Below are 51,191 nucleotides of genomic sequence, written 5' to 3'. Positions count from 1 at the left end.
CGGGCGGTCGTGCTTGATCCCTCCGCGGGCGGGCCCCGGCGAACCCCTGACGTGCTTGCGGTCCGTACGGTCCCTTTTCACGACAGGCTTGGCTGCCGGGGGAGCAAGATCGTGCTCGATCTTGCACGCCTGCCCCGCTCAACGGCGACTCCGGGAAGCCGCCCGACGCCGGAGCTGGGAGATCTTGGAAGCTGACGGCCCCTCTGGGGGCCTAAATCTTCCAAGATCTATGCGATCCTCGCCTGTCGGCAGCGACGCGATCCGTCTCTGGTGGCGGCGATCCTGTTGCCTCCTGTCTGAGGGCGGGTTCCGTGCTTCTTCGGACATCGACATGCCCATTAGGCTGTCCCGGCCCTACATGCCTCGCAAGATCCTCTCCTGGCTTCGGCTGTTGGGCGTCGCACGCGAAGCTGCTCTGTCATCAGGCGACCTCGCGTGCGAACCGAAGCGAGGTCAGGGGTGCTTGGTGTGCTCGACGAACGCGCGCCAGGTCTGCGGGGTGAACGCGAGCACCGGACCGGACGGGTCCTTGCTGTCGCGGACGGCGACCACATCGGCCAGGTTGTCGGCCACCTCGACGCATTCGCCGCCAGCGGTGTTGCTTCGGGTGGATTTCTTCCAGTTCGCGCTACTGAGGTCCATGTTGGCTCTCTACTTCCTTCACCAGGGCACCCGAGAGGTTGCGCGGAAGGGCGAGTCCCCGAACGCCCTCCCACCTTGTCAGAAGGGTAGCTACTCCGTCCTCTCCATTGACCACCGAGCCACCAAGCTGATTGTCAATATGTCCCACCCAGCTACCGTCGGCCAATCTCGCTAGCGCGAGCGGGCCGGACAGCCCGACATGCAAGCCAGTATCGGCGGGAATGACATGGATGTGGACGTGGGAGAGGTCGGCCATTCGCAGCAGGTGGGCGAGCTGTTCGGCCATGATGGCGTCGGTGCGGCGTAGGGCTGCCTCGTCGATCACGGCGACCACCTGCGGCGGGTGTTCGCGTACCAGGATCTCCTGCCGTTCCAGGCGGGCCGCGACCTGCCGTTCGACCTCCGCCTCGGGCTTGGTGTCGTCGAAGCGCAGCACGGCGCGGGCGTAGTTCTCGGTCTGGAGCAGACCGGGGACGAGCGTGGGGTTGAAGTATCGGAGCTGCGTGGCGTTGCGCTCGGCCTCCAGCCAGGGGCGGAACCACGAGGGCTGGCCGTCCCGTTCGGCCATCCGCAGCAGGGACTCGAACAGGCCGCCCGTGTCGAGCACCTCGTCCATTCGCTTGACGTACGGCTTGTCGAGCGGCCGGGTGCCGGTCTCCACCGCCGAGATCGTCGAGGCCGAGTAGTTCGCGCGTCGGCCGAGTTCCTCCTGGCTGAGGCCGCCGGCTGTCCGGATGCGACGGAGCTGCGTGCGTATCAGATCGGCGGTTTGCTCGCTTTCCATGCCTTCTCCAGGTTTTCGTCGTGATCGCCAGGCGTCGTCCGGTCCTGCCGAGCGCCGTCGAGGGCTGCCGAGCGCAGCGCGGTGATTCCAGACGTGCTCCGGGACCAGGCGTGATCGCTTCTCAGAGTAGTTCCGCGATCAGCAGACTGTCACCCGGCGGGCCGGTGTGCAGGGGTGTCGTCCGCCCGGTCTTGAGTCAGGGGAGAGGCGTATGCGCAGGCAGCGTGGCGGGCGGTACCCGGGGTGTCCACAGTGAATCCGCTGGTCGTCGTGGGTGACGTGTTGACGCTTCAGCCGTGTGACTACTGCATCGGGCAGGCGGTGTTGCGGCTGAAGGTCACCTACGTTCCCCGGTACGCGAACTTCCTGGCGTCGCGGTGGGTGCGGCTGGAGGGGCTGGAACTGCGCCCCGACGGCACGCCGTGCCGGGAGCGCGTCGTCATGGTCCGGGTGCAGGCGATCCGCGACGCCCCGCCGGTCCGCCCGGAGCCGGAGGTGCGGGGGCGGTGACGGGCCAACACCCGCCGAGGTACGCGGGCGGTCCCTGCTTCACCTGCGGCAGGCCGTGGCCGTGCTTCGACCGGCAGGTGGCGAGCCTCGTCGAGTTCGCCGGGATGGGGGACCTGCTCGCCGCGTACCTGGGCGACTGGTATCGGCTCGGGGTCGAGGAGCGCGGGCGGCGCGGCCTGCCGTTCGACCCGGAGCTGGAGGCGCGGCACCTCGGGTGGCTCGACATGGTCCTGCCGGCGCGGGGCGAGCGGCGCGGCGGCGATGGCTGACCCCGCGCCCACGGGGTTGAGGTGCGGGGACCTGCTGCACGTCACGCGGGCCGCCAGCGTCCAGTTCGTCCGGCCGATCTTCTTTCGGGTGATCCGCGTCCACGAGGACTGGCACACCTACCACGGGTGGCTGTGGCTCGACGGCTACGAGGTCGACGCGCGGGGCGACGCCGTGGCCCACCGCTCGATCTACGTGCAGCCGGCTGGGCTGCGCCGGCTGACCGCCGTCCCGCGTCCGGCGGCGGAACGTCCGGGGCGGCAGGCCGTGGCGTATTGACCGTGGTGATCGGCGGGACGAGACTCGGGCGCACGCGTTTCCGGCAATCCTCGCCAGGAGGTGTGCAGTGGCCACGACGCCCGCGCCGACCGCCGATCAGCCGATGGACGACGACGCCCGCCGGCTCGCCGAACTCGGATACCAGCAGGAGCTGCGCCGCAAGTGGAGCGGCTTCTCCAACTTCGCGATCTCGTTCTCGATCATCTCGATCCTGGCCGGCTGCTTCACCACGTTCGGCCAGGCGTGGAACAACGGCGGGCCGGTCGCCATCTCCTGGGGCTGGCCGCTGATCTCGCTGTTCATCCTGGTCATCGGCTTCTGCCTGGCCGAGCTGGTGTCGGCGTACCCGACGGCGGGCGGCATCTACTGGTGGGCGGCGAAGATGGGCCGGCCGGTGCACGGCTGGTTCACCGGCTGGCTCAACCTGATCGGCCTGGTGGCGGTCACCGCGTCGGTCGACTACGGCTGCGCCACGTTCCTCAATCTCACCCTGTCGGCGTTGTTCGACGGCTGGGCGGGGACGCTGCGGCAGGCGTTCGTGCTGTTCGTGATCATTCTGGCGCTGCACGGGCTGATCAACATCTTCGGGCACCGGATCATCGACGTACTCCAGAACGTCTCGGTGTGGTGGCACGTGGCCGGCGCGGCGGCGGTGGTCGCCATCCTGGTGTTCGTCCCGGACGAGCACCAGAGCTTCCAGTTCGTCTTCACCGAGCGGTTCGACAACTCCGGCTTCGGCGACGGCGGCACCGGCGGGCTGACCTTCTGGTTCTACGTGCTGCCGCTGGGCTTCCTGCTCACCCAGTACACGATCACCGGCTTCGACGCCTGTGCGCACGTCTCCGAGGAGACCCGGGGCGCCTCGAAGGCCGCCGCGCAGGGGCTGTGGCGGTCGATCTTCTATTCGGCGGTGGGTGGCTGGATCCTGCTGCTCGCTTTCCTGTTCGCCGCCACCGACGTGGACGCCATCAACGCGGCCGGCGGGTTCTCCGGGGCGATCTTCGAATCCGCGCTCACCCCGTTCTTCTTCAAGACCGTCATCATCATCTCCACCATCGGGCAGTTCTTCTGCGGGATGAGCTGCGTGACCTCGATGAGCCGGATGGCGTACGCGTTCAGTCGGGACCGGGCGGTGCCGGGCTGGCGGCTCTGGTCGAAGGTCGACCGCAACGGCACCCCGGTCAACGCGATCGTCGGCGCGACCCTGGCCGGGCTGCTGCTCACCCTCCCGGCGCTCTACGAGAGCCCGTCCGGCATCCCGGTGGCCTTCTACGCGGTGGTCTCGGTCGCGGTGCTCGGGCTCTATCTCTCCTTCGTCATTCCTATCGTGCTGCGGCTGCGGATGGGTGACCGGTTCACCCCCGGCCCGTGGACGCTCGGCCGCCGGTACAAGGTGCTCGGCTGGGTCGCGGTGGTCGAGATCGCGATCATCTCGGTCTATTTCGTGCTGCCGATCGTGCCCGCAGGGGTGCCCGGCCACGCCGACTTCAGCTGGTCGGCGGTCAACTACGCGCCGCTCGCCGTGGGCGGGGTCCTGCTCGTCGTGGCCGTCTGGTGGTACGCCTCGGCGCGCAAGTGGTTCACCGGCCCCCGCCGTACGGTCGAAGGGTTTGCCGACGCGGCCGGGGTGGGCATTGACGATGATCCGGTCAGGCAGTAGACCTTGGTGATGGAGGCCCGCGCATGAGCAGAGCACCGCTGTCCCTCGAAGAGCTACGGGCGGCGGTCGCCGCCGGCAAGCTCGACACCGTGGTGCTGGCCCTGGTCGACATGCAGGGCCGGTTGCAGGGCAAGCGGTTCCACGCGCCGTTCTTCCTCGACCAGGTGGCGGAGAACGGCAGCGAGGGGTGCAACTACCTGCTCGCCGTCGACGTCGACATGAACACCGTCGACGGGTACGCGATGTCGAGCTGGGAGCGTGGGTACGGCGACTTCGCCATGGTGCCCGACCTGGAGACGCTGCGCCGGGTGCCCTGGCAGCCGGGGACGGCGATGCTCCTGGCCGACCTGGCGTGGCTGGACGGCTCCGGGCCGGTGGCCGCCTCGCCCCGGCAGATCCTGCGCCGCCAGCTCGACCGGCTCGCCGCGCACGGGCTGACCGCGTACGCGGGCACCGAGCTGGAGTTCGTCTGCTACCGCGACTCGTACGAGGACGCCTGGCGGCGCGGCTACCGCGAGCTGACCCCCGCCAACCAGTACAACGTCGACTATTCGCTGCTCGGCACCGCCCGGGTGGAGCCGCTGCTGCGGCGCATCCGCACCGAGATGGCCGGCGCGGGCCTGACCCCGGAGAGCGCGAAGGGCGAGTGCAACCTCGGCCAGCACGAGATCGCCTTCCGGTACGACGAGGCGGTGGCCTGCGCCGACCATCACGTGATCTACAAGAACGGGGCGAAGGAGATCGCCGCCCAGGAGGGCATGTCGATCACCTTCATGGCCAAGCCGAACGCGCGGGAGGGCAACTCCTGCCACATCCACTTCTCGCTGCGCGACGCCGACGGCTGCTCGGCGATGCTCGGCGACGGGCCCGCCCACCTGAGCGTCACCGGGCAGCGGGTGCTGGCCGGGCTGCTCGACACGATGCGGGAGTTCAGCCTGCTGTTCGCCCCGAACGTCAACTCGTACAAGCGCTACCAGCCAGGCTCGTTCGCCCCGACGGCGCTGCGCTGGGGCGTCGACAACCGCACCTGCGCGCTGCGGCTCGTCGGCCACGGCCAGGGCATGCGGGTGGAGAACAGGGTGCCCGGGGCGGACGTCAACCCGTACCTGGCGATCGCCGCCCTGGTGGCGGGGGCGGTGCACGGCATCGAGCGGGAGCTGGAGTTGGGGCCGGAGTGCACCGGAAACGCGTACGACGATCCGGCCGCCGAGCGGGTCCCCGGCACCCTGCGCGACGCCCTCGGCCTGTGGGAGCCGTCGACGATCGCCCGCGCGGTCTTCGGCGACGACGTCCACGCCCACTACGCCAACCAGGCGCGCGTGGAGCTGAGCGCCTTCGACGCTGCGGTGACGGACTGGGAACTGACGCGAGGCTTCGAACGCCTCTGACGCCCCCGCCCCGCCCGCCCCTCCTTCCCGCGATCTTGCAGTTGGGGCCCCTGGTATGGGAGCTTGGCGGCATTTGCGGGGGCCGTAAGTGCAAGATCGCGCGAGCTGGAGGGGCGGCAGGGTGGGCGATGTGACGCGGGTGGTGGATCCCGCCAGCGGGAGCGTGGTGGGGGAGGTTGCCGCGATGGGGGAGCGCGAGGTCGATGCCGCCATCGAGCGGGCCGCTCGCGCGTTCCTGCGGTGGCGGGGGGTGGCGCCGGGGGAGCGGGCGCGGATGCTGCGGCGGTTCGCCGCCCTGGTCGACGCGCACCTGGAGGAGCTGGCCCTGCTGGAGGTGCGCAACTCCGGGCACACCATCGGCAACGCCCGCTGGGAGGCCGGCAACGTCCGCGACGTGCTCGACTACTACGCGGGCGCGCCCGAGCGGCTGACCGGCCGGCAGATCCCCGTGCCCGGCGGGCTGGACGTCACCTTCCACGAGCCGCTGGGCGTGGTCGGGGTGATCGTGCCGTGGAACTTCCCGATGCCCATCGCCGCCTGGGGGTTCGCCCCGGCGCTCGCCGCCGGCAACACGGTGGTGCTCAAGCCGGCCGAGCTGACCCCGCTGACCGCGCTGCGCCTGGCCGAGCTGGGCCGCGAGGCCGGCCTGCCCGAGGGCGTGTTCACCGTGCTGCCGGGCCGGGGCGACGTGGTGGGCGAGCGGTTCGTCACCCATCCGGCCGTACGCAAGGTCTGCTTCACCGGGTCCACGGAGGTCGGCACCCGGATCATGGCCGGCTGCGCCGCCCAGGTGAAACGGGTCACCCTGGAGCTGGGTGGCAAGAGCGCGAACGTCGTCTTCGCCGACGCGGACCTGGAGCGGGCGGCGGCCACCGCGCCGTACGCGGTCTTCGACAACGCCGGCCAGGACTGCTGCGCCCGGTCCCGGATCCTGGTGCAGCGCCCGGCGTACGACCGGTTCCTGGAACTGCTGGAGCCGGCCGTGCGGGCGCTGCGGGTGGAGGACCCGGCGCGGGAGACCGCCGAGATGGGCCCGCTGATCTCCGCCGCCCAGCGGGACCGGGTCGCCGGGTACGTCGACGGGGCGCGCGTGGCCTTCACCGGCTCCCGCCCCGACGGCCCCGGCTTCTGGTACGCCCCGACGGTGCTGCTCGCCGACTCGCCGGCCGACCGGCACTGGCGGGAGGAGATCTTCGGCCCGGTCGTGTCGGTGTTCCCGTTCGACGACGAGGCCGACGCGGTCCGGCTGGCCAACGACACCGAGTACGGCCTGTCCGGCTCGATCTGGACCCGGGACGTGGGGCGGGCGCTGCGGATGGCCCGGGCGGTCGAGGCGGGCAACCTCAGCGTCAACTCGCACTCCTCCGTGCGGTACTGGACCCCGTTCGGCGGGATGAAGCGCTCCGGGTTGGGCCGTGAGCTGGGCCCGGACGCGCTGCACGCCTTCACCGACGTCAAGAACGTGTTCATCGGCACCGAGGAGTGATCGGCATGCAGGGACGGCTTCAGGACCGGGTCGCGGTGGTGACCGGGGCGGGCAGCGGGATCGGGCTGGCCACGGCGCGGCGGTTCGCCGCCGAGGGGGCGCGGGTGGTCTGCGTCGACGTCGACGCGGCGGCCGGCGGGCGGGCGGCCGAGGAGGTGGGCGGCGAGTTCGTCGCCTGCGACGTGGCCGACGAGGCCGCCGTGCGGGACCTCTTCGACGGGGTGGCGCAGCGGCACGGGCGGGTGGACGTCGCGTTCAACAACGCCGGCATCTCCCCGCCCGACGACGACTCGATCCTGGAGACGGGCCTGGACGCCTGGGAGCGGGTGCTGCGGGTCAACACGACCAGCGTCTACCTGTGCTGCAAGTACGCGATTCCGCACATGCGCCGGCAGGGCAAGGGCTCGATCATCAACACGGCGTCGTTCGTGGCGCTGATGGGGGCGGCCACGTCGCAGATCGCGTACACGGCGAGCAAGGGCGGGGTGCTGGCGATGACCCGGGAGTTGGGCGTGCAGTTCGCCCGGGAGGGCATCCGGGTCAACGCGCTCTGCCCCGGCCCGATCGCCACCCCGCTGCTGATGGAGCTGTTCGCCGCCGACCCGGAGCGGGCCGCCCGCCGCCTCGTGCACGTGCCGATGGGCCGGTTCGGCCAGCCGGAGGAGATCGCCGCCGCGGTGGCGTTCCTGGCCAGCGACGACTCGTCGTTCATGACGGCCGCGCAGTTCGTGGTCGACGGCGGGATCACCGGCGCGTACGTCACCCCGCTGTGAGGCGGGGCCGGGGCGGGGCCGGTCCCCGCCCGGCCCCGCCGGCGTCCCGCCTGATGGTAAGGGGCATCCCACTTCTCGGTAGGCGGTGCCAGGATGGCGACATGAAGGTTCACGAGGCCATCGACGGGCGGCTGCGCGAATTCATCGAGGAACAGCCCGTCTTCTTCGTCGCCACCGCGCCCTCCGGGCCCGACGGGCACGTCAACGTCTCGCCGAAGGGCATGCGCGGCACCTTCGTCATCCTCGGCCCGCACCGGGTGGCCTGGGTCGACTTCCACGGCAGCGGCGCGGAGACGATCGCCCACCTGCGGCAGAACGGCCGCATCACGCTGATGTTCTGCGCCTTCGCCGGGCCGCCGAACATCGTCCGGCTGCACGGCCGGGGCACGGCCGTGACGGTGGAGGACGCCGGCTTCGCCGAGCGGCTCGCCGACTTCCCCGACCCGCCGGACCTGCACTCGGCCCGCGCGGTGATCACCGTCGACGTCGAGCGGGTCAGCGACTCCTGCGGGTACTCCGTCCCGCTGATGGAGTACCAGGGCGACCGGGACCTGTTGATCCGGGCGCACTCCCGCCGCACCGCAGAAGACCTGGTCACCTACCGGGCGACGAAGAACGCCGCGAGCATCGACGGCCTGCCGGTCTTCTGACCCCCGGCGACGTCCCGCCGGGTGCGACGCGGGCAACCGGCGCATCACGGTGTGGAGGCGTTACGTTGCTGGTCCGTCCGGGTGCAAGGCGGGGCACGGGAGCGGCACCCCCTTGACCCACGCAGCACACGATCGCACAGCGGAAGGGGCCCGGCAACAACCGGCCAGCCGGCGATAGGCTTGCGCCATGACCGTCCGTGCGCCGGTGACCCCCGGCACGCTCGCCCCGGCGCGACCGGTGCCGCCTCACATCGTCCGACCGGAGTACGTGGGCAAGAAGCAGCCGCGCCAGTGGAGCGGCTCACACGTGCAGACCCCGGAGACCATCGAGCGGATGCGGGTCGCCGGCCGGCTCGCCGCCCAGGCCACGCAGCTCGCCGGCGAGCACTGCAAGCCGGGGGTGACCACCGACGAGATCGACCGGGTGGTGCACGAGTTCCTCTGCGACCACGGGGCCTACCCGTCGACGCTGGGCTACCGGGGCTTTCCGAAGTCCTGCTGCACCAGCATCAACGAGGTGATCTGCCACGGCATCCCGGACTCGACCGTGCTCGCCGACGGCGACATCGTCAACGTCGACGTGACCGCGTACATCGGCGGGGTGCACGGCGACACCGACGCCACGTTCTGCGTCGGCGAGGTCGACGAGGAGGCCCGGCTGCTGGTCGAGCGGACCCACGAGGCGATGCTGCGGGGGATCAAGGCGGTCGCCCCGGGCCGGCAGATCAACGTGATCGGCCGGGTCATCGAGTCGTACGCCAAGCGGTTCGGCTACGGGGTGGTCCGCGACTTCACCGGCCACGGCATCGGGGAGGCGTTCCACAGCGGCCTCTACGTGCCGCACTACGACAGCCCTCGACCCACCGACGTGATGGAACCGGGAATGACCTTCACCATCGAGCCGATGATCACCCTCGGCACCTACCAGTACGACATGTGGGACGACGGCTGGACGGTCGTCACGAAGGACCGGAAGTGGACCGCCCAGTTCGAGCACACGATCCTCGTCACCGAGGACGGCCACGAGATCCTGACCCTGCCGTGAACGACACCCCGGCGGCGCTGCGCGAGGCGCACCACGCGGACGTGTCCGGCGGCTGGCTGCGGCCGGCCGTGTTCGGCGCGATGGACGGCCTGGTCACCAACATCGCCCTGATCGCGGGCGTCGGCGGCGGCGGGGTGTCGCCGCACAGCATCGTGCTCACCGGCGCCGCCGGCCTGGTCGCCGGCGCGATCTCGATGGGCCTCGGCGAATACACGAGCGTCCGGTCGGCCAACGAGCAGGTCGCCGCCGAGGTCGCCAAGGAACGCCGCGAGCTGGAACGGCATCCGGAGGCGGAGGCCCGCGAGCTGGCCGACGCGTGGGTGGCCCGCGGCCTGCCCCGCGACCTCGCCACGCAGGTCGCCGAGGCGGTGCGGGCCAACCCGGAGGAGGCGCTGCGGATGCACGTCCGGGAGGAGTTGGGTGTCGACCCGGACGACCAGCCGAGCCCGTGGGCGGCGGCGATCTCGTCGTTCCTGTTCTTCTCGGCCGGCGCGCTGATCCCGCTGCTGACCTATCTGCTCGGCGCCACCAGCCTGTGGCTGGCGCTGGCCGTCGGTGGGGTCGGGCTCTTCGCGGCCGGGGCGATCGTGGCCCGGTTCACCAACCGCCCCTGGTGGAGCAGCGGCCTGCGGCAGCTCCTGCTCGGCGCGGCGGCTGCCGCCGCGACGTACCTGGTCGGCACCCTCATCGGCATCCAGGGCGGCCTGTAAGGAAGGGCACCAGCCGGAAGACGCGGATCTCCCGCCCGCCGGCCCGCTCGACGTACGTCTGGTACGCCGGCCACTCGGTGATCAGCAGCTCCCACAGCCGGTCGCGTTCCGCGCCGGTGGCCACCTCGGCCCGCACCGCGACCCGCCGCCCCCGCACGTCGACCTCGGCGGCCGGGTCGGCGAGCAGGTTCAGCGCCCAGGCGGGCTGGTGCTGCTGCCCCCAGTTGGAGCCGACCACCACGTAGGCGTCGCCGTCCGGCACATACAACAGGGGGTTGCTGCGCGGCAGGCCCGAGCGGCGCCCGGTGGTGGTGATGACCAGCGAGGGGACCAGGCCGAGCGCGACCACTCGCCCCCGGGTGAGCCGACCGACCGCCCGGTCCACGGGGACGAGCAGCCGGATCGTGGCGCCGAACCAGCGACGATGGCCGAGGCGGCGGGTCAGGGTACCGATAGCGGACACGCCGTCAGTGTGGCACTCCCAGCAGGCTGTCAGTCGAGCGGCAGGCTGTCAGTCGAGCGGCAGGCTTTCGGTCGAGCGGCCGGCTGTCAGTCGAGGCGGCGCTCGACCGCCAGCCGGGACCGGGTGAACAGGCCCGCGCCGACCATCGCTACCAGCGGCACGACCACCAGCACACCCAGGGTGAGCCAGGGGACCACGATCGGGTACGGCTCCGGCACCGGCCAGGCCGTGTCGTACCGGCGGTTCAGGGCGACCAGGATGATCACCGCCGTGCCCAGCCCGACCACGATGCCCAGCGCCGAGCCGAGCCCGGCGATCACCCCGGCCTGGCACAGCGAGAGGATCCGACGCATCCGGGGGCTGGCGCCCACGGCGCCGAGGGTGGACAGGTCCGCCCGCCCCTCGGCGGCGGCGAGGCCGGTGGCGACGGCCGCCGCCCCCACCGTGATCAGGCCGGAGCCGACGGCCAGCACCAGCAGCAGGGAACGCTGGTCGCTGCCCAAGGTGCCCCGTTCGACGATCACGTCGAGCGGGCCGAGCCGGCGCAGCTCGACGTCGAGGCGGTCCTGCTGGGCGGGGGTCGGGGCGGTGGCGGTGGCCACCGCGTACCCGAGTTGCCGGGTGCCGAGCCCGAGCCGGGCGGCGGCGGCGTGGGACACCATGAGCCGGTCCCCCCCGATGCCGCCGCGCAGCGCGTACCCGGGGACGGTGGCGGTCGCGGTCACCACGGGTTCCGGGTCGGTCTCCGCCCGGGTCGCCGTGAGGGTGAGCCGGCCGGCGAGGAGATAGCGCTCGTCGGTCACCACCGCGCCGCCGGCCGCCAGCACCCGCCGGGCGGCGGCCACCTCCTCGGGGCCGGCCCCGGTCAGCGCCGCCAGCGCGTCGCCGTCGTCGACCGAGACGGGCACGGAGTAACCCGTTGATCCGCCCTCCACCCACCCGCGGCACCGCGGGTCGCTGCGGGCGCGGGCCCGCATGTCCGCGTCGCGCAACTGTTCCACCTGGTACGGGCAGGCCCGGCCGGCCGGCAGCTCCGCCCGGACGTCGCACCAGTCGCCGTCGTCGGACGGCACGGGGCAGGCCGGGGCGTCGACGCGGGCCACCGTGCTGCCGGGCAGCGTCGCGGCGGCCACCTCGGCGATCCGGGGCACCGGCGGCAGTGCCGTCGCGTCGCCGGGGCCGATGATCATGGCGTGCCCGTGCGGCATGGCCGGCAGGTAGGTGGCGTGGGTGCGGGCGCTGTCGCTGGCCACGTAGCCGCCGAGGGCGACGCTGCCGGCGACCGCCGCCATCACCGCCGAGATCGCCGGTGCGGCCGAGGAGCGGTTGCGGCTCGCGTCCCGCAACGCGATCCGGGGGGCCAGGGGGAGCCACCGGCCGGCCCGGGCGAGCAACCCGACCAGCGTCGGGGTGACGAACACCAGCCCCAGCTCGCCCAGGACCACCCCGGCGAAGAGCACCGCCAGGGCGTCCCGGTTGGCCCCGAGCGCGGCCCCCGCCACGCCGACCGTGGCCAGCAGCACGCCGATCAGCGGCCAGCGCCTCCGGTGCTCCGGCGGGGTGCGTCGCCCGGCGAGCCCGGCCACCACGTCCTGCCGCGCGGCGGTCCAGGCCGGCGCCAGGGCCGCGAGCACCCCGGCCAGCACCGCGACCGCCGCGATCGCCCCCAGCGCGGCCGGGAAGACGCGGTACGCGCCGAAGCGCGCCCCGAAGACGTACTCCTCGATGAACGGGCGGCCCGCGAACGCGCCGGCGACGCCCAGCGCCAGCCCGGCGGCGGCCCCCGCGCAGCCCAGCACCACCCCGTCGGCCAGCACGATGCGGCGCAGGTGCGCGGCGTCGCCACCGGCCACCGCGACCAGGGCGAGGTCGCGGCGGCGGCGCCGCACGCCGACGGCGAACGCCGGCCCGACGAGCAGCACCACCTCGAGCAGGCCGAGCCCGCCCACCAGGAGCGTGGTGCTGGTGTCCTCGACGCTGAGCGCGATGTTCAGGCTGTCGGGCTCAGCCGTGGGGTGCGGCGCCGGGGCGCGGGCGACCACCACGATCCCGCGCGCGTTGAGTCGCTCCGTGAGCCCGGGGTCGGCGTCGGCCGGCAGGTCGACGAGCCAGCTCGACTCGTTGCGCGGCTCGGCCGGTTGGACCGTGGGTGGCAGCGCCACCGTGGGCCGCAGGTTGTCCGCGAACTCCACCACCCCGACCACGGTCCGCTCGGCCGACCCGTCGGCCGGGACGATCCGGTCGCCGAGCCCCGCGCGCAGCCGGCGCAGCGCCGCGCGGTTGAGCCCCACCTCGTTCGAACCGGTCGGGGGGCGGCCGGCGAGCACCCGGCCCTGCCCGCGCAGCACCGGGTCGGTCAGGTCCAGCAGTCGCCCGTCGACCGGCTCGCGCCTGCCCCCGACGCGGGCCTCGAACGACACCCACCAGCGGACCTCGGCGACGCGGCTGCCGGCCGGCAGCAGGGCGGTCAGCTCGCCAGCGGTGACCGGGCGGGTCCGCCCCGGTACGCCGTCGCGCTGGTACGCGGTGTCGCCCCAGGCGTCCTGCGCCACCGGGCCCTCGGCCGTCCAGCGCAGCTCCGCGTCGGCGGTCCCGAGCCGCCGGTCGATCCGCTCCGCCCGGCTCAGCTCCGCCATGTCGTAGCTGACGGCGGAGAGGGTCAGGCCCAGCACCGGCAAGGTGATCATCGCGAGCACCAGCGCGGTCCGCCCACGGGCGCGCAGCGCCTCCCGCCGGGCGATGCGCAGGGCTGCCTGCCAGGAGCGCAGCGCCGCCAGCAGCCGCCGGTCGCGGGCGGGTCGCCCCGGCCGCCGGGCCCGGCCGGCGTCCGGCCCGGTCGGGGCGGTTGCCGGGTGCGGGTCGGCCGACGGCGGGGCGGCGCGGCGCCCGGTGCTCACCGGCCGCTGCCGGCCAGTAGCTGCTCGACAGCGCCCAGCGGGGCCGTCGAGTCCACCATGACGCCGTCGCGCAGGAACACCACCCGGTCGGCCCAGCCGGCGTGCCGGGCCTCGTGGGTGACCAGGACGGCGGCGGCGCCCGCGTCGACCCGGCGGCGCAGCAGGCGCAGCACGGCCTCGCCGGTCTGCGAGTCCAACGCGCCGGTCGGCTCGTCGGCCAGCACGAGCCGCCGCTCGCCGACCAAGGCCCGGGCGATGGCCACCCGCTGCTGTTGCCCGCCGGAGAGCTGGTCGGGGAAGCGGTCGCCCAGCTCGGCGAGGCCCACCTCGGCGAGCGCGGCCTGGGCCGCCCGCCGGCCCTGGCGTACGCCGACGCCGTCCAGCTCGAGGGGGAGCGCGACGTTCTCGGCGGCGGTGAGGCTGCCCAGGAGGTTGAGGTTCTGGAAGATGTAGCCGATCCGTCGGCGGCGCAGCCGGGCCAGCGCGCGGCGGTCCAGCGCGCCGAGGGTCTGCCCCTCGACGCGGATCTCGCCCGCGGTCGGGCCGTCCAGGCCGCCGGCGAGGGCGAGCAGGGTGGACTTGCCGGAGCCGGAGGGCCCCATCACGGCGACCAGCTCGCCGGGGGCGACGGTGAGGCTCACCCCGCGCAGGGCGTGCACGGCCGCCTCGCCGCTGCCGTGGGTGCGGTGCACGTCGCGGACGTCGAGCACGGCCGTTCCCGCCGCCGTGCCGGAACCGGGCGTGCCCGAGCCGGTGGCGGCGGACCCGGTGGCGTCGGGCCCACGGGGCGGGTCGGGTGGGTCGGGGCGGGTCGTCGGCGCGCCGCCCGTCCCGCTCATCGCCGCGCCTCCTCGCCGTCCCGGTCCGCCTCCGCCGGCCGCCCCGGACCCGCCCGGCCCCCGGGCCCCGGCGCGGGCCGGTGCCGGACCAGGCTCGTCTCGCAGTGGTCCAGCCAGCGGATCTCCGCCTCGGCCTGGAACACCATCGCGTCCAGCACCAGCCGCCAGGGCAGGTCCTCGGGACGGTCGCTGGCGTACTTCAACCGCGTCAACTCCTGCAACGCCCGCATGGTCGCGGTGCGCTGGGTCTGCACCACCGCCCGTACGTCCACCCCCGGGGTGGTCAGGGCCAGGGCCAGCTTGATCGCCAGCTCGTCGCGGGGACGGTCGGTGCGGCTGATCGGGGTCGCGAACCACAGCGCCAGGTCCGCCCGTCCGGCGTCGGTGATCTCGTACGGCCGCTGTCCCGCCTCGCTCTCCGGCAGCGGCCGGACCAGCCCGTCCCGTTCCAGGCGGGACAGGGTGGTGTAGACCTGCCCGATGTTCAGCGGCCAGGTCGAGCCCGTCGACTCCTCGAACGCGGCCCGGAGCTGGTAGCCGTACATCTGGCCGCGTTCGAGGAGCGCGAGCAGGCCGTGACGGATGGACATGGCTCCGAAGTATGCATACCTGGTATGCCGTCCGCAATCGGCGGTCCCGCCGGGGCGGCCAGCGCAAACGCCCAGGTCCCGGTCAGCGCGGTCAGGTGGGGCGGCCGGGGAAGGTGACGGTGACGGGAGTCACCCCGGCGGTGCGCCGCCACCGGGTGGCCCGCACCGCGCAGTCGGTCAGCGCCGCGAGGGCCCGGTCGCGGTCCTCGCCCGTGGTGTGCGGCAGCGCCACGCGCCAGAAGGCGGCGGTGCGCTCCTCCACCTCCACCGCCAGCCGCAGCGCGCTCGCGGCGTCGGTGACGGGGAACGGCAGCGTGTATCCGGCCTTGTCGGCGGGGACGGTGCTGCCGGCGGCGCTGAGCTGGAGCAACAGCGCGTCCCGTCGGGACCGGTGCGCCGCCTCGGCGCGGCGGGCGGCCGTGCGGGCGGCGTCGGCGAGGCGTACCCCGATCACCCCGTACGCGAAGATCGCGGCGTACTCGGCGGTGAGCGCGCCGGCCAGGGCCTCGGCTGGCCCGGACGGTGCCTGTCGGTGCCTCACCGCAGCGCCTCCACGTGGGTCGCCCGGGCGGCGGCGATCGAGCCGACCAGGGCCGCCCGGTCGGCCGGGGCCTCGGCGCAGAGCTTCGCGGCCGCCTCGCGCCCGCGCTGCTCGGCCTCGCGCAGCGCGGCCAGCACCGCCGCCCGGTCACCGTCGGTGCCGGTGGCCCCGGGCGACGGTGACGGTTCCGGTGAGGTCGCGGGGCGGCCCGTCAGCTTCGCCAGCTCGCCGGCGTGCGCCTCGTGGGCGTCGGCGATCGGAGTGAGCAGCTCGGCCAGGCCCGGGTCGGCGGCCAGGGCGGCGCGGTGCCGGGCGGCCAGCTCGCGGGCCTGCGAGGCCAGGGGTTCGAGCGGGTCGGGCACCTGGCCGCGCCCATCGCCCCGGTCGAACAGAGCACAGCCGGTCAGCGGCGCGACGGCCCCGCCGAGCGCCAGGAGCGCGCCCGCGCGCAGGAGGTTTCGCCGGGAACGCCCGGGTGCTCGGTCGTGCGGTGTCGTTCTGCCCCTCGCCACCGGACAAGTCAACACCATCGGAGCGGATACATGGGCCAAGGGCGTCGGTGCGCCGCCCGGTCCGCCGTGCCGCAGGCGCGTTACGCTCTGCGCAGCCACCGGCGCGTCCGCCCCGGTGGCGTGCCGGCATGGCGTCCCGATCGGGCGTCGTGGTTCATGAAGGGGTGCGCCAGATGACGCAGCGTGGCCGTGCCACCAGGCCGACGGGGCCGACGGGGAGACCCCGGCGCGCCGACGGCCCTCGTGGTGGTGACCGCGTCGGTGGCCCCCGGGTGGACCTCGCCGCGCGGCGGTCCCGGTTGCGCGCGGTGATCGAACCGGTGGTCAACGGGGTCGGGTACGACCTGGAGGACGTCTCCGTCTCCCGGGCCGGCCGCCGGCACGTGGTGCGGGTGATCGTCGACGCCGACGGCGGGATCAGCCTGGACGCCGTCGCCGACGTCTCCCGGGCCGTCTCCGCCGCGCTCGACGCGGCCGAGGAAGCCGGCGGCGACATCCTCGCCGGCGAATACCAGCTGGAGGTCAGCTCCCCCGGGGTGGACCGCCCGCTCACCCTGCCCCGGCACTGGCGGCGCAACGTCGGCCGGCTGGTGAAGGTGACGGTCCGGGCCGCGCTGCCCGGGCAGCGCGCCGAGCAGCCCGCCGGCGACCGGCAGGTCACGGGCCGGGTGGTCGAGGCCGACGACGAGCGCGTGGTGCTGGAGACCGACTCCGGCCGCGCGGAGTTCGGCCACGCCGAGCTCGGCCCCGGCCGGGTGCAGGTGGAGTTCCACCGCCTCGACGAGGTCGCCGACGACGAGTTCGGCGACAGCTCAGACATTGACGATATCGACGACGAAGATGATGTGGAGGACGAGGAGAGGTGAACATCGACCTCGCGGCGCTGCGCGCACTCGAGCGCGAGCGGGAGATCCCGTTCGACACGATCCTCGCGGCGATCGAGACCGCGCTGCTGACCGCCTACCGGCACACCGACGGGGCCGAGCTGCACGCCCGGGTCGAGATCGACCGCAAGACCGGCGCGGCCCTGGTCTACGCCCAGGAGTTGGACGACGACGGCACGGTGGTGCGGGAGTGGGACGACACCCCGCACGACTTCGGCCGGATCGCGGCCATGACCGCCAAGCAGGTGATCCTCCAGCGCCTGCGGGAGGCCACCGACGAGGTGCACTTCGGCGAGTACGTCGGCCGCGACGGCGACCTGGTAACCGGCGTGGTGCAGGCGCACGAGGCGCGCAGCGAGAAGGGCATCGTCAGCGTCGACCTGGGCAAGCTGGAGGGCGTGCTGCCGCAGTCGGAGCAGGTCCCCGGCGAGCGGTACGCCCACGGCGAGCGGATCCGCTGCGTCGTGGTGCACGTCGCCAAGGGCATGCGCGGGCCGCAGATCACCCTGTCCCGGTCCCACCCGGCGCTGGTGAAGAAGCTGTTCGCCCTGGAGGTGCCGGAGATCGCCGACGGGACCGTGGAGATCGGGGCCATCGCCCGGGAGTCCGGCCACCGCACGAAGATCGCGGTGCGCTCCACCACGCCCGGCGTCAACGCCAAGGGTGCCTGCATCGGCCCGATGGGGCAGCGGGTCCGCGCCGTGATGAGCGAGCTGCACGGCGAGAAGATCGACATCATCGACTGGTCGGACGACCCGGCGACCTTCGTGGGCAACGCGCTCTCGCCGGCCAAGGCGCTGCGGGTCGAGGTGGTCGACCTGGCCACCCGGACCGCCCGGGTGACCGTTCCGGATTTCCAGCTGTCCCTCGCGATCGGCCGGGAGGGGCAGAACGCCCGGCTTGCTGCCCGATTGACCGGTTGGCGGATCGACATCCGGTCGGACGCGGAGCAGGCGACGACGGCCGCGCGGAGCGGGGCTGATCACGTCCGGGAACCGGGCGGCGCGATCTCGGGCAGCTAGGGGTAGACTTCCTCCAGTGGTACGACGCGCGCTGCCGGAGCGCACCTGTGTGGGCTGCCGGCGACGTGCGCCGGCCAGCGAATTGCTGCGGATCGTCGCGGTCGGCGACGAGGCTGGTCACAGCCTCCGGCCCGATCCGGCTCGCAGGCTGCCGGGTCGGGGAGCGAACATGCACCCGGATCCGGCCTGCTTCGCGCTGGCAGTGCGCCGCCGTGCCTTCGGGCGCGCGTTGCGCGTCACCGGGGTCGTCGACCACGGTGTGCTGGCCGAGCACGTCGATGCGCCAACCACTACGTCCGGTCATCCCGACCGGGCGAGGGTCGCTAGCAAGGTAGGACGACCGACATGAGCACACGATGAAGTCCCTGAAATGACCAGGCTTCAAGTGCAGGAGTGAGGTCGCTGCGGGTGCTGCCCGCACGACCTCGGAGTGAGGAGTGCAGTGGCAGGTAAGGCCCGCGTACACGAGCTTGCCAAGGAGCTCGGGGTCGAAAGCAAGACCGTTCTCGCCAAGCTGAAGGAAATGGGCGAGTTCGTGAAGTCCGCGTCCAGCACCGTCGAGGCGCCCGTCGCCCGGCGGCTGCGCAACGCCTTCGTCGCCTCCGCCGGTTCCCCGGCACCGTCCGCCCTTCCGGCGGCCACCCAGAGCCCGACGTCGACCCCGACTACGACGCCGACCCCGGGTGCCCCCCGGGTCGCGGCGAAGCCGATGCCGCCCCGGCGGCCCGGCCCGCCGACCCCCGGACCGAAGCCCAAGGGCCCGGTCCCCGGCCCGCCGCAGCCGGCGACCCCGGTCGCCAAGCCGGCGAGTGCCCACGACATCGAGGTGGCCGCCGCCGAGGCGCGCGCCGCCGCGCTGAAGGCCGAGCAGGAGGCCGCGGTCAAGGCCGCCCAGGCCGCCCGCCAGCAGCAGCGCGAGAACGTCCGCCGGGAGCCTCCGGCGGAGGGCGGTCCCCGCCCCGGCCCGCGTCCCGGTCCGGGCGCGATGCCGCCCCGCCCGGGTTCCCCGGCCGCCGGTCGTCCCGGTGGCCCGGGTCAGGGCCAGGGTCCCGGTGCCCGGCCGGGCGGTCGTCCGCCGGCGCGCGGTGCCGGTAACAACCCGTTCGGCATCCAGGGCGGTCAGCAGCAGCGGCCCCCGGCCGCCGGTGGCGGCGGTCCCCGGCCCAGCCCGGCGGGGATGCCGCCGCGGCCGAGCCCGGCGTCCATGCCGCCCCGGCCGAGCCCGGCGTCCATGCCGAGCCAGCGCCCCGGCCGTCCCGGTGGCCCCGGTGGCCCCGGCGCGGGCCGTCCCGGCGGTGGCGGCGGTGCCGGTCGTCCCGGCGGCGGTGGCGGTGGCTTCCGCGGCGGTCCCGGTGGCGGCGGTGGTGGCGGTGGCTTCCGCGGCGGTCCCGGTGGCGGCGGCGGTGGCGGTGGCTTCCGCGGCGGTCCCGGTGGTGGCGGCGGCGGTGGCGCTCCCGGCGGCGGTTTCCGTCCGGGCGCACCGGCCGGCGGCGGTGGCCGTCCGGGTGGTGGCGGTCGTGGCCGTGGCGGCGGCGCTGCGGGCGCCTTCGGGCGCCCGGGTGGCAAGCCGACCCGGGGCCGCAAGTCCAAGAAGCAGCGCAGACAGGAGTTCGACAACCTGTCGGCCCCGACCATGAGCTCGGGTGCCCCCCGGGGTCAGGGTCAGGTCGTCCGGCTCTCCCGTGGTGCCTCGCTGTCGGACTTCGCCGACAAGATCAACGCCAACCCGGGTTCGCTGGTCCAGGAGATGTTCAACCTGGGCGAGATGGTCACCGCGACCCAGTCCTGCTCCGACGAGACGCTGCTGCTGCTGGGCGAGCACCTCGGCTTCGACGTGCAGATCGTCAGCCCGGAGGACGAGGACCGCGAGCTGCTCGCGCAGTTCAACATCGACCTCGACGCCGAGGTCGCGGAGGACCGCCTGGTCAGCCGTGCGCCGGTGGTGACCGTCATGGGTCACGTCGACCACGGTAAGACCAAGCTGCTCGACGCGATCCGCAAGGCGAACGTGGTCGCCGGCGAGGCCGGTGGCATCACCCAGCACATCGGCGCCTACCAGGTCCACGTCCCGCACGAGGGCGAGGACCGGGCGGTCACCTTCATCGACACCCCGGGTCACGAGGCGTTCACCGCCATGCGGGCCCGTGGTGCCCAGGTCACGGACATCGTGGTCCTGGTGGTGGCGGCCGACGACGGCGTGATGCCGCAGACCATCGAGGCGCTCAACCACGCCAAGGCGGCGGACGTGCCGATCGTGGTGGCGGTCAACAAGGTCGACAAGCCGGAGGCCAACCCCGACAAGGTCCGCCAGCAGCTGACCGAATACGGGCTGGTCGCCGAGGAGTACGGCGGCGACACCATGTTCGTCAACGTGGCCGCGAAGCCGGGCATCGGCATCGACGAGCTGCTCGAGGCCGTCCTGCTCACCGCCGACGCGTCGCTGGAGCTGACCGCTCCGATCGACGGGCCGGCGCAGGGTGTGGCCATCGAGGCCCACCTGGACAAGGGTCGGGGCGCGGTGGCGACGGTGCTGGTGCAGAAGGGCACCCTGCGGGCGGGCGACTCGATCGTCGCCGGTGGGGCGCACGGCCGGGTCCGGGCGATGCTCGACGAGAACGGCAACCAGGTCGCCGAGGCGGGTCCCGCCCGTCCGGTGCTGGTGCTCGGTCTCACCGCGGTCCCCGGGGCGGGCGACACCTTCCTCGCGGCGGCGGACGACCGCACGGTGCGGCAGATCGCCGAGCAGCGGCAGGCACGGCGGCGGGCGGCGTCCTTTGCCAACTCCCGTGGCCGGGCCACCCTCGAGACGCTCATGGAGCAGCTCAAGGAGGGCGAGAAGACCTCGCTCAACCTGGTGCTCAAGGGCGACGTCTCCGGTTCCGTGGAGGCGCTCGAGGACGCGCTGTTCAACCTCGACATCCCCGAGGAGGTCCAGCTCAGGATCATCCACCGGGGCGTGGGCGCGATCACCGAGAGCGACGTCATGCTCGCGAGCGCCTCGTCCGAGGCGGTCACGATCATCGGCTTCAACGTGCGGGCCGCCAACAAGGTCCGCGAGATCGCCGACCGCGAGGGCGTGGAGATCCGGTACTACACCGTCATCTACCAGGCCATCGAGGAGATCGACGCCGCGCTCAAGGGGCTGCTCAAGCCGGAGTACGAGGAGGTCGAGCTGGGCAGCGCGGAGATCCGCGACGTGTTCCGCTCGTCCAAGGTCGGCAACATCTCCGGCTGTATCGTCCGGTCGGGCGTCATCCGCCGCAACGCCAAGGCGCGGCTGCTGCGGGACGGGTCGGTCGTGGCGGACAACCTCACGATCAGCTCTCTCAAGCGGTTCAAGGACGACGCGACGGAGGTCCGCGAGGGCTTCGAGTGTGGTCTGACGCTGGGCGGTTACAACAACGTCCAGGTCGGCGACGTCATCGAGACCTTCGAGATGCGGGAGAAGCCGCGCGCCTGACGCGTCCGACGCACTGATCGAGGGGTTTACGCCCGCAACGGCGTAAACCCCTTGATCATGCGGGGGGCACTGCGGGTATCGTCCGGGGCGATGTTCACCGGAACCGTGGTCTTCGACCTGCTGCTGCCGGGTGACTCCCGGTCGCTCAAAGCCAAGAGATCCTACGTACGGCCGATCGTGGCGGCGCTGCGCCGCTTCGAGGTCTCGGCTGCCGAGGTGGGGGCGCTCGACCTGCACGGTCGGGCGGAGATAGCCGTGGCCGTGGTGGCCGCGGAGGGCGCGCACGTGCGCGAGGTGCTCGACTCCTGCGAGCGCCTGGTGGCGGGCCGTCCGGAGGTCGAGCTGCTGTCGGCCCGCCGGCGCCTGTACGGCGACGACGACTGAGCGTGCGGGCGGTGCCGCCCGGGAGCGGCGGTCGGCCCGATCACGAAGGTAGTGTTCGCATTGTTGGCCGGTCGGATCCGGCGGCGCCCGCGCCGCCGGCCGGCCGGGAGTCCGACGCCGTGGAGGTGGGCGAGATGACGGATCCGGCCAAGGTACGCCGGCACGCGGAGCGTATTCGCGAACTGGTCGCGTCGGTGGTGCGGAGCCAGATCAAGGACCCGCGGCTCGGCATGATCACCATTACCGACGCCCGGATCACCGCCGATCTGCGCGACGCCACGGTGTTCTACACCGTCCTCGGTGACGCGGCGGCCCAGTCCAGCACGGCGGCGGCGCTGGAGAGCGCCAAGGGGATGCTGCGCAGCACGGTCGGCAAGGCCCTCGGGCTGCGCCACTCGCCGAGCCTGACCTTCGTTCTCGACGACGTGCAGGACCAGGTCAAGCAGATCGACGACCTGCTCGCGGTGGCCCGCCACGCCGACGCCGAGGTGCAGCGCCTCGCCGCCCAGGCCAAGTACGCGGGCGACGCCCAGCCGTACCGGCTCGACGAGGACTCCGACGACGAGGCCGACGAGGCCGACGAGGCTGCGGGCTCCGCCGCCGTCGACTCCGACGCACCGCGCGGCGCGGACCGGCCGTGACGGACCCGGCGGCCGGCGCGGTCGGCACCGGGCCCGGGGAGGCCGACTGGGCGGCGGCCGTGGCGGCGGTGCGTGACCTGCCGGCCGACGCGCAGGTCCAGCTGATCTGCCACGTCAACCCCGACGGCGACGCGCTGGGCAGCATGCTCGGCTTCGGGCTGGGGCTGCGTCAGCTCGGCGTGCGCCAGCTCCGGGCGACCTTCCCCGGCCCGCCGGAGGTGCCGGAGCCGTTCCGCGCCCTGCCGGGCCTCGACCTGCTGGTCCCCGAGCAGGACGCGTATCCCGCGCCGCACCTGGTCGTCTGCTTCGACGCGGCGAGCGTGTCGCGGCTCGGTGGCTTGGTCGACCGGCTGACCACGGCCGGCACGGCGCTGGTGCTCGACCACCACGCCTCGAACACCATGTTCGGTGGGATCAACCTCGTCGACCCCCGGGCCGCGGCCACCTCCGTGGTGGCCGAGGAGCTGCTGGCCCGCCTCGGGGTGCGGCTGGACGCGGGGATCGCCGAGGGCCTCTACGTCGCACTGAGCACCGACACCGGGTCGTTCCGGTTCGAGGCGACCACCCCGGCGGTGCACGAGCTGGCGGCCCGGTTGCTGGCCACCGGCATCCGCCCCGGTGACATCTCCCGCCGGGTCTTCGACACCCGGCCCTTCGGCGCGGTGCGGCTCTTCGGCGAGGTGATGTGCCGGGCCCGCCTGGAGCCTGCGGCGGCCGGGGGCAACGGCCTGGTCTGGACGTACGCCACGCTCGACGACCTGGCCCGGCACGACCAGCGACCGTACGTGCTGGAGGCGCTGATCGACTCGGTGCGGTGCACCGCCGAGGCGGACGTGAGCTGCGTGGTCAAGCAGGTCCGCCCCGACGGGTGGGCGGTCTCGATGCGCAGCAAGGGCGCGGTGGACGTCAGCCGGGTCGCGGTCGCCCTCGGCGGCGGCGGCCACAAGTTCGCCGCCGGCTTCACCGGCCGGGGCACCGCCGACGACGTGGTGGCGAGCATCCGCGTCGAGCTGGACAAGGCGCTGATCGGCGCGTAGATCAGGGACGACTCCGGGGGGTGTCGGCCTTCCCGCGCTGCGTGACGGCGGGGACAATCGGGGGATGGAGCATCCGAGCGAGCTCTCCGTAGCGGAGCCCCGGGCGTGGGACCGCCCCGTGGTCACCGTGCCGGTGCTGGTCTGCCTCTCCCTGGTCGGCGGGCAACTGCCCTCGTTCTCCGCCTCGGCGAACCTCTGCACCCTCGGCACCGGGGGAGCACTGATCTGGCTGGGCCTGGGCAACCGGGTGCCACGCCGGCCGGCCCCGCGCCGGCTCGGCGCGGGCGCGGTCTGGTGGGTGCTCCCGGCGGCCGTGTTCGGCGTCTTCGAGGGGGTCACCTTCGTGCTGGCCGTCGGCGACGAGTTCCCCACCTTCTCCCGGCTCGCCGACCCCCTGCTGGAGGACGAGCTGGTCCGCTCCGCGGCCTGGTTCGCCTGGCTGGCCGCGTTCTGGGGGCTGGTGCGGCGATGATGCGGGCCCTCGCCATCGGCGGCTTCCTCACCGCCCTGGCGCTCTTCGCCGTCGTCGAGTGGGCGGCCCGCCGTCCGGGCTCGCGCGTCCCGTCGTTGGCCGACGTCTGCGCCTATGTCATGCGATACGAGGTGGGCCCGGTCCCCGTCGGCCGGATCGGCCTGTTCGGCTTCTGGTGGTGGCTCGGCTGGCACTTTCTCGCCCGCTGACCGATGCGCGGCGGGCACCTCGCGGGACACCCCGGCGTGTCCAGATGGCGGGAACAGCGGGCAGCATGTGGACCTGAACGATAACTTGGGAATCGATCGGTGCCGTGGCTGCGGCGCAGGTCCCAGGCGGTGGCGCCGCACCCGACGCCGCCTCCCCCCAGGGTCGGACCGACCCGGGCGCACGCGCCAAGACCGGCCGCTCCGGTGATCCCGGGCCGCCGTCGGGCGTCCAGCACGACCGGCCGTCGGGCCGCCGTGTCCCCGTGACCCACATCCCTGGAGGGAATCCCCATGTCCGGCAAGCCCAAGCCCGAGAACACCGACGAGGCGCGCGAGCAGGCCCGCCGCGCGCTCCAGACGTCGATGGACACCCGCCAGTGACCCAGTGCGACCGGCGGTGATGCTGCCGACGCGCCGCGCCGCCGGCATCACCGCCCGACCGGTCCCGCCCGACCGGTCCCGCCCGACCGGTACGCCCCCTGAGGCCCCGCCCCGGCTATCCTGCTCGGGCATGCGGCGAATCCTGGTCGTCGGCAGTTCCGGCGCCGGCAAGAGCACCCTGGCCCGTGCGGTCGCCCGGCGGCTCGACCTGCCGCTGGTCCACCTCGACCGGCACTACTGGCGGCCCGGGTGGGTCGCCCCCGACCGCGCCGTCTGGCGCACCACCGTCGCCGCGCTCGCCGCCGAGCCCGCCTGGGTGATGGACGGCAACTACGGCAGCACCCTCGACCTGCGGCTGCCCCGCGCCGACCTGCTCGTCCTGGTGGACCTGCCCTGGCCGCTCTGTCTCGCCCGGGTCGTCCGCCGCCGCTGGGCCCGGCGCTCGTCCGGCCGTCCCGACCTGCCCCCCGGCTGCCCCGAGCGCCTCGACCTCGACTTCCTCGGCTACGTCGCCCGCTACCCGCGTCGGTCCCGTCCACGAGTGTTCGCGGCGGTGGCCGGCCATGCCCCGGAACTGCCGGTGGTCCGGCTGCGCAGCCGCGCCCAGGTGCGCCGCTGGCTGGCTCTCCTGCCGCCCCCTTGAGCGACCCGCCCCGGCCCGCGGCCCACGCCCACGCCCGCGTCCGGCCCCGTGCCGCGCCGCCCCACGTCAAAAATCGTGCTCGATGTCAGAAGGAGTGGTATCCGCCCGGGCTGGAGGCCACTCTTTCCGTGTTCGAGCGCGATCACCTCGGCGGCCACCCCAACGGAAGGCGGGGCGTGGGTCAACAGTAAGGGATCGCTGGTCTTGCGGCCCTTACTCAGGCCGTGTCAGGATCGGCGTCGATGACCCAGCCTGCCCCTGCCCCTGCCGTGGCCTCGCCGCGCCGGATCGCCGCGCTCGCCGTGCCGGCCCTCGTGGTGCTCGCCGCCGAGCCGCTCTACGTGCTGGTCGACACGGCGGTGATCGGCCACCTGGGGCGGGTGCCGCTCGCCGCGCTCGCCGTCGCCGGCACCGTGCTGACGTTGATCGCCTGGCTGGGCACCGTCCTGGCGTACGGGATCACCGGGCGGGCCGCCCGCCGCTTCGGCGCTGGCGACCGGGCCGCCGCCGTCGCCGAGGGGGTGCAGGCGTCCTGGCTCGCGCTCGCAGTCGGGGTGCTGGTCGCGGCCGGGATGCAGTTCGGCGCGGCCCCGCTGGCCGAGGCGCTCGCCGGCCCCGGGGAGGTCGCCGACGCGGCGGCGCAGTGGCTGCGGGTCGCCGCGCTCGGCGCGCCCGGCCTGCTGCTCGCCGCCGCCGGCAACGGCTGGCTGCGCGGCGTGCAGGACACCCGTCGGCCGCTGTGGTTCGTGCTCGGCCCCAACCTGCTCTCCGCGCTGCTCTGCGTCCTGCTGGTCTATCCGGTCGGCTGGGGGCTGACCGGCTCGGCGGTGGCGAACGCGCTGGCGCAGACCCTCTCCGGTGCCCTGTTCGTCGCCGCCCTGGTCGGTGAGCGGGTGGCGCTGCGGCCCCGCCCCCGGGTGATGCGCCAGCAGGTGCTGCTCAGCCGCGACCTGCTGGTGCGGGGCGTCGCCTTCCAGGCCAGCTTCCTGTCCGCCACCGCCGTGGCCGCCCGGTTCGGGGCGGCGGCCGTCGGCGGGCACCAGATCGCCGTACAACTGTGGTTCTTCACCGCCCTGGTGCTCGACGCCCTCGCGATCGCCGCGCAGGCGCTGGTCGGGGCGGCGCTCGGGGCCGGCGACGCCGCCGGGGCGCGCGCCCTGGCCCGCCGGATGGCGCTGCTCGGAGCGGTCTGCGGCGTGGCGTTCGCGGTGCTCATCGCCGTCGGGGCCGGCGTCGTGCCCGGCCTGTTCAGCTCCGACGCCCAGGTACGCGAGCAGGCCACGGTCGCCTGGCCGTGGCTGGTGGCGCTGCAACCGGTCGGCGGCGTGGTGTTCGCCCTCGACGGAGTGCTGATCGGCGCGGGGGACGTCCGCTACCTGCGCAACCTCACGATCGTCGCCGCGTTCGGCGGGTTCCTGCCGGCGATCTGGCTGGCGTACGCGTTCGACCTGGGCCTCGGCGGCATCTGGGCCGGGCTGACGCTGTTCGTGCTGCTCCGGCTCGCCGCCCTGCTGCTGCGGCTGCGCTCCGGCGGCTGGGCGGTCGTCGGCGCTGTGCGGTAGGGAAGGGCCCCTGTTGACGCATACGGTAGAGAGGGAGCCCTTCTCACGCCCCCAACCGCACGCGCTCACGCCGGCCGTGGACGCCGGACGGGTCAGCAGGTGCCGGGAACGCGGGCGGCGCGCTCCGGGTCGAAGACCTCCGTCAGGGGCACCGAGCCGGCCGGTCCGCCCCGGAGCCGGTACCGCCCAGGTTCCACGTCGAGTCGGCCCGTCTGGCCCAGCTCGTCGCACATGGCGTTCCAATGAAGGGCCTCGGCGGAGGCCAGCCAGAGGCCCCGCGCCCCGGGCACGACATCGTCGGGGTGGGGAAACTGCCAGACCAAAGTGTCCCGGACGACCACCAGGTTGGCCTCGGGCGGTGCCTCACCGGCCAGCCGTTCGAAGGCGTACACCCAGGAGAACCTCGTGGTGACCGCCAGCATGCGGACCCCGCTGTCGTCCTCGGTGGCCTCGTAGGCGACCTTCCCCGACACCCTGGTCTCGTCGACGTGGCGGAACTTGCGAGCGAACTGGGTGGCGAAGAGCCGCCGCCTGCTGTCGGCGAGGAGCGGCGTGAGGTCCGTGCGGGCATCCTTCGCCAGCACCTCGAGGAACCGATGGGGGTCACCACCCAGCATGGTGTCGGCCAGGCGGCTCTCGATCAACGCCCGCCGGGTCGCATCGAGCGCCGCCTGCACCTGCGCCTCGCTGAACGGGCCGGTGGCCCGCGCCGGGGGCAGGATGATGCCCCGCTCCCCGACGGCGAAGCCGGCGGCGGGGGTGCCGGCGAAGTAGTCGCGCGGCCCGCTGGCCGAAGGGGTCGGCGTCGGCGTCGGCGCGGTGGCGGTGCGCACGCCCTCGGTGACGGTGCCGACGACGACCGCCGTCGCGCCGAGCAGACCCACCGCGCCCAGCACGACGACGGCGACGAGGAGCTTCCCACGATGTTGTCCCCAGGCCAGCCGCCGCCGCTCCGACCGGTCCAGTTCCTGCTCCGTGCCCACCTGGCGCATCCAGTCCGGCACCCGCAGCTCTTCGTCGACGCGGGCGACGGGCGACCGGCCCGGCCTGGCCACGGGGCCGCCGTCAGATCCGGCAGCCGCGACGGGAACGGGGACCGGGTCGGGAGCATGGGTGGCAGCCGCGCCCCGCGACTCGGGCTCGTGGGCGGCAGCGGGATCGGCGATCGGGTCGGGACCGGGCTCGTGGGCGGCGGCCGGGCCGGGGGTGCTGCTCGGGTGGTCGGTGGGTGCCGCGACGGGCGGCTGCGGGTCGGTCATCGCGCGATTCCTGGTCTACGACGGGACGAGGGCGCATGATCTTCGCACCCGCCGCCCCGCCCGCGTAGCCCCGCGAGTAGGGCCGGACTCACGGGTTGCCGGACCGCATCCGCGCGAACAGGTAGGCCGTGCCCGCGACGAGGACCGTCGCCACCACGGCGACGGCCACGAACGACGTGATCGCCGCGACGACGGGGTGTCGTTCGCTGAACCGGCTCCGGTCCCGCCAGTGCCATATCGCCCGCCGGGCCTCCCGTAGCCTCGGCGCGGCCTCCACCAGGTCGGACAGGCGCCGGCCGAGGGTCGGCCGGGGCTGCGGTGGGTTGCGCATCCACTCTGGTAGGTCGACCCGGGCGCGGTGCTCGGGCGAGGGGGGCGTGCGCGAGGGCACGCCCGGCGGCGTGCTCGGTGGTGTGCTCACGGGGCTCCAGGGGACGAACGAGCAGGGGTACGCCGCATTGTGCCGTGCGGTGACGGACGGCATGAACCCGTCTGGCAGGCTTGGCGGTCGTGAGCGCAGACGGTCTGATCGTGGTCGACAAGCCCGGCGGCATGACGTCGCACGACGTGGTGGCGCGGATCCGTCGCCTGGCGCGGACCCGACGGGTCGGGCACGGCGGCACCCTCGACCCGATGGCCACGGGCGTGCTGGTGATCGGGGTGGGGCGGGCGACGCGGCTGCTGACATACGTCATCGGTGCCGGCAAGAGCTACGCCGCCACCGTACGGCTCGGGCAGGCCACCGTCACGGACGACGCCGAGGGGGACGTGATCGCCACCACGCCGGTCGACGCCGTCGCCGACGAGGCGGTCCGGGCGGCGTTCGCCGCGCTCACCGGCGAGATCGACCAGGTGCCGAGCGCGGTGAGCGCCATCAAGATCAACGGCGAGCGGGCGTACAAGCGGGTGCGCGAGGGCGAGACCGTCGACCTGCCCGCCCGTCGGGTCACCGTCAGCCGCCTCGACGTGCTGGCCGTCCGTCGGGGCACCCCCGGCGTGGTGGACGTGGACATCGACGTGACCTGCTCGTCCGGCACGTACATCCGGGCGCTGGCGCGGGACGCGGGCCTGGCGCTGGCCGTCGGCGGGCACCTCACCGCGCTGCGCCGTACGGCCGTCGGTGGTTTCGCCCTCGGCGAGGCCGCGACGCTCGGCGAGTTGGAGCGGCGGGCCCCCGAGGTGGTCAACCTGGCCCTCGACGCGGCGGCCGACCGGTTCTTCCCGCGCCGGGAGGCCACCGCGGACGAGGCGAAGGTGCTCTCCCACGGCGGCCCGCTCGACCCGGCCGGGATCACCGGGCCGTACGCCGTCTTCGGACCCGACGGCGCTCTGATCGCTATCGTCAGCGAGCGGGACGGCCGGGCCCGCGCGGAGATCGTGCTCGCCCCGGCGTGACGACGGGGAAAGGGGACCGCCGGCCTCGACCGGCGGGGTACGACCGGCCGAGGCCGGCAGGGCAACGACAGGGGAGGAGCGTCATGCAGCGGTGGCGGGGGTACGACGCCACGCCCGATGGCTGGGGCCGTTCGGTCGTCACCATCGGCGTCTTCGACGGCGTGCACAGGGGCCACCAGGCGACGATCGGGCACACTGTGGCCCGCGCCCGTGAGCTGGGGGTGCGGTCGGTGGTGGTGACGTTCGACCCACATCCGGCCGAGGTGGTCCGCCCCGGCTCGCACCCGGCGGTGCTCACCGAGCTGACCCGCAAGGCCGAGCTGATCGGGGCGCTGGGCGTGGACGTGCTCTGTGTGGTGCCGTTCACCCCGGAGTTCTCCCGGCTGCCCGCCGACGCGTTCGTGCACGACATCCTGGTCGAGCACCTGCACGCCACCCTCGTGGTGGTGGGGGAGAACTTCCGGTTCGGGCACCGGGCGGCCGGCGACGTGGCGCTGCTGGAGGAACTCGGCCGCACGTTCGGCTTCGCCGTCGAGGACGCGCCCTTGGTGTCGGAGGCCGACACCGTCTTCTCGTCCACGTACATCCGGGCCCGCGTCGACGCCGGCGACGTCGCCGCGGCGGCGTCCGCGCTTGGTCGTCCGCACCAGCTGGAGGGGGTCGTGGTCCTGGGCGACCAGCGGGGCCGGGAGCTGGGCTTCCCGACGGCCAACCTGCTCTGCCACCCGCACGCGGCGGTGCCCGCCGACGGCGTCTACGCCGGCTGGTTCCTGCGCAAGGACGGTCGAGAGCGGCTGCCCGCCGCGATCTCGGTGGGGACCAATCCGACGTTCTCCGGCCGGGACCGGCGGGTCGAGGCGCACGTGCTGGACTTCTCCGGCGACCTGTACGGCGAGCGGGTGGCCCTCGACTTCACCGAGCACGTGCGCGGCCAGGTGCGGTTCGACGGGGTCGAGCCGCTGATCGCCCAGATGAACCAGGACGTGGCGCGGATCCGCCGGCTCCTGGGGATCGCCTGATCGGCCGCCGGCCGGGTGGCGGCGCGCCAAGGCCGCCCGGCCCAGGCTGCTGGGCGGGCCCGGCACCGGGCTTGGCGGGCGGCTCCGCCGGAGGCTGGTAGGCTGGCGGGGACGTCGGCTGACCGACGTGGGGCCTCGCGTGCCTGCACGACGCCGCGGGAGCGAGGAGCCGGTCCGTTTCCGGTCCCCTGACCGATCCGACGGACATCACCGAACAACCCACGAAACAGGGAGAACATGGCGCTCGACCAGGAAGCCAAGGCCAAGATCCGCACGGAGTACGCGACCGCCGAGGGCGACACCGGTTCGCCGGAGGTGCAGGTCGCGGTCCTCACCAAGCGGATCGCCGAGCTCACCGAGCACCTGAAGGTGCACAAGCACGACCACCACAGCCGCCGTGGGCTGCTGCTGCTGGTCGGCCGCCGCCGTCGGCTGCTCAACTACGTCCAGAAGAAGGACATCAACCGCTACCGGTCGCTCATCGAGCGGCTCGGCCTGCGCCGATGACGTCACGGGGGAGCGGCCCACCCGGGTCGCTCCCCCGTTCGGCGTCTGCCACCTGAACGCCCGTTCGGCGTCCAGGATCTGACGGAGCAGGCCGTCAGGAGGGACTGGAGGAACAGCCTCCAGGGCCCGCAGGAGCAGGCCCTCAGGGTTTGAGGGCACGAAGGAACAGCAGGGGCCGCGCGACCACCCGACAGGGAGCCGGTCAGCGTACCGGTCTCCGGTAGTGGCCCCCGGGAGCCCCGGCAGTCGCCGGCACCCCGGGCGCTTCGATCGAAGACCGGCCGTCTGAGCAGCTCCCCGCGTCGCGGACCCCCCGATGCGAAGGAGCACCACCGCACCATGACCGAGCACAACCTCGGCACCGAGTCCCGCACCGCCGTGATCGACAACGGGTCCTTCGGCACCCGCGAGATCACCTTCTCCACCGGCCGGCTGGCCCGCCAGGCCGCCGGCTCCGTCGTCGCCCAGCTCGGCGAGACGGTCGTCCTGTCCGCCACCACCGCCGGCAAGCAGCCGAAGGAGCAGTTCGACTTCTTCCCGCTGACCGTCGACGTCGAGGAGCGGATGTACGCCGCGGGCCGGATCCCCGGCTCGTTCTTCCGCCGCGAGGGCCGCCCCAGCGAGGACGCGATCCTCACCTGCCGGCTGATCGACCGGCCGCTGCGCCCGTCGTTCGTCAAGGGCCTGCGCAACGAGGTCCAGGTCGTCGAGACGATCCTCGCGCTCGACCCGCAGCACCCGTACGACGTGGTGGCGATCAACGCCGCGTCGATGTCGACCAAGCTCTCCGGCCTGCCGTTCTCCGGCCCGATCGGGGCGACCCGGGTCGCGCACGTCGACGGCCAGTGGGTGGCCTTCCCGACCCTGGAGGAGCTGGCCCGAGCCACCTTCGACATGGTCGTGGCCGGCCGTACCCTCGCCGACGGCGACGTCGCGATCATGATGGTCGAGGCCGAGGCGACCCCGAACGCCGTGACCCTGATCGCGGGCGGCGCCACCGCCCCGACCGAGGAGATCGTCGCCAGCGGCCTGGAGGCCGCCAAGCCGGCCATCCGCGAGCTGTGCCGCGCGCAGAGCGAGCTGGCCGAGGTGGCCGCCAAGCCGGTCGCCGAGTTCCCGGTCTTCCTCGACTACCAGCCCGACGCCTACGACGCGGTGGCCGACGTGGCCCGCGCCGAGGTCGCCGAGGCCCTCAAGATCGCCGGAAAGGCCGACCGCGAGGAGGCCCTGGACCGGATCAAGGCCAAGGTCGCCGAGGAGCTGGGCGGCCGCTTCGAGGGCCGGGAGAAGGAGCTGTCCGCCGCATTCCGGTCGCTGACCAAGTCCGAGGTCCGCAACCGGGTGCTGCGCGAGCAGGTCCGGATCGACGGCCGGGGCCCGCGCGACATCCGTCCGCTGACCGCCGAGGTGGGCGTGCTGCCCCGGGTGCACGGCTCGGCGCTGTTCGAGCGGGGCGAGACCCAGATCCTGGGCGTGACCACCCTGAACATGCTGCGCATGGAGCAGATGGTGGACACCCTCTCGCCGGAGAACCGCAAGCGCTACATGCACAACTACAACTTCCCGCCGTACTCGACGGGTGAGACCGGCCGGGTCGGCTCGCCGAAGCGGCGTGAGATCGGCCACGGCGCGCTCGCCGAGCGGGCGCTGATTCCGGTGCTGCCCTCGCGCGAGGAGTTCCCGTACGCCATCCGGCAGGTCTCGGAGGCGCTCGGCTCCAACGGCTCCACCTCGATGGGCTCGGTCTGCGCCTCGACGCTGGGCCTGCTCTCGGCCGGTGTGCCGCTGAAGGCGCCGGTGGCCGGCATCGCCATGGGCCTCATCTCCGACGAGGTCGAGGGCAAGACGCGGTACGTGACGCTGACCGACATCCTCGGCGCCGAGGACGCGTTCGGCGACATGGACTTCAAGGTCGCCGGCACGCCGGAGTTCGTCACCGCGCTCCAGCTCGACACCAAGCTCGACGGCATCCCGTCGGACGTGCTGGCCGCCGCGCTCCAGCAGGCGTACGAGGCCCGGCAGACCATCCTCGAGGTGATGCAGCGGGCCATCGAGTCGCCGGCCGAGATGTCGGAGTACGCGCCGCGGGTCACCACCGTGAAGATCCCGGTCGACAAGATCGGCATGGTGATCGGCCCGAAGGGGCAGACGATCAACGCCATCCAGGACGAGACCGGCGCCGAGATCTCCATCGAGGACGACGGCACCATCTACGTCGGCGCGACCAACGGCCCGTCGGCCCAGGCCGCCGTCGACCGGATCAACGGGATCGCCAACCCGACCCTGCCGAAGGCGGGGGAGCGGTTCCTGGGCACGGTGGTCAAGACCGCCGCGTTCGGCGCGTTCATCTCGCTGCTGCCGGGCCGGGACGGCCTGCTGCACATCTCCAAGGTGGGCGACGGCAAGCGGGTCGACAAGGTCGAGGACTTCCTCAACGTCGGCGACAAGGTCGAGGTGGAGATCGCGGACATCGACGCCCGCGGCAAGATCTACCTGGACAAGGTCCGCCCGGAGGGCGCCGAGGCGCCGGCCGCCACCGGCGATGTCGCCGGCGACGAGCGTCCGGCCGGCCGGGGCGGCGACCGGGGCCCGCGCGACCGTGGGGACCGCGAGCGCGGCGACCGGGGCGGTCGTGGCCCGGGCGGCGGCGAGCGCGGCCAGGGCGGCGGCGAGGGCGGCGAGGGCGGCGAGCGTCCGCGCCGCCGGACCCGGCACAGCTGACGTTCCCACCACCGCCGGCCGCCCGCACCCGGGCGGCCGGCGGCACCGCACCACCCACCCCTCGTCGAACTGAGAGCAGGTTTCCGTGAGCCGGGCCCAGCGCGCGTCTTTCCCCGCGGGTCGACGGGGGGTGGCCCCGGCGGGGGCCGTCCGGCAGGCCGCCGGGGGGCAGCCCGGGCGGACCGGCGGGTCGGGTCGGGCAGTCACCCGCACGCTGAGTGACGACCCGCTGGGCGGGACGGTACGCCGTACCGTGCTGCCCAGCGGGCTGCGCGTGCTCACCGAGGCGATCCCCGCGATGCGCAGCGTGTCGTTCGGCATCTGGGTGTCCGTCGGATCCCGCGACGAGACCGGCCCGCAGGCCGGGGCCGCGCACTTCCTGGAGCACCTGCTCTTCAAGGGCACCCACAAGCGCACCGCCCTGGAGATCTCCGCCGAGATCGAGGCGGTGGGCGGCGAGACGAACGCCTTCACCACGAAGGAATACACCTGCTACTACGCCCGCGTGCTGGACGAGGACCTGCCGCTGGCCATCGACGTCATGTGCGACGCGGTCGCCGACTCGCTGCTGGAGCCGGCCGACGTGGAGACCGAGCGCGGCGTCATCCTCGAAGAGATCGCCATGCACGACGACGAGCCCGGCGACGAGGTGCACGACCTGTTCGCCCGCGCCGTCTACGGCGACCACCCCCTCGGCCGGCTGATCTCCGGCACGGAGGAGACGGTCACCCCGATGACCCGCCGGCAGATCCAGGGCTTCTACCGCCGCCACTACACGGCGCCGCAGATCGTGGTCGCCGCCGCCGGCAACCTCGACCACGCCGCCGTGGTCAGGCTGGTCCGCGAGGCGCTCGCCGGCACGCCGCTGGACACCGACCCGGCCGAGCCCGCCCCACACCGGGCGGCCACCCCGGCGGTACGCGTGCAGCCCGCGGCCACCCTGGTGGAGCCGAAGGAGACCGAGCAGGCGCACGTCATCCTCGGCTGCCCCGGCATCGATCGCGTCGACGGGCGACGTTTCGCCCTCGGGGTGCTCAACAACGTCCTCGGCGGCGGCATGTCCAGCCGCCTGTTCCAGGAGATCCGGGAGCGGCGCGGCCTGGCCTACTCGGTCTACTCCTACGCCAGCCAGTACGCCGACAGCGGCGTGTTCGCCGTGTACGCCGGCTGCGCCCCGGGCAAGGTCGACGAGGTGCTGGAGCTGACCCGCGCGGAGCTGCGCCGGGTGGCCGCCGACGGGCTGACCGAGGCTGAGGTGGCCCGGGGCAAGGGGATGAGCAAGGGCTCGTTCGTGCTGGGCCTGGAGGACACCGGTTCCCGGATGAGCCGGCTGGCCAAGGGCGAGCTGCTCTACGGCGACCTGATGCCGGTGGACGAGCTGCTGGCCCGCGTCGACGCGGTGACCGTGGCCGACGTCAACACCCTCGCCGCCGAGCTGCTGGCCCAGCCGATGTCCCTGGCCGTCGTCGGCCCGTTCGGCGAGCGCGACTTCTCCGCCTGACCGCCCGGCCTCCGACCGCCCGACCGCCCGACCGCCCGACCTCTGACCGTCGGCCAGTATGGCGGCGGCGTGGGTGGCTGCCCGTGGGACGGCCGGCGACCGGCCCGGCGCGGCCGTTCCGGCTGGGATAGGTTGTGGCCGTGACTGACGAGCAGGGGAAGGGCCGGCAGGGGCCGATCCGGGTCGGCGTGCTGGGTGCCCGGGGCCGGATGGGCGTCGAGGTGTGCGGGGCCGTCGACGCGGCCCCGGACCTGGAGCTGGTGGCGGCGATCGACCAGGGGGATGCCCGCTCCGCCGCCGCCGGGGCCGAGGTGGTCGTCGACTTCACCACCCCCGACGTCGTGATGGACAACCTGCGCTGGTGCGTCGAGCAGGGCATCCACGCCGTGGTCGGCACCACCGGCTTCACCGGGCAGCGGCTCGACCAGGTGCGCGGCTGGCTGGCCGACCGGCCGGAGGTCGGCGTGGTGATCGCCCCGAACTTCGGCATCGGCGCGGTGCTGATGATGCAGTTCGCGGCGCGGGCGGCCCGCCACTTCGAGTCCGTCGAGATCATCGAGCAGCACCACCCGCGCAAGCTGGACGCCCCCAGCGGCACCGCCACCCACACCGCCCGCCGGATCGCGCAGGCGCGCGCCGAGGCCGGCCTGGGCCCGGCCCCGGACGCCACGAAGGACGAGGTGTCGGGCGCGCGGGGGGCCGACATCGACGGGGTACGCGTGCACGCCGTCCGCGCCACCGGTCTGGTCGCCCACCAGGAGGTGCTGTTCGGCACCCTCGGCGAGACGCTGACCATCCGGCACGACTCGTACGATCGGGCGTCGTTCATGCCGGGCGTGCTGCTGGCGGTGCGCGCGGTGCTGACCCGTCCGGGCCTGACCATCGGCCTGGACCCGCTGCTCGACTGACGGGCCGCGCCTCGCCGGGGCGGCTCGCGGGGTCAGTCGGCGGCGTCGCCCTCCGCCGCGCTCTCGGCGGGCACCGCCACGTGCAGCCGGAGCTGGTCGACCAGCATGTCGTCCACGTCGAGGGCGCGGGCCGCCCCGTCGGGCTCCCAGCCCGCGCCGGTGAGGAACTTGCGGGTCGCCGCGTCGGCGTCGAACGCCCATGCCAGCGCGCGGCCGAAGCCGTCGGAACGCCACAGGTCCACGCTCGCGGCGAGCAGCCGGCTGCCGTGCCCGCGCCGGCCCCAGCGCGGCTCGACCAGCAGGTCCGTCACCGCCACCACGCCCGGCCCGAGCGCCTCGGCCGGCTCGTTCGGGGCGAGGGACTCGGCGTCGGCCGGCCCCGACGCGGCAAATCCCACCAGATACGATTGTTCGGCCTGTTCGACGGCGACGAGCACCCGGTGCGCGCCCGAGGGCGGCTCCTGCACCGCCGCGCTCCACCGCCGGGCGAGATACTCCTCGTCCAGGTTGTCGAGCACGTGCCGGGGCAGGATCCGGCGATAGGCGACCCGCCAGGTCGCGAGCTGGATTCGTGCGATCTCGCCGGCGTCTTCCGGACGCGCCGGGCGGACGTACCCGAGAGCCATGGGACGGAAGCCTACGCAGGGCGAGGGAGGCCACGGTGGCGCAGGGTGCCAAACGGACGATCGGGCAGGTCGCCGCAGTGGTCGGGCTCGCCGTCGCGGTGACCGCGTTCCTGTCGGTGGCGGCCGTGCGGCACGGCTTCTTCGACCTGAAGGTCTACTACGGCGCGCTCCACTTCTGGGTGCACGACGGCGGGGAGATCTACGACTTCCTCAAGCCCGGCACCCAGTACGGCTTCACCTACCCGCCGTTCGCCGCCCTGGTCATGCTCCCGATGGCCCTCCTGCCGTGGCCAGCCGCGATCGTGGTGAGCGTCACCGCCTCGGTGGTGGCCAGCGCCGTGGTGATCTGGTGGCTGGCAGCCCCGATCGCCCGCCGCTGCGGCTGGACGGGCTGGTTCGCCCTCGCCGTGGCGCTCTGCCTGGCCGCCGCGTTCGAGCCGATGCGCGAGACGGTCAACTTCGGCCAGGTCAACATGCTGCTGCTGTTCCTCGTCGCGGTGGACCTGCTACGGCTGCTGCCGGCGGGCAACCGCTGGGCGGGAGTGGGCATCGGCCTGGCCACCGCGATCAAGCTGACCCCGGGCATCTTCCTCGTCTACCTGCTGGTCACCGGCCGGTGGCGGGCCGCCCTGACCGCAGTCGGCACGGCCGCCGGGGCGACCCTCGTCGCCGCCGCGCTCTTCCCCGACGCGTCGCGGGAGTTCTGGACCTCCGCGCTGTGGAACACCGGCCGCGTCGGCGAGCTGGCGTTCGTGTCGAACCAGTCGTTGCAGGGCGTGGTCGCCCGGCTCAGCCCCGAACACCCCAGCACCCCGGCCTGGCTGGCGCTGGTGCTCGGCACCCTCGCCGGCTGGGCGTGGCGGTCCCGGGCCGCCGCCAGGGCCGGCGACGAGGCCGCCGGCCTGGCCCTGACCGGCGCGCTGATGTGCCTGGTCAGCCCCGTGACCTGGGTGCACCACCTGGTCTGGCTGCTGCCGGGGCTGATCCTGCTGGTCGACAACGGCACGGCGGCGCCCGCGCGCAGCCGCCGGCGCCGCGTCCTGCTGGCCGCCGCGATCATCGGGTACGCCCTGCTGTGCAGCCGGATCGTCTGGGCCTGGGAGAAGGACTTCACCGGCGTCGACGGCTTCCTCGGCAGCAACACCTACGTCTGGATCAGCCTGGCCCTGCTGCTGTTCCTGCCCGTGCGCCGCCCGGCGGGTCAGCCGTCGAGGAGCCCCGCGTACCGCAGCTCGACCAGCCCGAGCGGGGGCGCCCCGCCGGCCAGCGGCACCGGGTAGATGGTCTGCTCGCCGTCCGGCGCCAGCCCGGCCCGCTCGTAGAAGCGCCGGGCCCGCCGGTTGTCCCGCAACACCCACAGCCGGTACGCGGTCCAGCCCCGCCCGGCCAGCCGTTGCTTCGCCGCCGCCAGCAGCCGCCCGCTCGTCCCGTCTCCCCAGTGCGCCTTCTCGACGTACATGGCGATGACCTCGCCGAGGGTGTGGTCGATGTCGGCCCGGTCCTGCCGGTTGCGGTACGGGCCGAACGTGGTGAACCCGACCACCGTGCCGTCGCGCTGGGCGAGCAGGGTGGTGAACGGGTGCTCCGGGTCGGCCGTGCCCAGGTCCCGGCGGCGCTGCGCCCAGGCCGTCACGTTGAGCCGGGTCAGCACCTCGGCCGGCATGATCCCGGCGTAGCCGTCCTGCCAGCCGTGCACGTGCACCCGGGCCACCGCCTCGGCGTCGTCCGGCTCCTCGGGGCGGATGATCAGCATGCGTCCGTTGTATGCCCCGGTGGGTGCCGACGTCCAGCCAGCCGCACCGGTGTCGTACCCCTGGATTAGGGTGCCGACGATGGCCGCACCGGAATCGCTCTCCCTCGTCCAGGCCCGCCGGGTTGCCCTGGCCGCCCAGGGCTTCGCCGACCCGCCGCCCGCCGGCGTGCCCACCCGCCGGCACCTGCGCCGGGTGCTCGACCGGGTCGGGCTGATCCAGATGGACTCGGTCAACGTGCTGCAACGTGCGCACTACCTGCCGCTCTACAGCCGGCTCGGGCCCTACCCGACGAGCCTGCTCGACGGCGCCGCCTACCGCCGCCCCCGCGAGCTGTTCGAATACTGGGGCCACGAGGCGTCGCTGGTCCCCGTCGGGCTGCACCCGGCGCTGCGCTGGCGGATGGCCAAGGCGCGCGACGATGCGTGGGGTTGGATGCGCCGCATCGCGCAGGAGCAGCCCGAGCTGGTGGCGTGGGTGCGCGACGAGGTGGCCGCCCGGGGCCCGCTCACCGCGGCCGAGATCGAGCACGACGCGCCCCGGGAGACCGGCAACTGGGGCTGGAACTGGTCGACTGTGAAGCGGGCGCTGGAGTTCCTGTTCTGGGCCGGCGAGGTCACCGCCGCCGACCGCACCCCGTCGTTCGCCCGCCGCTACGACCTGCCCGAGCGGGTGCTGCCGGCCGCCGCGCTGGCCGCGCCCACCCCGACCGACGCCGAGGCGCACCGCGCCCTCGTCGCGATCGCCGCCCGGTCGCTGGGCGTCGCCGCCGAGCCGGAGCTGCGCGACTACTTCCGGCTGCCGGTGGCCGGGGCCCGGCGGGCGGTCGCCGAGCTGGTCGAGGCGGGCGAGCTGACCCCGGTCACGGTCGAGGGCTGGCGGCACCCCGCCTACCTGCACGCCGCCGCCAAGCTGCCCCGCTGGGTGCGGGGCAACACCCTGGTCAGCCCGTTCGACCCGCTGGTGTGGGAGCGGGGCCGCACCGAACGGCTGTTCGACTTCAGCTACCGCATCGAGATCTACGTCCCGGCCCCGCAGCGGGTGCACGGCTACTACGTGCTGCCGTTTCTCCAGGGCGAGCGGTTCACCGCCCGGGTCGACCTGAAGGCCGACCGGAAGGCCGGCGTGCTGCTGGTGCCGGCCGCCTGGGTCGAGCCCGGGGCCGACCCGGGGGAGACGGCGGTGGCCCTGGCCGTCGAGCTGCACCGGCTGGCCGGCTGGCTCGGGCTGAGCGCGGTCGCCCCGCCCGCCGCCGGCGACCTCGCCGTTGCGCTGGCCGCCGCGTTGAGGAGCGTGGCCGGTGTACCGTGAGCGGCGTGACGAGCGTCGACGGCCCGGCGGCCCCACACCCGCATCCGCACCCTGACGCGCAGGTGCCCGCGCCCGCGTTCGCGCCGGGGGAGTGGCCGCCGGGGGCGTACCCGGTGGCGGAACCCGACCGGTTGACCCGCTTCGTGCTGCGGGTGCACGCCCGGTCGCCGCGCTGGGCGGCGCCCCTGGCCGCGCTCGGCTGCGTCGGCGTCGGCATGGCATACGCGCTGCTCAGCGACCCGACCCGGGCCGAGCCCGACGCCGCCCCCACCTGTCTGCTGAAGCTCACCACGGGGCTGGACTGTCCAGGCTGCGGCGGCACCCGCGCGCTGTGGTTCGTGCTGCACGGCGACCTGCCGGCCGCCGCCAGGCACCACTTCCTCTTCGTCTTCGCGCTGCCCTTCCTGGCCTACCTCTTCGTCGCCTGGGCGGGCCGGCAGGCGTTCGGCTGGCGGCTGCCGGAGCCCCGGGTCAGCTCCAAGGCGATCGGCGGCTTCCTGGCCCTGTGGCTGGCCTTCTCGGTGGCCCGCAACCTGCCCTGGGCCCCCTTCACCTCCCTCTACGTCTGACGGCCCTGCACGTCCGATGACCGGCCGCCCGGCCTGCCCGTCGCACTGCCCCGGGTGCCCGGCGAGCTGCCCGACGTGGGGCGTGGCGGTCCCTACGGAGCTGCCCCGGCTGTGCGCCCAGGGCGCGGCCTGTCCCGTGCCCGTCCGTGCCCCGTTCGTGCGGGCAGCTCCCTAGGGGCCGCGCTCACCCAGCCCCTGCGCTCAGGGTCGCGGCCGGTCCTTGCGCTCAGGGCCGCGATCGCCCGGCCACCGGGCGCTGCGCGAGATGTCACACCTGCCGCCAGGCCGCGAGCCCGGCTTGGGCGCCGGCATGCCCGGCAACTACAGTCCCTGGCATGCCGGAGATGGTGCAGCCCCAGGTCAAGCTGATCGCGTGGACCCAGTTCCAGGCCCCGGACGACGTGCCGTGGTCGACCGACGCCGAGGGTGGCCAGGCGCTCGCCGAGTTCGCCGGCCGGGCCTGCTACCAGAGCTGGTCCAAGCCGAACCCGGCCACCGCCACCAACGCCGGCTACCTGGCGCACATCCTCGAGGTCGGGCACCTGTCGGTGCTGGAGCACGGCTCGGTGAGCTTCTACTTCACCGGGGTGTCCCGCTCGTTCACCCACGAGCTGATCCGGCACAGGCACTTCTCCTACTCGCAGCTCTCCCAGCGGTACGTGCCGGAGCGCGACGCGGCGATGGTCGAGCCGGCGGTGATCGCCGAGGACCCGGAGCTGCACAAGCGGTTCGTGGAGGCCTCCGAGGCGAGCGTGCGGGCGTACACGGAGCTGCTGGAGGGCCTGGAACAGCGCTTCTCCGACGAGCCCAACCCGACGCTGCGCCGCAAGCAGGCCCGGCAGGCGGCCCGCGCGGTGCTGCCCAACGCCACCGAGACCCGGATCGTGGTCACCGGCAACTACCGGGCCTGGCGGCACTTCGTCGCGATGCGGGCCACCGAGCACGCCGACGTGGAGATCCGCGAGCTGGCCGTGGAATGCCTGCGCCAGATCCAGCGGGTCGCCCCGAACGTGTTCGCCGACTTCGTCATCTCCAGGCTGCCCGATGGCACGGAGGTGGCGGCCAGCCCGCTCGCGGAGCTGTCCTGAACCCTTCCCCACCGGCGTGCCGGTGGTCGTCCGCTAGGTTGTGAACATGACGCACGACCACCCTGTTGCCGCCGACCGGGCGGCGTCCCGCCCGTTCGGCCGAGTGCTCACGGCCATGGTGACCCCGTTCACCGCCGACGGTTCCCTGGACCTCGACGGCGCCGTACGGCTCGCGAACCACCTCGTCGACGAGCAGGGCAACGACGCGCTCGTGCTCAACGGCACCACCGGCGAGTCGCCCACCACCACCGACGCGGAGAAGGAACGCCTGATCCGGGCCGTGGTGGAGGCGATCGGCGACCGGGCCAGGGTGGTCGCCGGGGTCGGCACCAACGACACCCGGCACACCATCGAGCTGGCCGCGTCGGCCGAGAAGGCCGGCGCGCACGGCCTGCTGGTGGTGACCCCGTACTACAACAAGCCGCCGCAGAGCGGGCTGGTCCGGCACTTCACCGCCGTCGCGGACGCCACCGGGCTGCCGATCATGCTCTACGACATCCCGCACCGCTCCGGAGTGCCGATCGAGACCGAGACCCTGGTCCGGCTCGCCGAGCACGACCGCATCGTCGCGGTCAAGGACGCCAAGGGTGACCTCGCTGCCACCTCCTGGGTGACCAGCCGCACCGACCTGGCCTTCTACAGCGGGGAAGACTCCCTCGTCCTGCCCGCGCTGGCGGTCGGCTGCGTCGGGGTGGTCGGCACGTCGACCCACTTCACCGGCGCGCTCACCCAGCGGATGATCGAGGCGTACGACGCGGGCGACACCGGCACCGCGCTCGCGCTGCACCGGCGGCTGCTGCCCCTGTTCACCGGCATCTTCCGCACCCAGGGCACCATCCTGGTCAAGGCGGGCCTGGCGGCCCTGGGCCTGCCGGCCGGCCCGGTGCGGCCCCCGCTGGTGGACGCCACCCCCGACGAGATCGCCCAGCTGCGCGCGGACTGCGCGGCGGCGGGTCTGGAGCTCCCCTGAGATGAACGAACGACACGACGGACGCCGAGTGACGGCGTCGCAGAATGAGGTGGACGCGTGACCGAGGCGTACAACGAGGGTGAGCTGCCCCCGCCGCTGCCGGAAGGCGGCCTGCGGATCATCCCGCTCGGCGGGCTCGGTGCCATCGGTCGGAACATGACCGTCTTCGAGTACGACGGCAAGCTGCTGATCGTCGACTGCGGGGTGCTCTTCCCCGACGTCGAGCAGCCGGGCGTGGACCTGATCCTGCCCGACTTCGGGCCGATCCTGGACCGGCTCGCCGACGTGCAGGCGATCGTGCTCACCCACGGACACGAGGACCACATCGGCGCGGTTCCTTACCTGCTCGCTCACAAACCGGACATTCCGCTGGTCGGCTCGCAGTTCACCCTCGCCCTGGTCGAGGCGAAGCTGGCCGAGCGGCGCATCCAGCCGTACACGCTGACCGTGCGGGAGGGCGGCCGGGAGCGGCTCGGCCCGTTCGAGTGCGAGTTCTTCGCCGTCAACCACTCGATCCCCGACGCGCTCGCGGTGGCCATCCGCACCCCCGCCGGCCTGGTGCTGCACACCGGCGACTTCAAGATGGACCAACTCCCCCTGGACGGCCGGATCACCGACCTGGCCGGCTTCGCCCGGCTCGGCGCGGAGGGCATCGACCTGCTGCTGTCGGACTCGACGAACGCGGAGATCCCCGGCTTCGTCACCCCGGAACGGGAGATCGGGCCGGTCCTCGACTCGATCTTCGCGAAAGCGAAGGGGCGGATCATCGTCGCGTCGTTCGCCTCGCACGTGCACCGGGTGCAGCAGGTCTTCGACTCGGCCGCCGAACACGGCCGCAAGGTGGCGCTGATCGGCCGCTCGATGGTCCGCAACATGGGCATCGCCCGGGATCTCGGCCTGCTCAACATCCCCGCCGGCCTGGTGATCAGCATCGAGGAGGCCACGGCGCTGCCGCCCGAGCGGATCGTGCTGATGTCCACCGGCTCGCAGGGCGAGCCGATGAGCGCGCTCGGCCGGATGGCCAGCGGCGACCACCGGCACATCACCATCGCCCCCGGCGACACGGTGGTGCTGGCGTCCTCGCTGGTGCCCGGCAACGAGACCTCCGTCTACCGGGTGATCAACCGGCTGGCCCGGGCCGGCGCGGTGGTCGTGCACAAGGACGTGGCGAAGGTCCACGTCTCCGGCCACGCCCCCGCCGGTGAGCTGCTCTACCTGCTCAACGTGACCCGCCCGAGCAACCTGATGCCGGTGCACGGCGAGTGGCGGCACCTGCGGGCCCACGCCCGCCTCGGCATCGAGTCCGGGGTCGCCCCGGACCGGGTGGTGCTCTGCGAGGACGGCGACGTCGTCGACCTGGTCGAGGGCCGCGCCAGCCTCGTCGGCCACGTCAAGAGCCGGTACGTCTACGTCGACGGCCTCGCCGTGGGCGACGTCAGCGAGTCGCTGCTCACCGAGCGGCGGATCCTCGGCGACGGCGGGTTCATCGCCACCACCGTCGTGGTCGACTCGGTCACCGGCAAGGTCGTGGGCGGCCCCACCGTCTCGGCGAAGGGCTTCTCGGAGGACCCGGAGGCGTTCAACCCGGTCGTCCCGTTGGTCACCGAGGCGCTGAACCGGGCGGCCGCGGACGGCATCACCGACCCGCACCAGCTCCAGCAGATCGTCCGGCGCACCGTCGGCCGGTGGGTCAACGACAAGTACCGCCGCCGGCCCATGATCGTGCCGACGGTCGTCGAGGTCTGACGGCCCCGCCCCGCCGCGCGTACCGACGCCGGCCCACCCCCGAGCGGTGGGCCGGCGTCGGCGCTTCTCCCGCCGGCCTGGGGTACGGGCACCGACGCCGCAGGGTTCAACCGGAACGGGAAAAATTGTTCCGGGTCGATCGTTCAACCGTCCGGCGGTTTGTCCCGTACTCCGTGCCGGCAGGCGTACCCGCGCCGGCCGGGAGGAGCGTGGCGGATGGACCGCAGACGGATGACAGCCATCGGCGTACTGGTGGCGGCGGCGGGAGCGGCGGCGGCCGTGGCCCTGCCGTCGTTCGCCGGGGAGGGCGCCGCGCCGCCGGCCGGGGACTCCGGGCGGGCCACCGCCCCGGCCGGGGCGGACCAGAAGGTCGTGGACGCGATGAGCCGCGACCTGGGGCTCACCCACGAGCAGGCGGCGCAGCGGCTGAAGACCGAGCGCTGGGCCGCCGGCACCGTCGAGAAGCTCCGGTCCGAGCTGGGCGAGGACTACGGCGGCGCCTGGCTGGGCACCGACGGGCGTACCCTGACCGTCGCGGTCGCCGACCCCGGCGGTGCCGCCGCCGTGCGCGCGGCGGGCGCGGTGCCGAAGCAGGTCGCCCGGGGCGTGGGAGAGCTGGACACGATGAAGTCCCGGCTCGACCGGTCCGACGGCGCGGCCGGCCGCGCCGTCACCGGCTGGTACGTCGACCCGCCCACCAACTCGGTCGTGGTGGTGGCCCGGGCGGGCCAGGAGGCGGCCGGCCGGCGGTTCGCGGCGGCCAGCGGGCTCCCGGCGTCGGCGGTCCGGGTGGCCAGCTCGACGCGGGCCCCCCGGCTGCTCGCCGACCTCCAGGGCGGCGACGCCTACCTCATCAACGGCAACTCCCGCTGCTCGGTCGGCTTCGCCGTGGTCGGCGGTTTCGTCACCGCCGGGCACTGTGGCCAGGCCGGCGACCGCACCACCGGGTTGGACGGCTCCCCGCAGGGCGTCTTCGCCGCGTCGTCCTTCCCCCGCGACGACTGGGGGGTCGTGCGCGTCACCGGCGACTTCCAGCCGCAGCCCGTGGTGAACGACTTCAACGGCGGCGCGGTGCCGGTGAACGGCTCCCGGGAAGCCCCCATCGGCGCGTCGATCTGCCGCTCCGGCTCCACCACCGGGGCGTTCTGCGGCGTGATCCAGGCGAAGAACGCGACGGTCAACTACCCCGAGGGCACGGTCACCGGCCTGACCCAGACCAACGTCTGCGCCGAGCCGGGCGACTCCGGCGGGTCGTGGATCTCCGGCGACCAGGCGCAGGGGGTCACCTCGGGCGGGGCGGGCGACTGCACCGTCGGAGGGGTCACCTTCTTCCAGCCGGTCAACGAGATCCTCCAGGTCAACGGCCTGACCCTGGTCACCGCCGACGGCAGCGCCAACCTCCAGGGCGGTCGCCGCGCGCGGCGCTGAGCTTCGTCCCTGAGCCCTGACCGGTCCGGCACCACCCGGGCCGGTCAGGGCGGCGCCGGCCCGTCAGGGCAGGGCCGCGACCGCCTCCGCGTACGCGACGCCGGTGGCGACGACTGCGGTGACCAGCACGTCGAGCTGCGCCGGGGCCACCCCGTGAGCCAGGTCCGTGGTCACGTCGCCGGCCAGCACCAGCTCACCGCTGCCGTCGTCGTGCGCGTACGCCTTGGGCAGCAGCCGGTCGTGGTTCCAGGCGTTGCAGAACGCGTACGCCTCCGCGCGTCGCCCGGCCGGAAGCCGCCGGGTGGCCAGCACCCGGGCGTGCAGGATCTCGCCCCGCTCGCCGGCCTGCCGGAACTCGATCACCGCCGGCCCCCACCGCCCGACCACCGCCGGACCGCGCATCGTCCACGCGTCGCCGCGCCGGTCCAGGGCCGCCGTGACGAGGGCGACCGTCAGCGCCCCCAGCTCGTCCCCGGCCAGCTTCCGCCCGGCCTCCCGCCCCGCCGGCCCGCCGCCGTTCGTGCCGCTGCCGTCGCTGCCGCCGTCGTCGGGGTCGCCGTCGCTGTCGGCCTCGTCGGCGGGCAGCGGGACCGGGTCGGCGACCGGTCGCTCGGCCAGCAGGGCGGCGATCCGGCCGGACTGGTGCCCGGTGCCGTTGCGGGCGTCGAAGCTGCCGGCGAGCCCCGTCGCCAGCTCGGCGAGCAGCCCGCCGAGCCGGGCCACGTCGATGTCGTCGCCGGCACGCCCGGCGGGGCCGGGCATCCGCCGGTCGCCCCGACCCGCCTCGGCGGCCAGGGCACACACGAGCGCCCCGGCGGCGGCGAACTCCATCGCGGCCAGGTCGTCGGAGGGGCGATCCAGCCGGGGCAGCTGCTCGGCGAGGATGTCCAACCCCCGGTCCAGGTGCCCGCCCAGCGCGCAGAACCGCAGGTGCGCGGCGAGGTGCCCGAACGCCGTCCGCTCCCGCCGGTGCCGCCGGTAAGCCCTGACGTGCGCCCGGCCCGCCCGCTCCGGCTCGCCGGCGCGCAGCAGCGGCAGCAACGCCCCGGCCAGCGCCCGCTCCGGCTGGTCGGTGCAGTGCACCCCGCCGGCCCCGGCTGTGCCGCCCCCGCCGGCCCCGGCCGGGTCGAGCACGGTGGCCTCGACCGGGCGGCCGAACAGGGCGTCCGGGTCCGCCGCCGACGGGTCGTCGAGGATCGGGCGCAGCTCGGCCAGCGCCGCCGCCCAGTCACCCCAACCGGTGAGCAGGTCGGCGCGACGCGACGGGGCGCAGCCCGGGCAGCCGGCGGCCGGGTCGGCGGGGGCGGTGCGCCAGCGGTCGTACCACCGGCGGGCCTCCGGCTCGTCGCCGAGGTGGTCGGCGAGGCGGCAGCGCAGCTCGGCCACCAGGTCGGTCACCGCGGCGTCGCCGGCCCCGGCGGGCGCGGGCCGGGCCGGGTCGTCCCGCGTGCGTCGGTCCGGGTCGTCCGGCGCGCAACGGGCCAGGTCGTCCAGCGCCGAGCGGGTCTGGCCCAGCCCGACCCGGGGCGTGCCGAACGCGGCCTCGACCGCGAAGCGCTGGTAGCGGCGCAGCTCGGCGGCCCGCTCGCCGACCGGCTCGGACGCGGCGTCCTCGGTGGTGGCGTGCCCGGGTATGGCGTGCCCGGGCGTGGCGTCGAGCAGCTCGCGGCAGCGGCGGACCGGCTCGAACAGCCGCCACCGCTCGCCTCGCCGCAGATACAGGTCCATCAGCGCGAACCGGGCGTCCAGCCCGGTGGCCAGGTCGCCGGCCGCGTCGCCGGCCGAGGCGATCCGGTCCAGCTCGACGGCGCGTTCCTCCCCGTCGGGCAGGTCCCCGGCGGTGGCCAGCCGGTCGGCCCACCGGCGCGGCTGCCCGGTCACGGCCGCGCCCCGCCCGCGAGCTGCCCGACTGCGGCGGCGAGCTGGCAGCCGGTCGAGATGCCACAGTCGAGCAACTGGTCGAGCTGGTGCGGGGTGACCCCGCGCTCCAGGTCGGCGATCACCTCGCCGCAGACCAGGGCCCGCCCGTCGTCGTCGACGTGCACGAACGCCTTGGGCCAGTACCGGTCGTGGTTCCACGAGTTGCAGAAGGCGTGCAGGGTCGGCACGTACTCGATGGGGAAGGTCGGCGCGGCGATGATGCGGACCTGGAGGATCTCGCCGGCTGCCCCGATCCGCAGGAACCAGATGAGAGCGTCCTCCCAGCGGCCGAGCAGCCGGCCCTCCGCGTCCGCCGCGACGGCGTACCCCCGGTGGCGCAGCACGGCCGCGATCAGCTCGTCGGTCAACGGCCGCAACGCCCCGGGGTGCCCGGCCAGGGGGCCGTCCGGGCCGTCCTCGATCTCGGGCGACGCCATCGGGCATCCCTTCTGAGGCGAATAACACAACAGGCGGCGTCGCCCGTGCTGCGACGCGCGGACACGACCCGGAAAAGCGGCGATCCACCGGGTCCCGCCGTTACGGTGACTCTATGGCGGGCCGTACCTCTCAGGCGAGCCGGCGACGCGGCGCGTCGCCGCGCGGCACCACGAACAGTCGTGCCCGTCAGCCGGCGAAGAAGACCACCAAGGCGGCGCCCCGGCGGCGCACCGCCGCCCGGCCCGGTCCGGCCGTCCACGTCGGTCGGGCGATCGGCGCGGTGTGGATGGGGCTCGCGCACGGCGTCGGCTGGGCGGTGCGGGCCGCCGGCCGACAGGCCGCCTCGGCCCGCGACCTCGACCCGGAGCACCGCCGCGACGGCGCCGGCCTGCTGCTGCTCGGCCTCTCCCTGCTCAGCGCGGTGGCGCTCTGGTTCTCCGGGGCCGGCCCGGTGGGGGCCCGGCTCGCCGACACCGTGCGGCTCTTCCTCGGGGCCATCTCGATCGTCGTCCCGGTGCTGCTGTCGATCGGGGCGTGGCGGCTGATGCGCACGCCCGCCGACCCGGAGCACCGGGGGCGGGGCCTGGTCGGCTGGGGGTCCATGCTGGTCGCCACCGCCGCGATGCTGCACATCGGACAGAACCCGGTGGACTCGGTCCAGCGCGACTACGCGGGCGGCCTGATCGGCGCGGGCGTCGGCGACGTGCTGGAGACCGCCGTGACCGCCTGGGTGGCCGTGCCGCTGCTGCTCCTGCTGCTGGTCTTCGGCCTGCTGGTGGTCACCGCGACGCCGATCAACAAGATCCCGGAGCGGCTCGGGCTGCTCGCCGGCGCGGTGGTCGGCCCGCCGTCGGCAGCCGACGAGGCCGAGGCGGAGCCCGCCGAGAAGAAGCCGGCCCGCCGCCGCCCCGCCAAGCGGGCCGCGCCGCCCCTGCCGGACCCGGACGACTTCGACGAGGAGGCGTACGAGGGCGCCGATCTCCAGGAGACCGTGGTGCTGCCCCGCAAGCCCCCGGCGAAGGTGCCCGCCACCCGCAAGCCGGTCGAGCCGCCGGAGCACTCGCCCGCGCCCACCCGGGCGGAGCAGCTCGCGCTCACCGGCCTGTCCGGCGACTACACGCTGCCGCCGGCCAACCTGCTCGGCGGCGGCGCAGCGCCGAAGACCCGCAGCAAGGCCAACGACGAGGTGATCGCCGCGCTCACCGGCGTGTTCGACCAGTTCGGCGTGGACGCCGAGGTTACCGGCTTCACCCGGGGCCCGACGGTCACCCGGTACGAGGTGGAGCTGGGCCCTGGCGTGAAGGTCGAGCGGATCACCCAGCTCTCCCGCAACATCGCGTACGCGGTGAAGTCCCCGGACGTGCGCATCCTCAGCCCGATCCCGGGCAAGAGCGCGGTCGGCGTGGAGATCCCGAACACCGACCCGGAGAACGTGGCGCTCGGCGACGTGCTGCGCTCCCGTGCCGCCACCAGCGACCACCACCCGATGGTGGTGGCGCTCGGCAAGGACATCGAGGGCGGCTTCGTGGTGGCCAACCTCGCGAAGATGCCCCACATTCTGATCGCCGGGGCCACGGGAGCCGGTAAGTCGAGTTGTCTCAATACTCTGCTGGTCTCCATCCTCACCCGGGCCACCCCGGACGAGGTGCGGCTGCTGCTGATCGACCCGAAGCGGGTCGAGATGACCGGCTACGAGGGCATTCCGCACCTGGTCACCCCGATCGTGACCAACGCGAAGAAGGCGGCCGACTCGCTGGACTGGGTCGTCCGCGAGATGGACATGCGCTACGACGACCTCGCCGCGAACGGGGTCCGGCACATCGACGACTTCAACCGCAAGGTGCGCACCGGGGAGATCAAGGCCCCACCGGGCAGCGAGCGGGAGATGCGGCCGTACCCGTACCTGCTGGTGATCGTGGACGAACTGGCCGACCTGATGATGGTCGCGCCGCGCGACGTGGAGGATTCCGTCGTCCGGATCACGCAGCTCGCCCGAGCCGCCGGCATCCACCTGGTGCTGGCCACCCAACGGCCGAGCGTGGACGTGGTCACCGGCCTGATCAAGGCCAACGTGCCGTCCCGCCTGGCGTTCGCCACCTCGTCGTTGGCCGACTCGCGGGTCATCCTCGACCAGCCGGGCGCGGAGAAGCTGCTGGGGCGTGGCGACGGCCTCTTCCTGCCGATGGGCGCGTCGAAGCCGATCCGGATCCAGGGCGCCTGGGTCACCGAGCGCGAGATCGCCGACGTGGTGAAGTTCTGCAAGGACCAGCGGGAGCCGGAGTTCCGCCCCGACGTGCTGGCCCCGGCGCAGGACAACAAGAAGAAGATCGACGAGGAGATCGGCGACGACCTGGGCCTGCTGGTGCAGGCGGTCGAGCTGGTGGTCACCTCACAGTTCGGCTCGACGTCGATGCTCCAGCGCAAGCTGCGGGTCGGCTTCGCCAAGGCCGGCCGGCTGATGGACCTGATGGAGACCCGGGGCGTGGTCGGCCCGTCCGAGGGCTCCAAGGCCCGCGACGTGCTGGTCAAGCCGGACGAACTGGAAGAGGTCCTCGCCGGCCTCGGCGGCGCGGACAACTGACCGGCCTCCCGCCCCCTTCCGCCCCCGCCCCGGCCCCTTCCGCCCCCGCCCCGGCCCAGCCCGCCCCGGCCCCGCCCGCCTCGCCCCGTCTGGCCCGCCCCGCCCAGTCTGGCCCCGCCCGCCTGCTGGTCCTCCCTTCTGGTGCTGGCCGCCGATCCGAGCCGTTCGAGTTTGCTTACTCTGCGTGATGACCCTGTCGATCTGACTCTGCGTCATGTTCCTTCTGCCTTGCCCGCCTCCCCACACCCCCTTTGCTCTGCACCCACGGACGCACCACTCGCTTGACCAGCGAATCTGCGAGGCGGGCAAATGGCGGAGGGAAGCGATCGGTTGCGTTGCGTGAACTGTTGCGTATGTGGGTGCAGAGCAAAGACATCCCATGTGCTGGAGTGTCAAGCAGTGGCTGGGTTGAGGTGGTGGGACCAGGCGGTCGTCTCGTCGTAGAGGGTGCCGGTTTTGAGGCAGCCGTGGAGGATGCCGACGAGTCGGTTGGCGAGTTGGCGTAGCGCGGCGCGGTAGCTGGCGCCGCGGGCGCGGTGCTGGTCGTAGTAGGCGCGGGCTCCGGGTGAGGCGCGCAGCGAGGTGAAGGCCTGGGTCATGAGGGCGTCGATGAGCCGGTCGTTGTGTACGAACCGGGCAGTGACGGTTCTCTTCTTGCCGGATGCGCGGGTGATCGGGCTGGTCGCGGCGTAGTTCTTGCGGGCCTTAGCCGAGGTGTAGCG

The 51,191-nt window shown here is 73.9% G+C and carries 49 protein-coding genes and 1 pseudogene; 35 read left to right on the top strand and 15 right to left on the bottom strand.

The window, feature by feature from the left end; genetic code table 11:
* Positions 1-453: 453 nt before the first annotated feature.
* A complete protein-coding gene (locus ACFT41_RS21575) occupies positions 454-642 on the bottom strand; it encodes a DUF397 domain-containing protein (RefSeq protein WP_377587950.1) in 189 nt (62 codons plus the stop codon).
* Positions 629-1,426 carry a Scr1 family TA system antitoxin-like transcriptional regulator gene (locus ACFT41_RS21570; protein ID WP_377587951.1) on the bottom strand — a complete coding sequence of 266 codons (798 nt, stop codon included), beginning with the start codon at positions 1,424-1,426 and terminating at the stop codon, positions 629-631. Before ACFT41_RS21570 ends, ACFT41_RS21575 begins: the two co-directional genes overlap by 14 nt.
* A gap of 243 nt (positions 1,427-1,669) precedes the next feature.
* Between ACFT41_RS21570 and ACFT41_RS21565 the strand changes: the two genes are divergently transcribed.
* From ACFT41_RS21565 to ACFT41_RS21520, 10 genes are all read left to right on the top strand, one after another.
* Positions 1,670-1,936, top strand: coding sequence for a hypothetical protein (locus ACFT41_RS21565; RefSeq protein WP_377587952.1), 267 nt, complete (start codon positions 1,670-1,672; stop codon positions 1,934-1,936).
* A complete protein-coding gene (locus ACFT41_RS21560) occupies positions 1,933-2,205 on the top strand; it encodes a hypothetical protein (protein WP_377587953.1) in 273 nt (90 codons plus the stop codon). The genes ACFT41_RS21565 and ACFT41_RS21560 overlap by 4 nt, the downstream gene beginning before the upstream one ends.
* Positions 2,198-2,482, top strand: coding sequence for a hypothetical protein (locus ACFT41_RS21555; RefSeq protein WP_377587954.1), 285 nt, complete (start codon positions 2,198-2,200; stop codon positions 2,480-2,482). Before ACFT41_RS21560 ends, ACFT41_RS21555 begins: the two co-directional genes overlap by 8 nt.
* A gap of 67 nt (positions 2,483-2,549) precedes the next feature.
* The gene (locus ACFT41_RS21550; protein WP_377587955.1) at positions 2,550-4,142 is read left to right on the top strand and encodes an amino acid permease; all 1,593 of its coding nucleotides are present in this window, start codon (positions 2,550-2,552) and stop codon (positions 4,140-4,142) included.
* A gap of 23 nt (positions 4,143-4,165) precedes the next feature.
* Complete coding sequence (locus tag ACFT41_RS21545; protein WP_377587956.1) at positions 4,166-5,530, top strand: glutamine synthetase family protein; 1,365 nt, start codon at positions 4,166-4,168, stop codon at positions 5,528-5,530.
* A gap of 139 nt (positions 5,531-5,669) precedes the next feature.
* On the top strand, positions 5,670-7,016 hold the full coding sequence (locus ACFT41_RS21540; RefSeq protein WP_377587979.1) for an aldehyde dehydrogenase family protein: 1,347 nt from the start codon (positions 5,670-5,672) through the stop codon (positions 7,014-7,016).
* A gap of 5 nt (positions 7,017-7,021) precedes the next feature.
* A complete protein-coding gene (locus ACFT41_RS21535; RefSeq protein ID WP_377587957.1) occupies positions 7,022-7,789 on the top strand; it encodes a 3-oxoacyl-ACP reductase in 768 nt (255 codons plus the stop codon).
* Positions 7,790-7,890: 101 nt separating this feature from the next.
* Entirely contained in the window at positions 7,891-8,439 is a 549-nt protein-coding gene (locus ACFT41_RS21530; protein ID WP_377587958.1) for a pyridoxamine 5'-phosphate oxidase family protein, read from the top strand.
* Between the two features lie 187 nt (positions 8,440-8,626).
* Positions 8,627-9,484 carry a type I methionyl aminopeptidase gene (gene map / locus ACFT41_RS21525; RefSeq protein WP_377587959.1) on the top strand — a complete coding sequence of 286 codons (858 nt, stop codon included), beginning with the start codon at positions 8,627-8,629 and terminating at the stop codon, positions 9,482-9,484.
* Positions 9,481-10,194 carry a VIT1/CCC1 transporter family protein gene (locus tag ACFT41_RS21520; RefSeq protein ID WP_377587960.1) on the top strand — a complete coding sequence of 238 codons (714 nt, stop codon included), beginning with the start codon at positions 9,481-9,483 and terminating at the stop codon, positions 10,192-10,194. Before map ends, ACFT41_RS21520 begins: the two co-directional genes overlap by 4 nt.
* Here ACFT41_RS21520 and ACFT41_RS21515 read toward each other — a convergent pair.
* The 6 genes from ACFT41_RS21515 to ACFT41_RS21490 all read right to left on the bottom strand — a co-directional run bounded on the left by ACFT41_RS21515 (position 10,169) and on the right by ACFT41_RS21490 (position 16,036).
* Complete coding sequence (locus tag ACFT41_RS21515; protein WP_377587961.1) at positions 10,169-10,657, bottom strand: nitroreductase/quinone reductase family protein; 489 nt, start codon at positions 10,655-10,657, stop codon at positions 10,169-10,171. The two genes, ACFT41_RS21520 and ACFT41_RS21515, sit on opposite strands and share 26 nt — an antisense overlap.
* Before the next feature lie 86 nt (positions 10,658-10,743).
* Positions 10,744-13,554, bottom strand: coding sequence for an FtsX-like permease family protein (locus ACFT41_RS21510; protein ID WP_377587962.1), 2,811 nt, complete (start codon positions 13,552-13,554; stop codon positions 10,744-10,746).
* Positions 13,551-14,393 carry an ABC transporter ATP-binding protein gene (locus tag ACFT41_RS21505; RefSeq protein WP_377613959.1) on the bottom strand — a complete coding sequence of 281 codons (843 nt, stop codon included), beginning with the start codon at positions 14,391-14,393 and terminating at the stop codon, positions 13,551-13,553. Before ACFT41_RS21505 ends, ACFT41_RS21510 begins: the two co-directional genes overlap by 4 nt.
* Positions 14,390-14,983, bottom strand: coding sequence for a PadR family transcriptional regulator (locus ACFT41_RS21500; RefSeq protein ID WP_377587963.1), 594 nt, complete (start codon positions 14,981-14,983; stop codon positions 14,390-14,392). The genes ACFT41_RS21505 and ACFT41_RS21500 overlap by 4 nt, the downstream gene beginning before the upstream one ends.
* A gap of 91 nt (positions 14,984-15,074) precedes the next feature.
* Positions 15,075-15,524: a ferritin-like domain-containing protein gene (locus ACFT41_RS21495; protein ID WP_377587964.1), complete on the bottom strand. Its 450-nt coding sequence runs from the start codon at positions 15,522-15,524 to the stop codon at positions 15,075-15,077.
* Positions 15,521-16,036 (bottom strand): hypothetical protein, encoded by a 516-nt coding sequence (locus ACFT41_RS21490; protein WP_377587965.1) that lies wholly within the window; start codon positions 16,034-16,036, stop codon positions 15,521-15,523. The genes ACFT41_RS21495 and ACFT41_RS21490 overlap by 4 nt, the downstream gene beginning before the upstream one ends.
* Positions 16,037-16,209: 173 nt before the next feature.
* On the opposite strand from ACFT41_RS21490, the gene rimP reads away from it, so the two are divergent.
* The 11 genes from rimP to ACFT41_RS21435 all read left to right on the top strand — a co-directional run bounded on the left by rimP (position 16,210) and on the right by ACFT41_RS21435 (position 26,731).
* Entirely contained in the window at positions 16,210-16,902 is a 693-nt protein-coding gene (gene rimP / locus ACFT41_RS21485; protein WP_377587966.1) for a ribosome maturation factor RimP, read from the top strand.
* Complete coding sequence (gene nusA / locus ACFT41_RS21480) at positions 16,899-17,942, top strand: transcription termination factor NusA (RefSeq protein WP_377587967.1); 1,044 nt, start codon at positions 16,899-16,901, stop codon at positions 17,940-17,942. Before rimP ends, nusA begins: the two co-directional genes overlap by 4 nt.
* Positions 17,943-17,958: 16 nt before the next feature.
* Positions 17,959-18,291, top strand: a complete 333-nt coding sequence (locus tag ACFT41_RS21475; protein ID WP_077936697.1) for a YlxR family protein — start codon at positions 17,959-17,961, stop codon at positions 18,289-18,291.
* A gap of 93 nt (positions 18,292-18,384) precedes the next feature.
* Entirely contained in the window at positions 18,385-21,402 is a 3,018-nt protein-coding gene (gene infB / locus ACFT41_RS21470; RefSeq protein ID WP_377587968.1) for a translation initiation factor IF-2, read from the top strand.
* A 90-nt stretch (positions 21,403-21,492) separates the two neighbouring features.
* The gene (locus ACFT41_RS21465; RefSeq protein WP_074473882.1) at positions 21,493-21,786 is read left to right on the top strand and encodes a DUF503 domain-containing protein; all 294 of its coding nucleotides are present in this window, start codon (positions 21,493-21,495) and stop codon (positions 21,784-21,786) included.
* Positions 21,787-21,920: 134 nt separating this feature from the next.
* Positions 21,921-22,427: a 30S ribosome-binding factor RbfA gene (gene rbfA, locus ACFT41_RS21460; RefSeq protein WP_377587969.1), complete on the top strand. Its 507-nt coding sequence runs from the start codon at positions 21,921-21,923 to the stop codon at positions 22,425-22,427.
* Positions 22,424-23,464 (top strand): bifunctional oligoribonuclease/PAP phosphatase NrnA, encoded by a 1,041-nt coding sequence (locus ACFT41_RS21455; RefSeq protein ID WP_377587970.1) that lies wholly within the window; start codon positions 22,424-22,426, stop codon positions 23,462-23,464. The genes rbfA and ACFT41_RS21455 overlap by 4 nt, the downstream gene beginning before the upstream one ends.
* A gap of 64 nt (positions 23,465-23,528) precedes the next feature.
* Positions 23,529-23,936: a hypothetical protein gene (locus ACFT41_RS21450; protein WP_377587971.1), complete on the top strand. Its 408-nt coding sequence runs from the start codon at positions 23,529-23,531 to the stop codon at positions 23,934-23,936.
* On the top strand, positions 23,936-24,145 hold the full coding sequence (locus ACFT41_RS21445) for a DUF6186 family protein (protein ID WP_377587981.1): 210 nt from the start codon (positions 23,936-23,938) through the stop codon (positions 24,143-24,145). Before ACFT41_RS21450 ends, ACFT41_RS21445 begins: the two co-directional genes overlap by 1 nt.
* 511 nt (positions 24,146-24,656) lie before the next feature.
* Positions 24,657-25,169: an AAA family ATPase gene (locus ACFT41_RS21440; protein WP_377587972.1), complete on the top strand. Its 513-nt coding sequence runs from the start codon at positions 24,657-24,659 to the stop codon at positions 25,167-25,169.
* Positions 25,170-25,411: 242 nt separating this feature from the next.
* Positions 25,412-26,731 carry an MATE family efflux transporter gene (locus ACFT41_RS21435; protein WP_377587973.1) on the top strand — a complete coding sequence of 440 codons (1,320 nt, stop codon included), beginning with the start codon at positions 25,412-25,414 and terminating at the stop codon, positions 26,729-26,731.
* A gap of 92 nt (positions 26,732-26,823) precedes the next feature.
* Here the strand turns inward: ACFT41_RS21435 and ACFT41_RS21430 are convergent, their stop codons facing one another.
* Together ACFT41_RS21430 and ACFT41_RS21425 are read right to left on the bottom strand one after the other, a co-directional pair.
* A complete protein-coding gene (locus tag ACFT41_RS21430; protein WP_377587974.1) occupies positions 26,824-27,990 on the bottom strand; it encodes a hypothetical protein in 1,167 nt (388 codons plus the stop codon).
* Between the two features lie 88 nt (positions 27,991-28,078).
* Positions 28,079-28,411 (bottom strand): hypothetical protein, encoded by a 333-nt coding sequence (locus tag ACFT41_RS21425; RefSeq protein WP_377587975.1) that lies wholly within the window; start codon positions 28,409-28,411, stop codon positions 28,079-28,081.
* Between the two features lie 89 nt (positions 28,412-28,500).
* Here ACFT41_RS21425 and truB point away from each other — a divergent pair, with 89 nt between their 5' ends.
* From truB to dapB, 6 genes are all read left to right on the top strand, one after another.
* On the top strand, positions 28,501-29,385 hold the full coding sequence (truB, locus tag ACFT41_RS21420; protein WP_377587976.1) for a tRNA pseudouridine(55) synthase TruB: 885 nt from the start codon (positions 28,501-28,503) through the stop codon (positions 29,383-29,385).
* Between the two features lie 83 nt (positions 29,386-29,468).
* Positions 29,469-30,404 (top strand): bifunctional riboflavin kinase/FAD synthetase, encoded by a 936-nt coding sequence (locus tag ACFT41_RS21415; RefSeq protein ID WP_377587977.1) that lies wholly within the window; start codon positions 29,469-29,471, stop codon positions 30,402-30,404.
* Between the two features lie 237 nt (positions 30,405-30,641).
* A complete protein-coding gene (gene rpsO / locus ACFT41_RS21410; RefSeq protein ID WP_109804764.1) occupies positions 30,642-30,911 on the top strand; it encodes a 30S ribosomal protein S15 in 270 nt (89 codons plus the stop codon).
* Between the two features lie 339 nt (positions 30,912-31,250).
* Positions 31,251-33,632, top strand: coding sequence for a polyribonucleotide nucleotidyltransferase (locus ACFT41_RS21405; protein WP_377587978.1), 2,382 nt, complete (start codon positions 31,251-31,253; stop codon positions 33,630-33,632).
* A 130-nt stretch (positions 33,633-33,762) separates the two neighbouring features.
* Entirely contained in the window at positions 33,763-35,133 is a 1,371-nt protein-coding gene (locus tag ACFT41_RS21400; RefSeq protein WP_377589837.1) for a M16 family metallopeptidase, read from the top strand.
* 140 nt (positions 35,134-35,273) lie between these two features.
* Positions 35,274-36,041: a 4-hydroxy-tetrahydrodipicolinate reductase gene (dapB, locus tag ACFT41_RS21395; protein WP_377589836.1), complete on the top strand. Its 768-nt coding sequence runs from the start codon at positions 35,274-35,276 to the stop codon at positions 36,039-36,041.
* Between the two features lie 32 nt (positions 36,042-36,073).
* Here the strand turns inward: dapB and ACFT41_RS21390 are convergent, their stop codons facing one another.
* Complete coding sequence (locus tag ACFT41_RS21390; protein WP_377589835.1) at positions 36,074-36,667, bottom strand: GNAT family N-acetyltransferase; 594 nt, start codon at positions 36,665-36,667, stop codon at positions 36,074-36,076.
* Between the two features lie 35 nt (positions 36,668-36,702).
* Here ACFT41_RS21390 and ACFT41_RS21385 point away from each other — a divergent pair, with 35 nt between their 5' ends.
* On the top strand, positions 36,703-37,947 hold the full coding sequence (locus tag ACFT41_RS21385) for a glycosyltransferase family 87 protein (protein ID WP_377589834.1): 1,245 nt from the start codon (positions 36,703-36,705) through the stop codon (positions 37,945-37,947).
* On the opposite strand, the gene ACFT41_RS21380 is transcribed toward ACFT41_RS21385, so the two are convergent.
* Positions 37,869-38,420, bottom strand: a complete 552-nt coding sequence (locus ACFT41_RS21380) for a GNAT family N-acetyltransferase (RefSeq protein WP_377589833.1) — start codon at positions 38,418-38,420, stop codon at positions 37,869-37,871. The two genes, ACFT41_RS21385 and ACFT41_RS21380, sit on opposite strands and share 79 nt — an antisense overlap.
* Positions 38,421-38,499: 79 nt before the next feature.
* On the opposite strand from ACFT41_RS21380, the gene ACFT41_RS21375 reads away from it, so the two are divergent.
* The 6 genes from ACFT41_RS21375 to ACFT41_RS21350 all read left to right on the top strand — a co-directional run bounded on the left by ACFT41_RS21375 (position 38,500) and on the right by ACFT41_RS21350 (position 45,530).
* The gene (locus tag ACFT41_RS21375; protein ID WP_377589832.1) at positions 38,500-39,729 is read left to right on the top strand and encodes a winged helix-turn-helix domain-containing protein; all 1,230 of its coding nucleotides are present in this window, start codon (positions 38,500-38,502) and stop codon (positions 39,727-39,729) included.
* Entirely contained in the window at positions 39,726-40,298 is a 573-nt protein-coding gene (locus tag ACFT41_RS21370; RefSeq protein ID WP_377589831.1) for a DUF2752 domain-containing protein, read from the top strand. The genes ACFT41_RS21375 and ACFT41_RS21370 overlap by 4 nt, the downstream gene beginning before the upstream one ends.
* Before the next feature lie 344 nt (positions 40,299-40,642).
* Entirely contained in the window at positions 40,643-41,386 is a 744-nt protein-coding gene (thyX, locus tag ACFT41_RS21365; protein WP_377589838.1) for an FAD-dependent thymidylate synthase, read from the top strand.
* Positions 41,387-41,432: 46 nt separating this feature from the next.
* Positions 41,433-42,356 carry a 4-hydroxy-tetrahydrodipicolinate synthase gene (gene dapA, locus ACFT41_RS21360; RefSeq protein ID WP_377589830.1) on the top strand — a complete coding sequence of 308 codons (924 nt, stop codon included), beginning with the start codon at positions 41,433-41,435 and terminating at the stop codon, positions 42,354-42,356.
* A 57-nt stretch (positions 42,357-42,413) separates the two neighbouring features.
* Positions 42,414-44,102: a ribonuclease J gene (locus ACFT41_RS21355; protein WP_377589829.1), complete on the top strand. Its 1,689-nt coding sequence runs from the start codon at positions 42,414-42,416 to the stop codon at positions 44,100-44,102.
* A 216-nt stretch (positions 44,103-44,318) separates the two neighbouring features.
* On the top strand, positions 44,319-45,530 hold the full coding sequence (locus tag ACFT41_RS21350) for a S1 family peptidase (RefSeq protein ID WP_377590176.1): 1,212 nt from the start codon (positions 44,319-44,321) through the stop codon (positions 45,528-45,530).
* A 63-nt stretch (positions 45,531-45,593) separates the two neighbouring features.
* Here the strand turns inward: ACFT41_RS21350 and ACFT41_RS21345 are convergent, their stop codons facing one another.
* A complete protein-coding gene (locus tag ACFT41_RS21345) occupies positions 45,594-47,411 on the bottom strand; it encodes a YbjN domain-containing protein (protein ID WP_377590177.1) in 1,818 nt (605 codons plus the stop codon).
* The gene (locus tag ACFT41_RS21340) at positions 47,408-47,887 is read right to left on the bottom strand and encodes a YbjN domain-containing protein (protein WP_377590178.1); all 480 of its coding nucleotides are present in this window, start codon (positions 47,885-47,887) and stop codon (positions 47,408-47,410) included. Before ACFT41_RS21340 ends, ACFT41_RS21345 begins: the two co-directional genes overlap by 4 nt.
* Before the next feature lie 113 nt (positions 47,888-48,000).
* Here ACFT41_RS21340 and ACFT41_RS21335 point away from each other — a divergent pair, with 113 nt between their 5' ends.
* Positions 48,001-50,469, top strand: a complete 2,469-nt coding sequence (locus ACFT41_RS21335; protein ID WP_377590180.1) for a DNA translocase FtsK 4TM domain-containing protein — start codon at positions 48,001-48,003, stop codon at positions 50,467-50,469.
* A gap of 392 nt (positions 50,470-50,861) precedes the next feature.
* Here the strand turns inward: ACFT41_RS21335 and ACFT41_RS21330 are convergent.
* Positions 50,862-51,191, bottom strand: a pseudogene (locus ACFT41_RS21330) (IS110 family transposase); the annotation flags it as partial.

The sequence above is a fragment of the Micromonospora sp. NPDC057141 genome (assembly GCF_042670805.1).
Classification (GTDB): domain Bacteria; phylum Actinomycetota; class Actinomycetes; order Mycobacteriales; family Micromonosporaceae; genus Micromonospora.
The sequence above is the reverse complement of the archived record's forward strand: the minus strand, read 5'-3'. Positions and strand labels throughout refer to the sequence as shown.

Bases quoted from the DNA above. Each gene is read 5' to 3' on its own strand.
- ACFT41_RS21575 (WP_377587950.1), bottom strand. From the start codon at position 642: ATGGACCTCAGTAGCGCGAACTGGAAGAAATCCACCCGAAGCAACACC.
- ACFT41_RS21570 (WP_377587951.1), bottom strand. From the start codon at position 1,426: ATGGAAAGCGAGCAAACCGCCGATCTGATACGCACGCAGCTCCGTCGC.
- ACFT41_RS21555 (WP_377587954.1), top strand. From the start codon at position 2,198: ATGGCTGACCCCGCGCCCACGGGGTTGAGGTGCGGGGACCTGCTGCAC.
- ACFT41_RS21545 (WP_377587956.1), top strand. From the start codon at position 4,166: ATGAGCAGAGCACCGCTGTCCCTCGAAGAGCTACGGGCGGCGGTCGCC.
- ACFT41_RS21535 (WP_377587957.1), top strand. From the start codon at position 7,022: ATGCAGGGACGGCTTCAGGACCGGGTCGCGGTGGTGACCGGGGCGGGC.
- ACFT41_RS21530 (WP_377587958.1), top strand. From the start codon at position 7,891: ATGAAGGTTCACGAGGCCATCGACGGGCGGCTGCGCGAATTCATCGAG.
- map (WP_377587959.1), top strand. From the start codon at position 8,627: ATGACCGTCCGTGCGCCGGTGACCCCCGGCACGCTCGCCCCGGCGCGA.
- ACFT41_RS21505 (WP_377613959.1), bottom strand. From the start codon at position 14,393: ATGAGCGGGACGGGCGGCGCGCCGACGACCCGCCCCGACCCACCCGAC.
- ACFT41_RS21500 (WP_377587963.1), bottom strand. From the start codon at position 14,983: ATGTCCATCCGTCACGGCCTGCTCGCGCTCCTCGAACGCGGCCAGATG.
- rimP (WP_377587966.1), top strand. From the start codon at position 16,210: ATGACGCAGCGTGGCCGTGCCACCAGGCCGACGGGGCCGACGGGGAGA.
- ACFT41_RS21465 (WP_074473882.1), top strand. From the start codon at position 21,493: ATGTTCACCGGAACCGTGGTCTTCGACCTGCTGCTGCCGGGTGACTCC.
- rbfA (WP_377587969.1), top strand. From the start codon at position 21,921: ATGACGGATCCGGCCAAGGTACGCCGGCACGCGGAGCGTATTCGCGAA.
- ACFT41_RS21450 (WP_377587971.1), top strand. From the start codon at position 23,529: ATGGAGCATCCGAGCGAGCTCTCCGTAGCGGAGCCCCGGGCGTGGGAC.
- ACFT41_RS21445 (WP_377587981.1), top strand. From the start codon at position 23,936: ATGCGGGCCCTCGCCATCGGCGGCTTCCTCACCGCCCTGGCGCTCTTC.
- ACFT41_RS21440 (WP_377587972.1), top strand. From the start codon at position 24,657: ATGCGGCGAATCCTGGTCGTCGGCAGTTCCGGCGCCGGCAAGAGCACC.
- ACFT41_RS21435 (WP_377587973.1), top strand. From the start codon at position 25,412: ATGACCCAGCCTGCCCCTGCCCCTGCCGTGGCCTCGCCGCGCCGGATC.
- ACFT41_RS21430 (WP_377587974.1), bottom strand. From the start codon at position 27,990: ATGACCGACCCGCAGCCGCCCGTCGCGGCACCCACCGACCACCCGAGC.
- ACFT41_RS21415 (WP_377587977.1), top strand. From the start codon at position 29,469: ATGCAGCGGTGGCGGGGGTACGACGCCACGCCCGATGGCTGGGGCCGT.
- rpsO (WP_109804764.1), top strand. From the start codon at position 30,642: ATGGCGCTCGACCAGGAAGCCAAGGCCAAGATCCGCACGGAGTACGCG.
- ACFT41_RS21405 (WP_377587978.1), top strand. From the start codon at position 31,251: ATGACCGAGCACAACCTCGGCACCGAGTCCCGCACCGCCGTGATCGAC.
- ACFT41_RS21390 (WP_377589835.1), bottom strand. From the start codon at position 36,667: ATGGCTCTCGGGTACGTCCGCCCGGCGCGTCCGGAAGACGCCGGCGAG.
- ACFT41_RS21380 (WP_377589833.1), bottom strand. From the start codon at position 38,420: ATGCTGATCATCCGCCCCGAGGAGCCGGACGACGCCGAGGCGGTGGCC.
- ACFT41_RS21375 (WP_377589832.1), top strand. From the start codon at position 38,500: ATGGCCGCACCGGAATCGCTCTCCCTCGTCCAGGCCCGCCGGGTTGCC.
- thyX (WP_377589838.1), top strand. From the start codon at position 40,643: ATGGTGCAGCCCCAGGTCAAGCTGATCGCGTGGACCCAGTTCCAGGCC.
- dapA (WP_377589830.1), top strand. From the start codon at position 41,433: ATGACGCACGACCACCCTGTTGCCGCCGACCGGGCGGCGTCCCGCCCG.
- ACFT41_RS21350 (WP_377590176.1), top strand. From the start codon at position 44,319: ATGGACCGCAGACGGATGACAGCCATCGGCGTACTGGTGGCGGCGGCG.
- ACFT41_RS21340 (WP_377590178.1), bottom strand. From the start codon at position 47,887: ATGGCGTCGCCCGAGATCGAGGACGGCCCGGACGGCCCCCTGGCCGGG.
- ACFT41_RS21335 (WP_377590180.1), top strand. From the start codon at position 48,001: ATGGCGGGCCGTACCTCTCAGGCGAGCCGGCGACGCGGCGCGTCGCCG.